Origin of the sequence: Pantoea sp. BL1 (assembly GCF_000963985.1) — a bacterium.
In the GTDB taxonomy this organism is placed as follows: domain Bacteria; phylum Pseudomonadota; class Gammaproteobacteria; order Enterobacterales; family Enterobacteriaceae; genus Pantoea; species Pantoea rwandensis_B.
On the sequence record NZ_JZRH01000021.1, the window covers coordinates 1 to 57,142 of the forward strand.

Genomic DNA, 57,142 nt, shown 5'->3' on the forward strand with positions numbered 1-57,142 from the left:
AAGTCCCTCCCTTCGCACCACGTTGTCTTATTTTCCTGGCAGTACATTCCCAACGTTGAATTAAACGAAAAAATCACGCGCTAAGCGTGTTTTGTCGTTTCTGCCGTTCGTAAACGGCATCAGATAATGTGGAAGTTCACCGTGACGGCCGCAGCGCCCCCGGCCAATGCCAGGCAAGAAGGCAGCAGCAGATAGTGACGCAGACGATGATGGAACAGCATCACTACCGTCAGCAACAGTGCCACAATCATCACCACGCGCCACTGGCTGAAACTCGGCTCCCACAGCGCGAAAATCGGTAAAGCAGCACAGGGCAACAAGACTCCCCAACCGCTGTCCAGCCGCTTACCCATCATCCAGCTCACGCCCCATAAGCCGCAGGCAGCCATCATCGCCATGATCATCGCGCAACCCTCAAATGATAAATATTCGTATTATCATATGCCAATATTTCTCATCTTGCAGCGAATTTTTTATCGCGGGATGCGTTGGATGACAGATTTACTGGAAAATGCTAAATTGCCGCCGATAACTATTTCGATAACACGTCAATAACGTGCTCACTATCCGATTTGCGGGAGTATTTCCCACGGGTAGCGCTTTGATATTTCAGGGCTGTGAAGAGTAATAATAATGAAATTACAATCTTATGATGAGTTGAAACACAGCAAATATCGGCTTTCGCTGATGCTCTTTTTGTTTTTAAATGTCGCCGTTTCGCTTTTTTGCCTGATGCCTTTTTTAGGCACAGACAGCCCGGTAAGCTCGCTGCCAGTAGGCATTGTCGCGGCTTTCAGCCTGACGTTACTGACCGTTTGCCTGATGATGCCGAAACGGAAATTACCGCTATTAAATCCTGTTGCCATGATATTAGGTGCGCTCTGGGCATGGCACATTAACCACAGATACCATCAGGTTTTTTATTTTGATGGCAGCTTTTTAATAATCAGCTTGTTAAGCGTATTTTTTATCAGTGCCATTGCGCTCAGTGATTATTTGATCGCATTTTGTTTACACATTACGCCCCCCGTATTAACCGTATTGTTATTAGATGATGGCCAGCATTTAATGATGATCATTTTTACGATTACGCTGCCGTTGATTGGTTTCTCGCTGCATCATTTAATGCGCCGCCGTTTTGATACTTTTACCCGACGACTGGTTAGCCAGCTGTATGAGGAAAAAGAGAGTTTTAGCGATTTGAGTATGCTGGATCCGCTCACCGGTTTGTATAACCGCCGCGGCCTGAAAAATCGCCTTGACGCCATTCTGGAAAACCACGCGGGCAGCCATTACGTACTGCTGCTGGATATTGACCACTTCAAAGCCTACAACGACAACTACGGTCATGCGATGGGCGATCAGGCGCTGGCGCGGGTGTCGGTTGCCATTCGCGATGCCGTGCGTTCACGCGATGTCGTCACGCGTTATGGCGGTGAGGAGTTTCTGGTGCTGATGACCAACGTTAACGCATCGATTGCGATGAAGCTGGCCGAGCGCATTCGTCAGTACGTAGTGGACCTCGAAATCCCGCATCGCTTTAATGAAAAGGTCTCCACCCACGTCACCATCAGTGCCGGAATCGCACCTATTTTTGGCGATGAGTTTGACCAGGCGGTGGCAAATGCTGACCGCGCGTTATACGTCGCGAAAAATCAGGGGCGTAACACCATACTCGCCTGGGAAGATTTGCCGAAGCTGACGCAAGTCACTAATGACCTGATTTAACCGGTAGATGAGCGAAGCCATTCATCACAAAGCGGCATCGCCTGCTGATAAGTGGCTCCGTCCCTTTTCTTCGCTTGATGACATCTTGTTCGCATTGACAGTAACGATTATCATTTGTCTCACGATTCCCGTTATCACTCAGGACCGGCATGACCATTCTCACGCGTCAGGATCATCGCTTTAGCGACCATCCTCTGATCTTTATGCAGAGCGACCGCAGCTTAGCGAGCGCACTGGAAGATCTGATGCGTGATCAACGCAGCTACATGCTGGATAACGTCAAACTCGGCCAGGCCGCTCCCGCAGGGACGTTGACGCTGGCCGAGTGGTCCACACCGCTTCACTATCGCCGCCTGACACAACGCTATAGCGATTATCTCTATCGCAATCACCCTGATGTGCAACATGAAGCCAAACCGCTGCAGTCACTTTGGGCACAATGGTATTTTGGCTTACTGTTGGCCCCGCTGATGCTGATGTTGCTGCAGGAGCCGCGGGCATTGAAGTGCGCCCCCCATCTGATTCATGTGGAATTTCATGAAAACGGCCATCCCTGTGCTTTCTGGATAGATGTGCAGGAAGATGAAGAGGCGCGTTACCTGAGTGCCCAGCAGCGCATTGACCGCCTGATTCAGCAATGCCTGATCCCGGCTGTCAACGGCATGACGCAGCACGGTGATATCAACGCCAAACTCATCTGGAACAACATGGGTTATTCGTTTTACTGGTTCCTCGGTGAACTGAAAGGCCAGTTATCCGCGCCCGTCATCACTCAGCTGGAACAGGCATTGTTCTTCACCCAGACGCTGCTGGATGGCAGCGACAATCCGCTTTATCGCACCATGATCCCGCGTCATGGCGAGATGGAACGTCGCAGTTGCTGCCAGCGCTATCGCATTCCGGACGTGGAACGCTGTGGTAACTGCACGTTAAAAGTGGTTTAACCTGCGCGCATTCTGTTACAGATTCTCTTTTTATCCCGTTTACACTTTTCCCTCCTTGTGGCAGCTTTTAGGCTCTGTTTTTACCGGAGAAAAAAATGAGCCTGGAGTCGGTACGGCACTTCTTTGCCGAACATGCACCGGATATCGACATCATCGAGATGCCGGAGAGCACCGCCACGGTAGAACTGGCCGCACGCGTCCATGGCGTGATGCCGGGGCAAATCGCCAAAACCCTGTCGTTAAAAGTGAAAGATGCCGTTGTACTGATTGTGACGCGCGGTGATGCCCGTCTCGACAACCGCAAGCTGAAAGCCGCACTCGGCGCTAAGGCACGCATGTTGAGTGTGGATGAGGTGGTGAACTGGACCGGGCATCCGGTGGGTGGCGTCTGCCCTTTTGGCCTGGAAAATCCCCTGACCGTTTACTGTGATGTGACCCTGCGCGGTTTTGATGAAGTGCTGCCCGCAGCAGGTTCGATTCACAGTGCTGTGCGTATTTCGCCGCAGCGCATGGCTGAACTGACTGCGGCGAAATGGATCGACGTCTGCGAGGCGCTTTAACGCTGTTCGCGCGCGACCGCACCGGATATTTCAATACCCCGCGTCTCTCGTCCAAAGGCGACAAACACGCAAATCAGCACCGCTACCGTACCGGCAACGATCGCCATTCCCAGGCCGTAGTTGCCGCCGTGGGCCTCGGCAATGCGAGACTGCAAGGTCGCATTGACCGAGGCAATCAGATTACCCAACTGATAAACGAAGCCCGGCAGCACCGCACGCGCATTTGCGGGCACCAGCTCGGTGAGATAGGTCGGCACCACGCCCCACGCGCCCTGCACCATAAACTGCATCAGGAACGCGCCAATCCCAATCATCCATGATCCGCTGGAGAACGCCCACAGCGGCAACACCGGCAGCGCAAGGAAGGAAGCAAGGATAATCGCTTTCTTACGGCCAATGCGTTCTGACAGCGCACCAAAGGTAATCCCACCCAGCATCGCCGCAATGTTATAGCTGATGGCGATGATGCTCACCGTGTGCGGATCAAACTGATGCTGCACTTTCAGGAAGGTAGGATAGAGATCCTGGGTGCCATGACTGAAGAAATTAAAGCACGCCATCAGTAGCACCATATAAATGCAGATTTTCCAGTGCTGACGAATAATCGGCAGCAGCGCCGTGCTCTCTTTACGTTCGCGTGCGGCCAGCCAGACCGGGGATTCCGGCACTTTAAAATAGATAAACGGCAGCAACAGAATCGGCAATGCGCCAATCAGGAACATGCCGCGCCAGCCTACCGACTCGAAAAACAGTCCAAAAATGATCGATGCCAGCAGGTAGCCACAAGGGTAGCCCGCCTGGAAGATGCCGGACATCAGCCCACGCGAGCGATCCGGAATGGTTTCCATTGCCAGTGACGATGCCACGCCCCAGATGCCGCCCATCGCCACGCCGTAAATCACGCGGAAGGCGAGGAAGGCGGTGAAGTTCGGTGACCATGCAGAGAGCAGCTCAAACAGCGAGAACATCACGATATTGAGCATCAGAATCGGGCGGCGGCCATACTTCTCAGCCAGACGGCCAAAAATCAGCGCGCCAATCGGTCGAACCGCCAGCGTGAGCATAATGGCAACAGAAACATCGGAGACGCTGGTGTTGAAATACTGGGCAAGATCGCTGAGTACAAACACCAGGATAAAGAAGTCGAACGCATCCAGCGTCCAGCTGGCGAAACTGGCAAAAGCCACGTTTCGCTGGGTCGCAGTCCAGTTGAACATAGGGTTATCCTGTCTGATTAGCTTCCGGTTCATTGACCAGAATTTATTGGAACGTTATCCAGCGAATGATTTCGCTGGTTATTATTGTGTTAACTATTTGTATATAGCATGTCAGAAAGGAGGGCTGCGGCGGGGAATTGTCAGGGAGTGATTCGCGGTGTAAGGAAGCATGTCATCGAGTGAAACATTGCACCGCCGTACAGCAGTGCAATCTGAAAGGGCAAATTCCTGGCGGTATGGCAGGAAGACCGGTGCGACTCAGTGTGCCGCACGCATTTATGGGCAATCAGCGCTGCAGTTGATTAAACGCCTTCTCAATCATCTCCAGCAGCAACGGATTGTTGACGTTCTGCATCACATGCACCAATGCCCCGGTCTGCTCCGGCACGCCAATGTCCAGGCGCAGTGGCGATCGATACCGCCAGCTCTTGCCGCGCGTTGCGCCGGCGCGTAACTCAATATCGACAAAGTAATCCACCCCATCCGCCACGCGCTGATTCAATAGCCAGGCAATCACCAGCGCATCGTGGATCCAGCAGCCTGGCAGATGGCGGGTGCGAATCGAGTAATCAATCCACGGGCGCAACGTTTCACGGACAAATTGCGGCAACGGATGGTCGTTGGTCGTCAGACGATTAAGATCCTGATGGGTCATCAATGTTTGTGTCGTGGCGTCCATCGGCACCAGCGTGATGGCTGCGCCGCTGTGCAGCACCTGATGCGCCGCTTCGGGATCCAGACCAAAGTTGGTGTCTTTGATGTAATCATCTAAAGCGAACACACCGCCCATAATCACAATTTCTGCCACGGATTCAGCCATCTGTGGATAGCGCTGCAGCGCCTGCGCCACGTTGGTCAGAGGACCGATCGCCACCAGAGTAAATTCGCCGGGATTATCGCAAATCAGCTGGCCCATCACGCCTGCGGCATCATTGCCATCTGCCGCGAGCAACTGCGGCTTACACACGCCCCGCCATAGTTCAGCGAGGTTCGCGTCCTTGACGCCATCAAGGCGTGCGCGCCAGGGGGCGGGGTCTTCGCGGAGTGCCTGCAAAGCGCCCTGCACCACGGGAACATTGAGTCCTAATCGTTGGAGTAAGTCTTTGGCAACCTGCGCCCCTAACGCACTCGGCGTGTTGCCAGTGACGGTGGTGATCAGTTCAACCGACAGCGAAGGTGATGCCAACGCCAGTGCCAGCGCAAGGCCGTCATCGGTATTCGCCCCTGCAATTCCATTTCCCGGATCACAATCAATAATCAGTCTTTTCATGATGTTATAGGTTTATTTTTGTTGAGTAAGCAGGCAGCCGCAGGACTCACCGATTTCAAGATAGTGAGGGAACTCTGCCAGTTGGGCTTCGCCATCCCCATTTTTCAGCATGGCGATAGCGCTGCGTGCCATTTCCCGCAGCGGTTGACGTACGGTTGTCAATGTCGGGACATGGAACGCGGATTGATCGGTGCCGTTAAAGCACACCAGGGCGACATCCTGCGGCACGCGCAAACCGTGTTCAGAGAGCGCGCGGATACAACCAATCGCCTGGCCCTCATTGCTGGTAAACAGCGCACGCGGCACTTGTCCGCGGGCAATCATACGTTTTGTGGCGTCATAACCGCCTTGTCGCGAGTAGCTGGCAGGGAAAATCAGGGTTTCATCGACCTGCAGGCCTTTCTCTGCCATGGCATCGCGCCAGCCCTGAATACGATCCTGGGCATTCAGCATCTCCAGCGGACCGCTGATCATGCCAACCTGTTGATAACCGTGGCTGAGCAGATGTTCAGTCACCTGACGCGAGGCCTCGCGCTCATTCACCCGCAACATGCTCACGCCGGGACGGGGGTCAACACGATCCAGCATCACCAGCGGTGTACCACTGGCCTGAATCACATCTATGTATGGGTGGCGGTCGACACTGGTATAAAACAGGCCATCCACCTGACGATTCAGCAAGCCCTGAATCAGTTCCAACTCACGCTTGCGATCATCTCCGGCATCCCCCAGCAGCATCACGTGGCCGTGATCCAGTGATTCCTGCAGCAGCATATGCGCCATGGAGGCCACGAAGGGGTTACTGATGTTCGGCACCACCAGGCCAAAGGTTTTGGTGCTGCCGGAGGCCAATGCACGCGCCACTGCATTCGGTCGATAACCCGTCTGTTTAATCGCTTCCAGCACGCGCAACCGCGTGGCTTCCGCCACCGGGCGCGGTCCATTGTTAATCACGTAGCTCACGACCGCCACTGAGGTGCCGGCGGCTTTCGCCACATCGCTACGTGTTACATTTCCGCCTGGGGATTTCGCCAATGCTCTTGCCTCTGCATGAATGCTATTGGCCGGCATAACCGGCCAATGGCACTGTTTCACTTACAGCGTGTTGCGCGTCAGATCGCATCTTCCGGTAGATTCAGATCGCGCCCACGCGTTTCTGGTGCCACAAACGTGGTCAGAAAACCGATGGTCGCCATTGCCGAGAAGTACACGGCAATCGCCCACCAGTGTCCGGTGAACGATAACAGCGCCGCAGCCACCAAAGGTGCTGTCCCTCCAGAAAGGATAGAGCCCAGTTCTTTCGCCACCGCCATCTTGGTGTAACGGTGTTTGACACCAAACATTTCCACACCCCACGCGGCCTGCACCCCAAAAATACCGAGCGAGGCCAGCGCCATGCCGACAATCATCACCGGAATCACAATCGCCGGGTCACGACTGTCCATCAGGCTGAATGCCGGCCAGGCATAAATCATCAGCAGCAGACAGAAACCACGATAGGTGATACGGCGGCCAAAGCGGTCAGACATCCAACCGGCAAACGGAATGATCAGGAAACCCAGCAGCGAGGCAATAAACACCGCCGTCGTTGGCACCGACTTATCGAGCATCAGCACTTTCGCGACATAACCGACGATAAAGCCCTGCGCCAGATAGGAAGGACCGTTTTCGCCGATACGTAAGCCGACCATCGTCCAGAACGCACGGCTGCGCTGCCAGAAACTGCGGGTATCAACCTCGGCGGCGGCATGCTGCAATGTGGCGCTACGCTCTGCCTGCAGTTGCGCCTGCTGGCGTTCAAACACCGGGGTTTCACGCAGATGACGACGCAGCCATAACGCGACCACGGCAATCAGCACGCTACTGAGGAACGGAATACGCCATCCCCAATCCAGCAAGGTTTGTTTATCCATCTGAATCACGGCAAGCCACACCAGCGAGGCGATCAGCGTGCCACTATTCGAGCCGAGGGCGATCACGGAAGAGACCAGACCGCGACGCGCAACCGGGGCATACTCGCCCAGCATCACGGTGCCACCAGACAGTTCTGCACCGGCGCCCAACCCTTGGGTAAAGCGCAACAGCACCAGACAAGCGGGTGCCCAGACGCCGATCGTGGCGTAAGAAGGGATGAGACCTATCAAGGTTGTCGATGCGCCCATCAGGATGATGGTAGCGATCATCACGGTTTTGCGGCCTTTCCGGTCACCGATCCAGCCAAACAGCAGCGCACCAATTGGGCGTGCAATAAACCCGACGGACCAGGTGGCAAAACTGGAGAGCAGCGCCATAGTGGGTGTGGCATTGGGGAAAAACACATCGCCAAAGATGATGCCTGCCGCCAGGCCATAGAGCGCGAAATCCGCATACTCCATTGCCGTGCCGAGCCAGCAAGAGAAGGTGGCGCGCCAGAAATCTTTGCGGCCAGAAGAGGTTTCCAGCCGCATGTCAGCAGCTGAAGAGGTGCTCAGTGAAGTTTGTTGCGAAACGGACTGATGTACCGTCATGACCTTTTCCCTGAAATAGGTGAAAACAGCAAACGCCCTTCCGTGGGACGGTTCCCTTGCAACAAGCGGAACTCCCCGGTGACGACGTTCAGTAGGCAAACCTGGATGAAAGTCAAAGAACTCCCTGGTGTTGGAATTCACTCATTCGCCTGTTCTCGTCGATGTTTTTTTCATCGATCGCATTAGTAAGGCAAATGTAACCACGTCATCTCAAGGCCAACTTTGTCTCTGGCACCGTGAGTTATCACTGTGGACACAGTCTATCTACGCGCGTAGATAAATCAAGTGATAAAAGTGAAAATAATTAATTTATCTTCACTATAGCTCGGGGTTAGAAAGCAAAAATGGCGTTAATTCATAACATTACAGCTTATTCAAACCAACAGCAGCGCATTAACCTCAATGTAATTAACGAGCGTTGCTTATCATTAGCTGAGTTGTGGCTGATCCTTCATCGCGCTTTTTTTCGCACAAATCAGTTAAGCTTTGATGACAATTGCGAATTAATCTTAAAACCCTTTCGCCAGTGCGGTTCAGCTACCACCTGCATTAAACTGGGTAAAAATCACACAGGGCGCCTATGACCATCATCCTCATGCGACACGGTAAACCTGACCATCCGGTCAGCGGGCGCTTTACTGCGCGAGCGCTAGCCGACTGGTGTGAGGGCTATGACCAGGCCGATATTTGCGACTCACCGCCGCCGCGCAGTATGGCCATCGCGCGAATGGCCCGCGTGATCGCCTCCAGCCCGCTACCCCGCGCGCGTTCCTCGCTCACGCGTCTTGGCCTGCAACCTCATGAGGTGGATGAGGTCTTCAGTGAAGTGGCCATGCCGCTGCTGCCGTTCGAACGCCTGCACCTGCCGCTGACCGTTTGGCTCGCGCTTTTGCGCCTGTTATGGTTATGCGGTTACGCCGGGCATGTGGAATCGTTGACCCATGCCCGAGCACGGGCGTGTCAGGCGGCAGATAAGTTGGTCACGCTATCAAAACAGGGAACGGTGTTGCTGGTGGGGCACGGCATCATGAACAAAATGATCGCCCGGGAATTGCGTAAACGCGGCTGGCAGGCGGAAAAACATGCCAGCAGCCGCCACTGGAGCAGCGCGATTTACCATCGCCCGTTTATTTAACCCTGATACGCCCAATCAAACATTGCGAGCAAGTGCCTGACGATCGCTGCCACAAGGAGATACCCCGCCGTCAGTTCAACTGGAAGTAACTCAGCACCTCACAGCCTTTTCCGGCGTTCGGGGTCGCTATCACTTTCATTTGCAGCAAATCAATCACGCTCAATGATCCATCGCCTTCATTGGCAATCAGCAGCGTTCGATTATCCGCACTGAAACAGCCATCCATCGGTTTGTTGCCGACCGGAACATCTCCCAGCGGATTGAGTAAATCATCAAACAGTGTGATGAGCGGCTCCTGATCGCCAATCGCCACCAAACGCTCACCGTTGGCGCTAAAGCGCACGACCTGGCAGGGCTGTTGATGGGCCGTGAGTTTAATGCGCTGGCGAATACGATGGCTTTGGCGATCGACCACATACAGTAACGGTGCGTCGGCCGCGCTAGCGACCAGATAAGGATGCTTCGGCGAGGCCGCGATACCGGAGATCGGCCCCGGCAGCAGAATATTGTCAATGATGTGCCCTTCTGCCTCGCACAGATCCACCACCGTGATGCTGGCGTCTTCTTCGTTCTCTGTGAACAATTTACGCCCGCTGGGTGAAAGCGTCAGACGATGCGCATTGTGCGATGGCAGCTTAATGATTTTCTCCACCCTATCGGTAACGGGATCGATGACTGCCACAGCCGCACTGTTTTCACAGCAGAGGTAGACTTTGCCATCGCGGCCCAATTGGCCACTGTGGGGCGACTGCAACGGAGATAAATCGATAAAACCGCTGATCTGGCGTTTGCGTAGATCGATCACCGCCACTTTGTGACCAGGATGGGGATTGTCGCCATGAATGCCGTCACCATAGATCGACACATAGGCTTTCTCTTGCTCAGGTAACATCAGTAACTCATGCGGACGCGGCGGAAACGCATTCAGCTCCTGTTGCACGGCAAAGGTATCGGGATCGAGAAACAGCACCCGATTCCCCTGCTTATCGACCGCCAGTAATCCACGGTTGTGTGGCTGCATAGTGCCTCCTTTGTGTTAACCACCTCGTCTAAGCGTAGTTAACCTGCATCAGGAAGGGGCAAATCCCTGCCAGGCCAGCGAAAAATGTAGCCGCTTTAAACCATTTGAGTGCGGGGATTTTTTATCTAAGCCGCAGCCAGCGCCAAGGCCAAGTTATTTTATTAGGAATAGTCCTAATGATGATTAATTGTAAAATAAGTTGGCCATTCAATTATTTCCGGGAAATTTTACGCTTAACGGATCCTTCATTTTCCGGTTTATCTGAAAGCAAAAAAAAGTAATAGCCTCTAAGACCAGAATGCTTTATTAAGCTGATGTGAGTACTTTTTACACACAGCCGTGAGGAAACATAAGAGCGCATAAGCTGCCAGCATCAGGGAATCCTTGCCACCATAATCACAATAATCAGGTGCACCATGAATAAAAAACGTCTCCAGCCAGCGCTCGCGCTCTGGCAGAACTGGAAAAGAATCGCTTTTACCAGCCAGACATTACTGCAGAAAAAACAGCATACTGCGCTCTGCGCGCCGGAGTACGATCCTAGCGAAGAGGACAATATCGTGTTGTTTTCTGGCGAAAAGTCGCTGCCAGAAATACCGAAAAAAGTGTGGATGTATTGGGATAATGAATATTTACCGAAATCTATGATGTTAAATATTCAAAAGTTGCGCAAAGATAATCCTGATCACGATATTTATTTGCTCAATCGATTAACGGTAAAAGAAGTTTTACCTGATTTTATTTTCACCTCAACATTATTAAGCGAACAGCAAAAAAGCGAAGTCATTCGTCTGGAACTGCTGTTGCGCTACGGCGGTATTGCCATTGATTGCAGCACGCTGTTATTTGAAGATCTCTCATGGGTGCATCGTGCCCATCAAGAGCGCTGCATGGATGTGATTGGTTATTATCGCGAAAATTCCACCGTCAATTATCTGGCGCCAGTGATTGAAAACTGGTTCCTGGCGGCGGCACCGAATAACCCATTTATTCGTGAATGGCAGAAGCAGTACGCGCCCATCAAACATCTGGGTGAGCAGAATTATTTCAACGAGCTCAACAAGCGCGATGACTATGCACTCCTGACCCAGAAAATTGACCAACCGCAGCAGCAGTTGGGTTCACTGGCACAACAGGCGGCGATGCGGGAATATCGTCGGGTGAATCTCTATCTGCGTAAGTGTGAAGCCAACGCTTACTATTATCAGCGTTTGAGCGGCTGGAAAAGCGAGGCGTTTGCACATGCTATCCTGTTCAACCAGCGTCCTATGACGCCACCACCGGTGATTAAACTCAGCGGTAACGAACAGATGCACCTCGACTTCAACCTGCGTTTAGGCAATTACAACCGCAGCAGCCTGCTGGGTGAGATGATGCAGCCGCATGCGGCGATGGCGTTGGCTTCACCCATCAACAAAGCGCGCGCGTAGCCAGTGGATAAAGGTGGTCACCGCCCGTGGCACTTGTGCTGCATACGGGCGCACCACCCACAGCCGATCGGCAAAAGCATCCACGGTTTGCCACTGCGGCAGAACCTGTTGCAACGTGCCTGCTGCCAGCGCCGCCGCGGCGCTGAAATCGGGCAGCATGGCAATGCCCAATCCTTGCAGCGCGGCATCGCGGATTGATTCGCTGTTATTGGTAGCAAAATTACCCTGAATTTTTACCTGCACGGATTCACTGCCGCCACTCACCGGGCGGAAACGCCATTGTGGCGATTCCAGACCACGCGGATAGTAGAGGCAGTTATGTTGCTGCAACGATTCTGGCACCTGAGGCACACCGTTTTGCGCCAGATAAGCCGGCGAGGCCACTAACAGCGCGCGCGTCTCACACAGCGGCAACGCCACATGGGTTTCGGGCAATGTCTGGCTATGGCGGATGGCGAGATCAAATCCTTCACTGCCTAACGACACTAAGCGATCGGTAACATCCAACTGCAGCCGCACCTGCGGATACTCTCGCAAAAAATCACCGATAATTGGCACCAGCTGCTGACGTGCAAACGCCACCGGCGCGCTGACACGCACCAGGCCGCGGACTGGCCCGGCCTCATCGCGCACGCTGAAAAAGCTTTGGGCGATGCGCGCGAAAGGATCGCGCAACTCATCCACCAGCTTCTCGCCCGCCGAGGTCAGACGCACGCTGCGCGTGGTGCGCTGCACCAGTGACACCCCCGCCATCTCTTCGAGCTCTTTAATCTTTTGGCTCATGGCCGCTTTGCTGACATCTAATCGTTCAGCTGCACGAGTAAAACTGCCCAGTTCAGCCAGCACCGTTAGCCAGTGCAAATGCACCCAGAGTGCATCAGTTTTGATTTCTTTCATATGGATTGTTCAAAATAATAAATAATCATTTCAACCAGCGCGCTTTTTCTTTCCTGCAGCAAGCGGCAGCATAAAGCCACATCCTACTCTTATCTTGTGAGCAAAAACGAGGGTTTATTTATGCCGTTACTGACTTTTGATGTGATTCAGGGCCGTTCTGAATCAGAAATTCGCACCTTGCTGGACGCCGCGCACCGCGCGGTATTAACCGCGTTCAAAGTACCCGCGCGGGATCGCTATCAGATTGTTCATGAGAATAAACGCTATCAAATGGTGTTTCAGGATACCGGGCTGGGTTTCGAGCGGACCGATAACCTGGTGATGGTGCGCGTGTACACCAGCCCAAGAAGTGAAGAACAGAAAACGCTATTCATGGCAGAGTTAGCGCGCGAGTTGCAGGAAAATTGTGGCGTGCAGGGCAACGATCTGATGATCAGTTTTATCACTAACAGCAAAGGCGACTGGAGCTTTGCCGACGGCGAAGCGCAGTATCTGACTGGCAAGCTCTGATCCCTCCTCGCCCCTCGCTGGCAGCGGCGCGTGCGTTGCTGCCAGGTCAAACCATAGTCAATCTAAACCTGCCTTAAACGGATCGGAACCCGCCGCACAATTCTGTGTGGTTATGTTGCAGCACTGTGACAGCCCATATAAATTGACGCATAACCCCCAAAGAGGGCCGAGGGCGCAGGGATGGCGTCACTATTTTATGTGAGGATCAAACCTTGTCCGAGTTGGTTTCGGTTGTACTCTTTTTAGCGGCAATCGCCGTTTACTCCTGTAAAGCCGGGCGAAATAAATTCTGGTTTATCCTGATCTTAGTGCTGCTCACGCTGTTTATCGTGCTCAATGCCACGCTGTTCGCCAGCAACTATTTTACCGGCGATGGCATCACCGATGCGGTGCTGTATACCCTGACCAACAGCCTGACAGGTGCCGGCGTCAGTAAATATGTGGTGCCCGCTATTGGATTAATCATTGGCCTGTTTTTGCTGTTTTGCCTGCTTTCCTGGCTGCTACGCCGCCGTAAGCGGCCGCATCATTTAGGCTGGAGTTTACTGGCTATCGCCTGCGCTGCAGGTTCGGTGCAAACCACACCTGCTTTTCGCCAGGTGAAGGATCTTATTGCCTCACATTCACGTCTGGCCGACTCTGATTTCGATAACTATTATAAGACGCCCAATAAAACCATTCCCGATCCCAAACTCAACCTGGTGTACATCTACGGTGAGAGCCTTGAACGCACCTATTTTGATCAAGATGCTTTCCCCGGACTCGCGCCAGAACTGAGTCGCGAAAAAGACCAGAGCATCGATTTCAGTGAAACCGAGCAGTTACCCGGCACCGATTACACCATTGCTGGCATGGTCGCTTCTCAATGCGGTATCCCACTGTTTGCCCCTTTTGATGGCAACGCTTCGGCCTCGCTTTCCAGCTTTTACCCGCAGAATATTTGCCTCGGCGATATCCTGAAGAATTCCGGTTATGAAAACTGGTTTATCCAGGGCGCAGACTTACGTTTTGCTGGCAAGGATACCTTCCTGCTGTCACACGGCTTTTCGCCCGCACATATGTACGGCTCGCAAGAGCTCATCAGCCGCGTCGCCGATCCCAGTTACCGCAACAACTGGGGTTTTTACGATGATACGGTGATGGATGAAGTGTTTGAGAAATACGAAGCGCTTTCACGTCAGCAAAAACGTTTTGCCTTGTTCACCCTGACGGTGGACACCCATCACCCTGACGGATTTATCTCGCGCAGCTGTCAGCGCAAAAGCTACAGCTACGATGGCAAACCGAACCAATCCTTCAGTGCGGTGGCCTGCTCACAAGAGCATGTCGCGCGTTTGATTGCGCGCATCAAAGCGTCGCCCTGGTTTAAAAACACCATCATCGTCGTCAGTTCGGATCATCTGGCCATGAATAACACCGCGCATCAGTACCTGATTAAGCAGCCGCGCCGCGATCTGTTTATGGTGATTCGTGGTGACCAGCCACAAGCAGAAGTGCTGGATGGCAAACGCAGTACCCTGGATAACGGTGCGACGGTGCTGGATATTCTGGGTGGTGATAAGGCGATTGGACTCGGCCGCAGCGGCCTCTCTTCGACGTCTTTATCGGCGCAGTTTGAAGACATGGCGCAAAAAGTGACCGCATGGAAAGCCGATATCATCCAGCTGTGGAATTTCCCCAGCAAGCTCGATGCGTTTACTGTCGACCAGCAAAAAAATACCTTCAGCTTCTCCGGCTCTACCTTTAAATTGCCTATTCTATTTCGCATTGGGCAAGATCGCGTCGAGCCACTGCCAGAAGGCGAATATTCGGCACCGCTGCGCTACCAGCTCGCAGACTTTACCGCCGCGGATAAATTTGTCTGGGTCGATCGCTGCTTCAAGATGGGCCGTTTATGGCAGCCCGATTTGGCACTCTCTAGCGACCTCTGTGTCGCCATGGGCCAGATGGGTGCAAAACCGACGGTAACGCGCATCGATAAACCGCAGTGGAAGGGCAAAGCGCAATTCCCGAAAGCCGAAGTGAGTGCCGCGACTTATCAACTCAACGAGCAGCAGATTCGCGTGAAAGATAATGCGATTCGCTATAACGCCGACAGCTTCCTGCTGACTGTGCCAGGCGCACCCGACAGCGTGAAGCGTTTCACTGGAATATCTCGCCCCGAAAGCTGGGGACGTTGGTCAAATGCGAATCTGGCACCTGAAGTGAACATCGAATATGTCGAACCTTTACCGCCTCGCTTTGATGTGCAGATCACCGCGCGCGCTTTTGGACCCAATGCGCATCGACTGATTCCAGTCCGCGTCGGTGATGAAGAACAGATGCTGAACCTGGGCGATGATTTCTCGACCACCACACTGCACTTCAGCAACCCCAACGGCAGTCACAACCTGATTATTGCGCCACCTGAGCCGCAACTCTCGAACGTCGGCAATATTACCGGGCAGGATCCGCGCAAATTGGGCATTGGTATGGTGGAGATAAAAATTATTCCACATCCGTAAAATCAAGCCATTCCCCCACCCATAGAGGCCTGCCAACGCGCAGGCCTTTTTTATTAGTTGTTTTCGTTACTTATTGTAAGCATTGATTTTTTTCGAGATGCCGCGCAAAATCCATTTCATTACATTGTGTAACTATCACCTGCTGGATAGGCTTTCATTTTCACGGAAGGACACCAGAGGAATGAAAGGATGATACTGACCATGATTAACACGCATAAAGCCTATAAAGCGTTACAGGATGCAGGCGTCGCCGATAGACAGGCTGAGGTAATGGTGGAGATTTTTGCTGAAATGCAGCAGGAAAATGCCTTAACCAAATTAGACTTGTCACAGGCGACAGAAAGCCTGATCCGGGCGCAAAGCGCGACAAATAACCGACTCGATGCTCTCGAAGGTCGCTTAGACCAATTTCAAAACGAGGTTAAATTACAATTTTACGGCGTGAATCAGCGTTTTGAAGTGCTCGAAAAAAGTATCGATGGGCGGTTTGATGAAGTTGATAAAAAGTTTGCGAAGATCGATGAGAAATTCGAGAAGATTGATGAGAAATTCGAGAAGATTGATGAGAAATTCGCAAAAATCGATGAGAAATTTGAAAAAATCGACGAACGGTTCAATCAGCAAGACATTAAAATCAACGCGTTAGACCAACGGATGCAGATTGGTTTTACCGAGTTAAAACAAGACAACATCTGGATCAGACGCGTTCTGCTCACTATCGCCACCGCATTGATTGCCATGACGACAAAATATCTCTTAAATAGCTGAGCCAGGCGGGCAGCCCGGCCCTTCACAGCCTTAACGCAGCGCTTCCAGTTTCATGCGCTGCGTCCCTTCTGCATTGAAATTCTCCGCTGCCAGCCAGCGTTCGAATGCCTGCTTAAGCGGCGGCCATTCGCCATCAATAATCGAGAACCAGCAGGTATCACGACTGCGCCCTTTATAAACAATCGCCTGGCGAAATAGGCCTTCAAACTGGAATCCCAGCCGCAATGCCGCTTTGCGTGAAGGTAGATTACAGCTGTCGCATTTCCATTCGTATCGACGATAGCCCAACTGTTCAATGGCATAACGCATCAGCAGATAGTGCGCTTCTGTTGCCATAGAGGTTTGCTTGAGCAGCGGTGAAAACGCCACATGCCCCACTTCCACCACGCCGTGCGCGGTGTCGATGCGCATCAATGCCAATGTGCCCACCGCACGCTGACTGCGCAGGTCAATCACCGCAAAATGCATCGGATCCTTGCCCTGCTCAATCTTGCGCGCATAAGCCAGATACTCCGCCTCACTGGTAAAGGGCTCAGCAAACATATAAGTCCAGTCACCGCCATCAATGGCCAGCGCATAGGCGGCGTAGAGATCGCGACCGTGGCGTTCCGCACTTAAAGGTTCCAAACGGCAGTACTGGCCGTTGAAAGTCTCATAAGAGGGCCAGTTGCGCGGTTGCCAATCTGGCAATGGTGCACCGACTGGTTGTCCGTAGGCATTGGTGTGTTGCGTCATGGTTCAGTTCCTTTGTCAGTGAAAGCGTAATGAGCAGCGTGCCACTTTTCCGGCGCATTAAAAAGCACCCGAGAGGATGAATCTGAAGGAGGAGGGATTTGCAGGAAGCGTGGCAGCCTGACGGCCGCCACACAAAGGGAGAGATTAACCCTTGAAGAAGATGTCGCCAGATTTACCCATCACAATCTTGCCGCTGTCGTCGGTGATCAGGATGTAGTTGGCATTGATATAAGCCCAGTGTGTACCAGGCTGCGGTGCTGGCAGGTGGCGTGGCTGCCACTCCACAATGGTGTACTGCTTTTTACGATACTCATCGGGTACTACATCACCGACTTTGTATTCTTTGTAGTCGATAATGATGGTATTCAGATCGTAATTATTTTGCCCGGCAGGGGCATCTTGCATCCCGTTCTGCGATGGGCGAATCGGTGCCACATCGCCGCTGGATTCCGCTGGTTCGTTGCTGGCCGGGGCATCCACTGCCGGAGCCTGAGTTTGTGCGCCGGGTGCGGTCTGCTGCACCTGAGGTGGCGGTGGTACGTTATCCGTTTGCTCGCCTTCAGCCAGTGCGGCTGGAGTCAGGCTCAAAGCGCCCAGAAAAATTCCTGCAGAAAGAAGGGTGACGTGTGTCCTGCGCATTGGTGATTTCCACTCTGGTTAATTATTAACTGTCCAATTTACTGACAAGTGCAGCACGCAGAAGGTTCCCCCGGCGCGCTTTGCGCGTCAAATTACGCTGCACAGCATACCTCAGCAAAAGCGACTTTTGGCGCAGTAAAATTGCAAGCAACCATGTTCGTTACTCTGCCTGGTTCTTCTGCGCCAGATCCATCAACAGAGCAATGCCCAGATAGTTGCTCCAGTTAAAGGCATTTTGCAGCACCACAATCGCATTGCCATTTTGTTTATCAAAACCGATAAAGCTGGAGTAGCCGCCAATATAGCCCACCTGATAGGTGATTTTCTGCTGACCATAGGTGTCCGTGACCCAGGCAATATTTTGAGACTGGTTGCCATGCTGTTCATAGCCTTGATTAACCTGAGCAAAAGCGGCATTGATGGGGGCGCTGGCGTCATTGTGTAAATGCGCATCCAGATAGCGGATTAAATCACGTGCGTTGCTATACAAACTGGCGGCGGCCACCATGTTATTGCTGAATGCCCAATCCGGCGTCAACTCACCACGCGGAATCAGCTTTGGCTGATCGCCCGCATGGCCCAGCGCACGCATCGGATAGCCACGCAGGCTTTGCGGTTTAAAGCTGCTGCTGGTCATGCCCAGGGGCTGGAACAGATTGCGTTGCGCCAGGCTTTCGATGCCCTGATGCAGACGATGCTTCAGAATATAGCCGAGCAGCGCATATCCCAGATTGGAATACTGCGCCACGGGTTTTGCTGGTGCGTCAAAATCAGCCAGATAGCTCAGCACGGCATCGCTATCGAGATTGCCGTAAAAATTCTCACCGCTGCGCAGATACGCCATAAATTTCATAAACATCGGCAAATCCATATCCTGACGCGGCAAACCAGAGGTGTGCGTGACCAGTTGCAGCAGCGTGATGCGTTTTGCATCTTCACTGAGCGGCACTTCCGGCGGCAGCAACGTAGCAAGCGTATCGTTCCAGCGCAGCTCGCCGCGATCCACCAGCTCAATGATCACCTCCGCCGTTATGCCTTTGCTGAGCGATCCAAGCGCAAACAACGTATCGGGTGTGATCGGATAACGGTGTACCGCATCAGTCACGCCAAAACTATAAAACTGCGCAGGCTGACGCTGATGGATAATCGCAATGCTGATGCCCGACACCTGCTTTTGCTGCATGTAATGCCGCACGATGTCATCGACGTTCTCATTGAAGGTCGCATGGGAGAGATAGACTTTATCGCCGACTGGCGCAGAGGTTTGTGACAGCGTGCCACAGGCGCTCAGCAATAGACTGCAGCACAACAGCAGCAAAAGCGGAATGATGCGCCGCATCATTCAGGAATCCTGGTAAAAGTCTTCATAACAATTGATTTGTATAATATTTTTTATTTTTAGCAAAACGTGCGATGGGTGTTTGTGGCGAAATATAACACAGATGGGGGTAATCGCCACCTGCCAGAAACAGGTGGCGGCTGGGAATTATTGATTCACCGGAATCACCGATCCTTGATAGTGCTGGTTGATAAATTCGGCAGTTTGCTTTGACTCCAGATCTTTGGCTAATTCAAGAATCCGCGGGTCATGTGCCAGTTTGGGCGTGGTCACCAATACATTGGCATACGGATTATTTTTCGCTTGTTCCAGGGCTAGTGCATCTTTCGATGGCACTAGCCCTGCCTGCAACGCGTAGTTACCGTTGATGATTGCCAGCTGTGCATCATCCAGTGCACGCGGCAGTTGTGGCGCTTCGATTTCAATGATTTTCAGATGGTGTGGGTTGTCACTGATATCCGCTGTCGTGACCAGCGAATGGGATTGACCGCCCTTGAGTTTGATCAAACCGCTGTCCTGCAACAGATACAGCGCACGGCTTAGATTAGTGACATTATTGGGTACCGCGACCTGCGCGCCATCAGTCAGATCTTTCAGGGATTTCACTTTATGCGAGTAAATGCCTAACGGCTCAATATGCACCGTCGCCACCACGGAAAATTTCTCCCCCAGGGCTTTTTCCTGATCGCGCAAATAAGGCACATGCTGGAAATAATTCGCATCAACATCGCCGCGCGCTAACAGTTCATTGGCGTTGAGATTGCCGTTGAGCTCAATCACTTTCAGATCGAGCTTTTTATCGGTTTGTTTGATGTGGTTGAGGATTTCACTGTGTGGCACCGGATCGGCCGCCACACGCAAAGCCGCTGCCGAAGCAGAGGTGCTGAACATCGAGAACAGTGCCAGCGTGGCTATCACCTTTTTAGTCATATGTTTTCCTTACTTTTATGATGTTTGAACCGTGTTCTGGGCGTCGGTGTAGTAGCGCGCTGCCACGTCGCGATGCGATCGCAAACGCCCTTTGAGATAGTTCCAGCCCACTTCACGCAGCAGCGGATTATTGGGATCGCTGGTCGGCCCACGCGCTTCAGCCGCGAGCGGCGCGGGTAATTGATAAATCGGTACTTCGGCATCCAACTGCGCCCCCAGGAAAAAGGCGATGGAAACACGCTCCTTGTGTGCAGGTGGTGACAGCACGCGGTGTATCGTTGCGCGCAGATAGCCATTGGTCGCAATCTCTAGCAGTTCACCGATGTTCACCACAAATGCACCCGGTTTTGGCAACGCATCCACCCAGTTTTCTGGCGTCACTTCCACCTGTAATCCGGGCTGTTCATCCTGCAGCAGAAATGTCAGGAAGCCAGAATCTTTATGCGCACCTACGCCCTGTTGGCTGGCATTGCTCGCCTGCCCGGGGTAGCGAATCAGCTTCACATGTTCATTGGGATGCGAACCGTACAGCGCATCAAACGCATCCGGTGGCAGCGACAGCGATTTGGCGAACGCGCGCAACAGGCGCAGTGCGACATCCGTCATTGCCTGCTGCCAGGCGTGGATCACCGGCCTTAGCTGCGGCAGCGCCTCTGGCCATAGATTTGGTCCCTGCAGACGCTTCCAGGCGGGATCGCCGTCTTGCAACGTTAATGCCACGCGTTCCGCGCCAATATCGAACTGCTCACGCTGATCGCGCTGTTCACGGGTGTATTCCACACCAGCCCGGTTGTAGCCGCGGAAATGTGGCGAGTGGATCATTGAGACGCGTTGCTTCTCCTCATCCGGCAGGGCAAAAAATGCCTGAGTGATGCTTTGCACGTTCTGCAGCAGCTGTGGATTGATGCCATGATTGATCAGGTAGAAAAAACCGACATCACGCGCCGTGGTGCGCAGTTCAGCGAGATAAGGCGACTGTTCAGCATCCGGGAGTTCCAGCAGCGCCAAATCCAGCACCGGCAATGTTTCCGCCATAAAATTTGCTCCTTAACGCAGTAAAATTCTGCGTTTACGCTGCCATTGGCGTCCCATTCCAGCCAATACTGTTGCGCAATATGTTATGGCGAATGATTTTTAGGAAAGCTTCAGCAATCGATATGCAAAAAGCGGTAAATCCGTGCCGCTTCCCGCTATAATCGCGCCGTCAAAACTTTGCCTACCCGCACCACACAGGAGATGCCGTATGAACCAAGGCCCGTTAACCGAGAAAGAACTGAACTGGCTGGAAGATATGCTGGAGAAATACGGCAATGAACAGTCGGTGGTGGATACCTCCGAGCTGGATGGCATGCTGACGGCTCTGCTCTCCGGCCCGAACGATATCGAACCGAGCGAGTGGCTGGTGGCGATGTGGGGTGACAAGAAACACATTCCAAAATGGTCCAACGAGCGTGAAATGGATCGTTTTATGGCGCTGATTTTCCAGCACTTCAACGACATTGCCGAACGTCTGGCGGAGTTCCCGGATCAGTTTGATCCGCTGTTTGGCATGCAGGAAATGGAAGGTCAGGAGTTCACCGTAGTGGAAGACTGGTGTTATGGCTATCTGCGCGGCGTGGCGTTAGATCAAGACTGGGATCAGCTGCCAGAGAGCCTGCAACCGGCGATGGAAGCCATTAAGCTGCACGGTAGCGAAGCGCAGTTGGCAACGCGCGAAGCGTTCTCGCCAGAGGAGTTTGAAGCCAGCATTGACGCCATTCGCCCAGCGGCGCTGGAACTGCATGAATACTGGCAGGAACAGCGCATGGCGCAGCCGGATCCAGAACCTCAGCTGCCACACTTCGCGGGCGAGAAAACCGGCCGTAACGATCCCTGCCCGTGTGGTAGCGGTAAGAAGTACAAGCAGTGTTGCGGTAAATAACGCCACATCACCGTAAGAGGGCGTCAGATCGCGCCCTCTCCTCAATCTGCTTTCAATGCTGCAATTTCACTGAACCCAACTCACGTCGTATACAGCCCTCAGGCTGTCTCGTGCGGGCTTTTCGCAACATCTCCCAACATATTAAGAGGCAGGCTTCACCTCAGTGACCAGGGTCGGCAATTGCCATGCACCGCCAGCGCGAATCGCACGGCACATGCCGGTGGTGGCATCACTACTCTGGACGAAATCTTTGCCATCCCATACCCAGGCCGCTGTGCTCCAGCAGTCGCCAATACCGCGTCCTTTCTGTGCCTCAGAAATCACACCCTGGCTGTAATCGGAACCGGAATCGGTGATCAGCTGCGGTTTACCCTGTAATGCACGATCCATCAGCCAGTAGCCATAGCCTTCGTTATAGGCGCCGCGCCAGCATAGCGCGGCAATCAGCACATGCGCGTCATCCACTGGCGTTAATGTGAGTGGCTCAGCGCCTTCTTCGGGTTGATCATCCGTAGGGTCCAGATTATCGCAGCTGTCGTCATCGGTCAGTGAAGCAATCAGCTTCGGCTTGAGCAACGTCAGCTCATCCGCACTCAACGGACGCGGCGCGGCTTTTTCGACGTTGACCTGCTGGATCACCGGCATCGCCACTGCTGCGGGAACACTGTTTTCAGGCTTATTGCCTTTGCGCACCAGTGCGCCTGGCGTACTCAGACGGCCCTGCGCATCGTCCATCTTCAGCAGCGTGGCAAAGGCACCATTACTGGAAAGTTCGAACGGCTCCTCGCCCCCGCGAAACTCCACTTTGCCACTGCCTTTGATCGCATTAATCAGCGCCAGCGTTTGAGCGTCGGTTAGCGTCCACTCATCGTTCTCCGCTTTGGTGACCTCGCCCTGGGCGTGATCATCAATCCACAGCGCCAGTGCATCCACTTGCTTAGAGTCATCATCGCCAGTATCAGCCAGCACCACACGGCCGTGGGTCGGTGCATTGGGCCCGCCCTCACGCGTAAGCAGTACTGAGCCCCCTGCGCCCTCTTCAGCGCTGTAGCCTGCAGCCCGGCAGGTCAACGTATTGTCACAGGCGAGTTCCCAGTCTTTATGGCTAAAGGAGACGCCGTCTTCATCTGCCAGCAATGGTGCGCTCAAACTGGTGAGCAGTGCGAACGCCAGCAGCAATCGGGTTTTCATGCCATCACTCCATAACGGTAAAGGTGGCTAGTGTGATGATTTTTAGGGCGCGGGAGAAGTGAATTTTTTGCGCTGATAGCCAGTCTACAGTGACGCTACAATCTGCTGGCGTAACCACTGTTGGGCAGGATCGCGGTGGAGCCGTTGATGCCACAGCATTAAAATATCAAAGCCGGGAATCTCCAGTGGTGGAGTGAAGACGTGAAGATGTGCGGCACTGCGCACCAGCCGCTCGGGTAGCACAGCGACCAAATCACTGTTCGCCAGCGCTTCCAGCATAAACAGGAAATGCGGAACCGACAGCACGACACGACGCGAGCGTCCCAATTTTGCCAGCGCGTTATCAGTTGCGGCACTGAACCCGCCACCATCAGGCGAGATCAGCACAAATTCCAGCTGACAGAACTGATCCAGCGTCGGTGCCTGCTGTAACTGTGGATGGTCTCGCCGACCCGCCAGCACGTAGCGCTCACTGAACAACTTGCGCTGATGCAGGTTCGCTGGCGCGTTGTCACCGGTATGGAACACCACATCCAGCGCTCCTTTCTCCAGTTGTAGAGCAATCTGCGGCGGGTTAAGCGCGAAGACCGCCATCCGACTTTGTGGCGCGGCCTCGCGAATGTTGTTGAGCGCGGGCAGCACCAGGGCTGTGGACATGTAATCGGTGGCGGCTATACGCCAGGTGTCTTCAGCATGGGTCGGATTAAAGGCCTCCGGCGGAGCAACGGCACGCGTTAATCCCTCCAATGCCTTTCTTAGCGGTTCACGCAGACCTTCAGCGCGCGCAGTGGGCAACATACCGCGCGGCCCCGGCAACAGCAGAGGATCATCGAATACCGTGCGCAACCGGGCCAGCTGCGCACTCACCGAGGGTTGCGATAAATTCAGCCGCTGCGCCGCGCGCGTTACGTTCAACTCCTGCAGCAGAACATCCAGTGTCTGCAGCAGATTCAAATCCAGCGCATTGATATTCACTGTGACAATACCTGCGATATGAGCAATTGATTTCTACTATATCCAGCGGCGTCATAACCTGCAGCTGTTTTCAACTCACAGGACTCAGCCATGAATGTACTGATTGTGTATGCCCATCCAGAACCGCGTTCACTGAGCGGTTCGTTGAAAGATTTCGCCGTCAATCACCTCCAGCAAGCAGGCCATCAGGTGCAAGTATCTGACCTCTATACCATGCAGTGGAAAGCTCAGCTTGATGCTGCAGATACACTGGCGCCACTGGTGGGCGCACACTATGACGCCACACTGGATTCCCGTTGCGCTTTTGACCAACAGCTACAGGCTGCCGATATTGCCGTAGAGCAGGAAAAACTGCGCTGGGCCGATACGGTGATTTTCCAGTTTCCGCTGTGGTGGTTCAGCATGCCCGCCATCATGAAAGGCTGGTTTGACCGGGTTTATGCTAATGGATTTGCTTACGGTGTCGGCGAACACAATGAACAGCACTGGGGGGATCGTTACGGCGAAGGCAATATGACAGGCAAACGCGCGATGCTGGTGGTGACCACCGGTGGCTGGGAATCACATTATAGCCCGCGCGGTATCAATGGGCCGATTGATCAACTGTTGTTCCCGATTCAGCACGGCATGCTGTTCTATCCCGGCTTCAGCGTGTTGCCGCCGCTGGTGTTTTATCGTGTACAGAAATCCGCGCAGGAACGCTTTGCTGGCTGGTGCGATACTCTGGCCACGCGGCTGGATACGCTGGCGGACACGGCACCGATTGCCTTTCGTCAGCAGAATAGTGGCGACTATACAATCCCCGCGTTAACGCTGAAAGATACGTTAGCAGAAGGAAAAAGTGGTTTTGCTGTGCATGTGAAATGATTAAACGGCGTTGGCGCTACTCATACAGCCAACGCCCTGCCTTGGCAGATTCAATCAGCATGCTCAGGGTAAAATCAGGCACCACAGGGACTTCACGCTTGTTGAAGGGATTCAGTATCTGCGCCAGTGACGGTTCGTCCGGATAGTAGGTATCAATCAAAAAACCGCCGCGATCTACCGCGAATTCGCTGAAGAACTCGTCCATCAACGCCTGCGCTTCTTCACGCTCGAAGTTCAGATCGGTATCGATATCAATCTGCGGCGTGAGTGTTTTTTGTTTAAACAGATAGACACCGTCGTAGCGGCGCACTAATTCGTAGATACGCTGGTCGATTTCGTCGGTCATCACCTACCCTCCTGTTAAACCAGCGGCTATTCTGCCATGCAATCTCATCTGCCAGGTAGCGCAAATGATAGCACTGTGCCGCTCTGCTTCATGCGCTGCCAATAAACAGTCGTTCCATGGCTTGAAACCGCGCAGCCAATTGGCTTCCGCCAGAAAAAACATTAAATTACATAAAGATAAACAATAAAATTCATTCAATGACTCCTTCAATGTTGATAGCCTGCACCTGAGCGCGGTGCGGGCTAATAACTTTCTGGTCATCATGGATGATTTACCAGCCTCACACGGTCACCGGAAGAAAGGTGGCGGCTGCCAGGACGTGTTGTTTATTCACGTGATCGACAGGAGATTTTTTACAGGCGCGGGAGGGGGGACTGCACAAACTGCAGGTAAAGGGTTTTTTGATGTTCTCGGTGATCACCACATATCCTCCCTGGCAGATTCTGCACGTTGTGCGGGAAATAATACCGCAATCAATAAAGCGTAATAAGGTCCAGGCGCGTGTTAGCCCTAATATTGGCTTTTCATGGCTTTGAGCAGCACACTGTTCCAGATAGAGTCGGTAAGATTTCATCAATACGTTAATTGGCGGCCCTTTTTCCGTCAATTTTAAATACAGATAGATGTTATAAAACATCGATGCGTGAATATTTTGTTCCCATGACATAAACCAATCTTCTGAGAAAGGCAGCATACCTTTTGGCGGAGGTGCTCCTCTTAACGCTTTATATAAGCGTAATAATCTTCGGCGGCTTAGAGATGTCTCAGATTCTAGAACCTGCATACGTGCGCCGAGCGAAATCAACTCCATAGCGATATGATCATCAAGCACTTCCTGCAACAAATTCTTCTTACTCATTCTGATCACCTCAATCTGTTGTTACGAGATCTTTATTGAGCGAATTCAGTAAATCCGTCGACAAGATAATGCCCGTGTGAATGTTCTGCAGTGCCTCAATTCGTGATTCTTTCGTGAGATTCTCAATCAAGAATTCATCATCAATGCGTAAGCGGCAAATGAATTGATTGGTCGAGGCCAACTTCATCAATTGGGGTAACGTCAGAACTTTAAGATTATCGATGGTCGCTTCCGATAACCCAAGACGGAAGCCTGCTGCAAACTTATCCTGTCTAATTAATTGTTGCGCCAGTAAAAGGTAAGATAAATTCAAATCGTGGATATGCGGAAGATACTCATCAAAGTCAGACATTGATAACACCTTGTGTTTATCGTGCGGAGCACGGGTTCAATAAGAGAGGAATATCTATTCCCATGTGATGCTAATCATCGTGTGATCGTGAGTTAAACGTTTTTGCCAGCGACGCGAAAACCACTGACCAACGATTGAGTCGCACCCAGCAATGAAAAAATGATATCCATCAGAAATTCCCGTAACAATACCGCAGAAAAGACTGACTGAGGAAATCTCTTTAAGATCATGATTAATAAAGATAATAAGATTATTAATTCTTATTAATTATCAAGTTCATCCGTTAGTGGATCCTGAGTTGCTTCAAACCTTTAGATCGCTTCATCATAATCCAGACGACTGCGCAAACGTTTTAATGCCAGACTGTGAAGCTGGCTCACCCGTGTTTCTGAAATATTGAGAAACAGAGCGATTTCGCGCATATTGAGATCATGATGATAATAAAACTGTAAGATGATTCTTTCCCGCTTCGGCATAAAACGTAAGTATTGCGTAATAAGCTGAATCAAATCTTGCTGGATTGAATGATGCAAAGGGTTTAACAAAGCATGTTCATCGTTGGCCTGTTCCCATAAATCGGCATAATGCTCTCGCAGTTCATCAATCGAGTGAAGCTGGCTATTATATTTATCTTCCAGCATCTGATGGAAACCCCGCAGTGGCACCCCCATTCGCTCGGCAATATCCCGTTCACTCGCGCTCGAGCCTTTCTCCTGTTCAACAATCTTGATAATTGCAGAAATTTGACGCGAATGCGTTCTGACACGACGCGGTACCCAATCACGCCCGCGCAGTTCATCAATTAACGCCCAACGCACACATTGTGTCACCCAGGCGCTGAGGGCAACGCCTTTCTTCTCGTCAAAGCTGTCAACGGCGGCAATAAATCCCATTGCACCTGCTTGAATGAGATCATCGAATTCTACGCTATTTGGTAGCCTTTTTTTCAGGCGCAACACTTCCTCTCTCACCAGAAAATGATATGTCGACCACAACTCACTTTTATCATCAATTCCGGATGTTGTGTATAACACATCCATATTAACCACCCTGTAACAGTCTTTAAACTGATTATCGGGCGAGTGCTATTGTTTAAATAGTGCGATAAGATTTCATTACCAATGCTATTTAATCTCTTTCATTCGTCAATGAATAGCACGTTAAAATATCTCTCTGAACTGAGTCTTTTGTACCGATATTAGATAAAGCCAACCCCCTTCGTTGTCACCAGCAAAATCCCGTTGATGCCAATGCTCTGCTCGTCTGATGCCGAGATAATTTTCCCATTAGCTCTCTCACTTGCACGACCGCACTCACGATTTCCTGCTTCACCACCCTGTCCTGATTCACCTAACACGATCCGGCACCGAAATGCAGATCCTCAAAGACACAAGGGCGATAGCTTCCTGTCAGCATCAGCGAAGCATGTTCACGTATTCAGGATGCTGATTTCCCGAGAAAAAAAACCGCCATGAACCGCGATAACACCCTGCAGTAGCGAGCATTTCCGTGCTGTCTCAAGTCAATCAGGTGTAGCAGAGTGGGCTGAGCCTGCGGCATCAATCAGTACCTCACCTTGCTTACATTTAGCGTGCCATTTTCGACCTCCCGCTGTGGGGCTACCTGGCTGGTTCGCCTTTTTTCTGATGAAAAATACTAATCATTATTACGCTAACAACTTACGAGTAGCGGTTATTAGCATTGTTAATTATCGATAAAAAATAACCACATAATTTTAGCGGTTTACCTATCATTAAAAACCTTAATGATTAAGGGGCCTTTCAACATTTTTCAGGAAAATAATCGCAGGAAAGTGCTGAAAATCTGGCACTCTTTAGCTGAAAAATGGGAACGGTGACCGCAAAAATAACATTAACAACCGACCCGCTCTTTACCCTAATTGATAGACAACTTCTTTATGCCCAACACAATCCTACTTGGACAGGCAGCCAGATTAGACAGACGTACTCGTATACTAAGCCGGACGCTGGATAATATGTCCGTGACGTTGCCCGCCAGCGCCACGCGCTGCCTGTATGCACTCGCGGAGGCGCAAGGCGAAGTGCTGACGCATGAACAGTTAATGGAGATTGGCTGGCGCCGTGACGGTTATGCCGCAACCGATAACAGCGTACGCGTGATGATTAACAAGTTACGCCGTGCATTCATGTCGCTGGAGCTTGAGCAGCAGATTAACCTGCTGGCCGTCACGCGCAGTGGTTACCGCTTAATCATTAATGTCCCACCAGCCGTCGATCACTCCGTGCCAGTGGCGATGCCCCTGGCGCCGCCTGCTCGTGGCACGCTGACCTGGCGACGCGTAACAGGCATCACCGCCGCCGGTATCACCGCCGGGTATCTGGTGGCATTGTTGGTACAACATTTCTTTCTGCTCACACCAAAACCGATCGATTTTGTCAGCTGGCATGGCCCGGCGATTCCGGATGGCAGCAGCGTCTGGGTGCCGAAAGGACATCATACGCAACACGCATTGATTGAAACCACACTGCGCACCTATCGCCGTTATGTGCTGGATGCGAACCCGGACAAACCCGCGGCAAGAGTGCTGTACGTCACGCTCAGCTCCGCCAACAATCCGCAACATCAGGGCGTGATTGCCTGCCAACAACCCTTTGAGGAGGCGAAAAATGCATGCGAGTCCTTCTATTTTCGCCTCAATTAAATCCCCGTGGCTCTGGCTGTTTGTCGGCGGCTTTGTGCTGGCGTTTAGCGGCGTGATCGGGCGCTGGCTGGCCACCAGCGCGCAGCAGTCCCAGTGCCGGTTTCCACTGGCGTTTTATGACATCAAAAGTGAGCGTGAATGGGTGCTGACGCAGGGGATTTACCGCAGCTATCACGATGGCTTCAGTGAGGGGCATTTAACCTATCTCGGCACGCTTTCTCGTTTTATGGATGGGCAACTTATCGCACCTGCCACCCCGATTCATCGTGCGGTGTGGTTTAACGGCGAGTTCAACCACAACCTGCTGAAAATCACCGTCACGCAACACAGCCGTGGCCTGGGTGACAAAAGCCGCGACGAGGACGTGCAAAAGTATGTCTTCCCGCATTGGCAAGCAGGCGATGTCAGCGTGATTGCGCTTTATCTCTTTAATGGCCGCGTGCTGGCCTCCGGCACAGAGAGCGTGGCGCGTAATGTCTGCATCAGGTAGCCAGAAATTTAGCGCAGCGCTTCTGACAACGGCGCAAGATGCTCAAACAAGTGTGTGATGCAAGGGGTAAGCCTGGTATCGCCCATCAGGAACTTCATACCTATCCCCTAACGTCAGAGAGAAAGCAGGTGCCGGCATTCTGCGGCCAGATTCTCAGTAGTTAGCGCAACGTGCGTATGGCCTGGCTGATTAGATGAAAATCGGCGCGCCGTGCGATCGGTGGCGGTGTTGAGTCATCAGGCAGAAATTGGGTATTGAGTGCGGCAAAGATTATGCTTTCGAAATGAATATTACTGTTGATTAGGAAGGCGTTGCTGCTGAATTTCAGGCACAAAAAAAGCCGCTCGTAAGCGACTTAATTTTGCATCAATCGATGGTGCCGAAGGTCGGACTCGAACCGACATGTATCTCTACGGTTGATTTTGAATCAACTGCGTCTACCGATTTCGCCACTTCGGCACTGAAGAGGATGCGGAAAACGTTGGCGATTATACCGTTACGCGCAGAGTGCGCAACACTAATCGACAGCGCTGTGCGCTAAGCGTTGAAAAAACCAGCACTTCGCCATTTATGTGGCGCAAACGCGGCAGCTCGGGCGCCCTTTCGGCGCTTTCCTGTACAAATTCCAGAACATTCCCAAACTCCCTCTACTTCGGAACTTTCCGTGCTTACGCCTCTCTTAACCAAAACTGACAACGTCAGATGTATAAAACAAAGAGGTTGAGATGAACAAAGCAGCACAACGCATCATTTTGGGATTGGGTATTGCGGCGGCAATGGCGACAGGCAGTGCGTCGGCAGCGAGTTGGCAGGATCAGCTGAGCAGCGCGGCATCGCAGCTTTCTCAGCAAAACAGCGGTTCTACCACCACCACCACCAGCAGCACGCAGAACGGCGGTCTGTCGCTCTCTTCGCTGAGCGGTTTACTGAATGGCGGTGACAAAGCGGTCAGCTCCAACAGCATGACCAACGCCGCAGGCGTTATGTCCTACTGCGTGCAGCACAACGTGGTGGATAACAATGTGGCATCGGTGAAAGATCAGGTACTGAGCAAGCTTGGTTTGAGTAGCCCTGCCGCACAAGAGCAGAAAACCGATTATCAACAGGGTCTGCAAGGCTTGCTGAACACCGGCAACGGTCAGCAGCTGAATCTGCAGAGTCTGAGCAACTCGCCGATGGGTGAGAAACTGAAGACCAAGGCCTGTGACGTGGTGCTTAAACAAGGCAAGAAATATATCGGCATGTAATTCACGCCCTACTTCGGGTTGCAGGTGCGTTGGCGGCTTTCGTTCCCCCGCATCGCTTACTGAGTAAGTGCATCGGGCGTCTCTCGATAGCCGCCGTACTGCATCCGGAATGATAGTGGGTGAAGTGACCATGAATAAGACGCGAGCTGTCCCTCGCGTCTTATTTAGTATTGATGGGGGGCGCAATAAATTGCGCCGCCATGGGCCATTAATCCATCAGCTCATCAACCCGTTAGTTTCTTCTACCACCCTGCCCAGCACATCCACTGCCTGTTCAAACGATCGAATATTGGTGTAGCCGATCACCAGTCCGTAGCGTTTCTGGGTTTGCGTATACCAGCCTGAAAGCGGCAACACGCGCAGCTGATGACGCTGCCAAATCTCCGCCAGCGCCACATCCTGAATGCCTCGCCGCAGGAAGGCCACGATATGCATGCCGCCATCAGTGAGTTCAAAGTCAAACAGCTGCGGGAAACAGTGCTGTAGCGCATCCAGCATCATGCGGCGGCGCTGCTGGTAGAGAACCCGCATCTTCTTGATATGACGATAGAAGTGCCCTTCACTGAGGAACTGTGCGAGGATTTTCTGCGGTAACAACGGCATACCGGTTTCGAGGATTTCACCCAGCTCGCGGAAGCGTTCAATGGTCTGTTGCGGCATCACCAGATAACCCACGCGCATCGCGGGCATCATGGTTTTGCTGAAAGTGCCGGTATAGATCACCCGATCGTGCACATCAAGGCTTTTTAGCGCCGGGATCACTTTGCGCGTGTAGTGAAACTCGCCGTCGTAATCATCCTCAATGATCCAGCTGCTGTTCTGCTGCGCCCACTCCAGCAATTGATGCTTACGGGGTAGTGATAACGTCACCGCAAGCGGGCTCTGATGGGTTGGCGTGACCACCGCAAAGCGTGCGTCTGAGTGATAACGCTGGAGGAAATCCACGTCGAGGCCTTCCCGATCCACCGGCACATAGTGCAGATTCGGTGCGATGCGCTTTAACAGTTTCTGCCCAAAGAAATAGCCCGGGTCTTCAAACAGGACTTTGTCGTGAGGATGAGCCAGCACGGCCAGGATGAGGCGCAGGTTGGCACGATAACCGGTGGTGATAAAAATCTGCTCCGGCTGGCAGTTAAGCCCGCGCGAAATATTGAGATAGCTGGCAATCGCCTCACGCAATGGCTGGTAGCCCATAATGGCGGGCATGATCATTTCATCGGGCCGCAACGTTCGCGCCGCCTTTCCGGAGATCAGCAGCCACTTCTTGTGCGGGAACTCATCCAGTGCCGGAATACCCAGCCGCAGCTCACCTTTGCTTTCAATCACCGGATGTTCGAGCGGTGTGGAAGGTGGCGCCGTGGTGACCATGGTGGCTTCACCGAGATTCAGTGCGGGGTTCACGCGCGTGCCCTTCGCGCCCTGGCTGACAAAGTACCCCTCTCCAATGAGGATTTCGTAGGCGGCCTCCACGGTTTTGCGCGCGACTTGCAGCTCACTGGCTAACACGCGGATCGCCGGCACCCGGTCGCCCGGCTTTAAGCGCCCTTCCAGGATCTGCTGCCGATAGCGAGCGTAGATTTCTTTGTAACCCATCTGTCTTCCTTCATCACGATGCGGAGCACATAAATGCGCTCTGGAGAGTGAGCGCAGGATTCAGCAGCATAACCATGTCCTACCTGTTTTCCCCTATATTGACCCTTTTCCCTTCGACATAGAAGTTTAAGATGTCCCCATCAACCCGACAACCGCTTGCAGGCTGCTATGAAGATTGTTCATTACCAAACGCCCACGGAGCTGGCCTGCTGCTATGCATTGATGCGCGAACTGCGTTTCAAACTGAAGGATGAAGCGGCGTTTGTGGCACAGGCACAGCGTCAGCAATTACAGGGCTACCAACTGGCGGGTATCGAACAGGATGGTCAACCGGTGGCGCTGGCGGGCTATCGCCTGCTGGAAAACTTTATTCATGGCCGTTTTTGCTACATCGATGATTTGGTGACCTGCACCAACACGCGCAGCCAGGGTTTGGGTGCCGCACTGCTGCACGGTCTGGCGCAGCATGCACGGGAACAAGGCTGTGGCCGCATCGTGCTCGACACCGCGCTGAGCAATCAACGGGCACAACAATTTTATCAACGCGTCGGTTACCACGCGTTGGGACTGCATTTTTATCGCGATCTCGCTGAGGGAGAAAATTCATGAAACTGCTGCATATTCAGGTCAGTCCGGATCTGGCCGGATCGGCCTCACGTAACGCCTCGGCGCGTTTGGTGGAGAAGCTTCGCGCCCAGCATAGCGATCTCGAAGAGACGGTACTGGATCTGGCGCAACATCCGTTGCCGCACCTGGATGCCTTTACCATTGGCGCGTTCTTTACCCGCCCGGAGGATCGTAACGATGCACAGCGTACCGCCATTCAGACTTCCGAAAAAATGGTGGATCAGCTGTTCGCCTGCGACATCCTGGTCATCTCGTCGCCGATGTGGAACCTCGGTTTGCCGTCGGTACTGAAAGCCTGGTTCGATCATATCACTCGCGCCGGACGCACCTTCGCGTTTACACCGGAAGGGGCCAAAGTCGGTCTGGTGAACGGCAAAAAGGTGTACAGCGTGGTCGCCAGCGGCAGTGTGTTTGCCCACGGCCCGTTTGTGCAGGATGACCAGTTCACCCCTTACATCCGCGTGGCACTGGAATACATCGGCATCACCGATGTGGAATTTATCCGCGTGGACGGTACGCACGATCCCGTTAGCCGCGACACCGCATTACCCCTGGCTCTGCAAGCTATTGACCGCTTATTTTGAATGAGGAAAACATCATGACTTCACGCGTTAATCATTTTAAAACCGCGCCAGCACTGGCCAAATCCATGTCTGATTTCTCTAACACCGTGGCGAATACCGCGCTGGAGAAGTCACTGAAACACTTGATCGATATCCGTGCTTCGCAGTTGAATCACTGTGCCTTCTGCCTCGACATGCATGTGAAGCAGGCGAAAATCGACGGCGAGCGCGAACTGCGTCTGCATCACGTTTCTATCTGGCGTGAATCTCCACTGTTCAGCGCTCGCGAGAAAGTGGCTTTTGCCCTGACCGAAGCCCTGACCCGCATTGGTGAACACGGCGTGGATGAAGCGCTGTACGGTGAAGTGCGTGAACATTTCTCTGAAAGCGAAATCAGTGAGCTGACCTTTAAGATCGCTGCCATCAACACCTGGAACCGCCTGATGATTTTGTCACAGATGGCACCGGGTGCACTCGACAGCGCTTACGGGCTGGATCGTGCTGATTTGCGTTAATTTTTACCGCCAGTAGCTTGTGCTGCTGGCGTTGTCATGTTCATCTGCGCTGCCTGAGGCTATAGTGAGATTTTGCACCACACAGGACAGCGCGCATGAAAGGCATCAATATTGCGATTTACTTCGATCCCGACCTGATTCACATCAACGTTCACCAGCAGGATGACAGCTATCTCAGCCAAAACTTCAGCTACGATGACAGTGTGATTGAAGAGATCTACCAGTGGCTGGAGCAGTTCACGCCTAATCGCACCCACATTTGCCTGATTGAGCACGATACTGCCGACATCCTCGCCGATGAGCTGGTGGATAACGGTTATCACGTCCATCAGGTGACGCAGCACGATCTCCTGAACTGGTTTGCCAGCGAGCCTCCCGCAGAACCCGATGGTTCGCCAGTGCGCGCCCTGCTGCGCTATCTGGAAAACGAAAACCCGTCTGAATACCAGTCTCGCACTCCGCAGATCGAAGCCTTAATGGATATGCTGGATGAGCTGGACGATCTGGAAGGCGTGGACGAAGTCGAGGATGAGGACAACCTGCCGGATGACGTACTGCGCTTAATGAAGCAGAAGAAAATCACCGCCAACCAAGCCGCTGAGCGTTTACTGCCCGACGTCAATGAACGTATTCGCGAGCACCTGATAAGCTATCCTGAGCTGATGACGCCCGAGCTGCTGGAAGATTTCTTCCCGGAGTTGCTGGAAGCGTTAGAAACGCCAAAACATTGATGCATTTTGCACACGCGCGCTAAATCGTGCCGCGACGCACCTTGACGGTGTGTCGCGCTGCCATTGGAACTCGGGGAAAATCATGCTGGAACTGTTTAAAGCCATCGGGCTGGGATTGGTGGTGCTGTTGCCGCTGGCCAATCCGCTGACCACGGTGGCGCTGTTTCTCGGACTGGCGGGAGACATGAATTTCCAGGAACGCAACCGTCAGGCGATGCAGGCCTCGATCTACGTGTTCCTGATTATGATGGTGGCGTGGTACGCCGGGAATGCGGTGTTGCACACCTTTGGCATCTCGATTCCTGGACTGCGTATGGCAGGTGGATTGATCGTCGCCTTTATCGGTTTTCGCATGTTGTTTCCGGCGAAACCCGTTGGTCACTCCGTCGAAGCCCGGCATAAGCAGGATGAAATCGACGCCACGGATGCAAATCGTGAATCGGTGAATATTGCGTTTGTGCCGCTGGCGATGCCCAGCACGGCGGGTCCGGGCACCATCGCGATGATCATCAGCTCGGCCTCCACGGTGAAATCGGGCGTCGATTTTCCCGACTGGGTGGTGAACGTCGCGCCGGTGCTGACGTTCTTATCGGTCGCCGTGATTTTGTGGATTTCGCTGCGCAGTTCGGGTGCCATCATGAAGCTGGTGGGTAAAGGCGGAATTGAAGCCATTTCGCGATTGATGGGCTTTTTGCTGGTGTGTATGGGCGTACAGTTTGTGATTAATGGGGTGTTAGAAGTGGTGCGGACTTTTCATTGAAGAGAGTGCGGCCCGAAGGCCGCACCCGATTTACTCTGCTTTCAACGTCTTGCGCACATCCGCGACCTGATCTTTGGTCACGGCTGGGGCATTGTTACTCCAGCCCTGACGGATAAAGGTCGCCAGTTGCGCCACTTCATCATCCGTCAAACGCTTGCCAAAGCCCGGCATCGCGAGGGTTGACGGCGCCTTCTCGGTCGATGGCTGCTGCGCACCGGCGAGAATGGTGTGGATCAAGCCGGTAGGATCGTTGGCATTCACAATAGTGGCCTGATCCAGCTCCGGGAAGATACCTGGCGCGCCTTTACCGGTCACGAAGTGACAGGCACCGCAGTTATCGATGTACAGACGCTCACCTTCCGTCAGGTTTTTTGCTGCGGTCAGTTTGGCTTCCGTGGCCTGCTGCTTCTGCACGTTGTACGCCTGCAGCGGTGGGTTGCCACCGATGAACTTCAGATAAGACGCAATGGCTTTCAGATCGGCATCCGTCATGTGCGAGCTGGAGTGCTCAATCACTGACTTCATCTCTCCGCCCACTGCGGCTTTGTCGTTACGACCGGTTTGCAGGTAATCGACAATCTCCTGCTCACTCCAGCGCGGTAAGCCACGCAGCGACGGCACATCCCAGTTGTTCAGGCTACCACCAGCGAGGAATTTGTCGTCACCGCTGTCCAGCGCCTTCTCGTTCATACCTAAGCCGCGCGGCGTATGGCAACTGCCGCAGTGACCAAGACTTTCCACGATATAAGCACCGCGATTCACTTCTTCCGACGCGCCGCCAATCGGCTGGAACGGCTTATCAGAGGTGAACGCCCAGTTCCAGAAGCGCATACCCCAGCGCTGGCTGAACGGGAAGCTCAGTTTGGTCTCTTCCGGCTGCTCGCTGCTCGGCTTCACGCCCTTCATGAAGTAAACATACAGCGCGTGCATGTCTTCATCGCTGATTTTGGCGTAATCCGGGTACGGCATTGCCGGATACAGACGTGAACCGTCCGGCAGCACACCTTTACGCACGGCATCAGAGAACTGCTGCTCGCTATAGTTGCCGATGCCGTGTTCTTTATCCGGCGTAATGTTGGTGGAGTAGATGGTGCCGAGATTCGACTCAATCGCCAGACCACCAGCGTAATCGGCCTTGCCCGCGACGGTATGGCACGCCATACAGTCGCCGAGACGTGACAGATATTCACCCTGCTTGATCAGCGCGGCTTCATCTTCCGCGTGAGCCTGGACCGCAAAGCTTCCCAGCAGTACGGCGTTAGCGATTAACAATGATTTTAATTTCATGTGCTTATGCCTGTACCAATGGACCTGGGTTTTTCAGATAGTGTTCTTTGATCGCCTGCGCAGCCATCAGGGTAATCGCGCCGATGGTATCGGTCGGGTTCGCCTGGAAGTTTTGCGGGAAGGCGTTACCGCCCGGTACAAACACGTTATGCACATCCCAGCTCTGCAGATACTTGTTCAGCGCCGAGGTTTTCGGGTTATCGCCCATCACCGCACCACCCACGTTATGGGTAGAAACGTATTTGGTCAGGTCAAAGTCCGCGCCCATTGGCAGGAAGCTCATGCTCATGCTGTCTGGGTTCAGCTCTTTGGCGATATCGCCGACGATACCTTTCAGATGCTGTTGCAGCTTGAGTTCGTTCTCTTTCCAGTTAAAGGTCATGCGCAGCAGCGGCTGGCCACGATGGTCGGTGTAATGCGGATCCAGATCCAGATAGATATCGCGATACGACTGACAAGTGGTAGTGATGCTGATCTTCATGGAATGGTTGTACCACTCTTCCAGACCTTCTTTGTAACCCATACCCCAGGCTGGCGTGCCCTTTGGCAACGCTGCCGCCATAGGCGTACCGGTGGCTTGCGAGCTGTGGATCTTCGCGCCGCCGAGGAAGCCGAGGCCTGGACCGTCGAAGTTGCCTGGCGAGATGTCGTTGAACATCTGACCAGTGGCGCCTGCGGTCGCGTAGGAGTTGAAGTTCTTGTCTTTAAAGAACAGGGTTGCGCCGCCGTTCGACAGGAACGCGTAGTTACGGCCCACCACACCTTCTTCGGTGATTGGGTTGTACGGCTTGCCGATACCTGACAGCAACATCAGACGCACGTTGTACAGCTGGAAGCTGGAGAGCACCACGATTTTAGCGGGCTGGAACACTTCGTTGCCGTCTGCATCGAAGTAGAGAACACCCTTCGCCGTTTTACCATCGTCGTGCAGCACCACTTTGTACACTTCCGCATGCACTTCGTAAGAGAAGTTAGGCATACGCTTCAGCGCATCCATCACAGCGGTTTGCGGTGAGGCTTTGGAGTAGTTCAGGCACGGGTATTTCGAGCAGTAACCGCAATAGTTACACGGCGCGATCTGGTTGCCGTACGGGTTTTTCCACGCGCGAGACACGCAAGCAGACGGGTTCGGGAACGGGTGGTAACCCAGCTTGGTCGCCGCTTCTTTAAACATCACGTTGTTCAGCGTGTCTTCCAGCGCAGGCAGCGGATACGGTTCAGAGCGCGGGCCTTCGAACGGGTCACCGCCTTCCAGAATCTGACCACGCAGGTTGCCGGTGTTGCCCGACTGACCGCAGATCAGCTCAAACTTATAGTAATACGGCTCGATCTCTTCCCAGGTGAACGGGAAATCCATCACGCGCATATCGTCCTGCAATACGCCGGGTTTGTAAGCCTGATCGACGTAGGTCTTCAGTTTGATATCGGTTGGGGTTGGACGAATCAGTACCGCCGTCCAGTGCATACCTGCGCCGCCCACACCGGTACCCGGAGCGAATGCGCCCCATTTACGCGTCGGGAGTGCCGTCTGGCTCATGTTGTAACGCACGGTGACCGCCACTTCTTTTGGGGTGGCGAACACTTTGTTACGCACGTTATAGGCGTATTCATCAGCGGGTTTCGGGTAAGCGAAATCCGGGTAATCACGCTCGCCGCCGCGCTCTAACGCGCGAACTTCCAGCCCGGCCATCGCCAGTTCGATACTCATCAACGAGCCGGCCCAGCCGAGGCCGCAAACGACGACGTCGACTTCTTTCTTTGTAATCTGTGCCATGTTAATCCTGTCTCACATACCAAATACGGGGGGGAGGCTTACGCGCGCTCACCCAAGAGGCTGACCGGTCCCAGCGGGTACGGCACGTTGTGCTGCTTCACCCACTCGGTGAAGCTGGCGCGTGCGCCTGGGAAACCAATCGCAATCCAGGCTTTCATGCCCTTATTGCCGCCGTACATGGGATCGGCGAGGTAACCGTGTTTGGTATCAGCCAGAAGCTGGCCAAAGAACTGCGAGGCTTTCAGGTTCGGTTCACCCATTGCCGGGAAATCGATACCGTCATTTTTATTGACCTTGGTCAGCACCGCGTCTTTCTCTTCCAGCGTCAGTTCATGGAAGGATTTTTTGTAGGTGCTCTGCGTCCACTGTTCCACCAGCTTGATGCCTGTGCGATACAGTTCCTGCGGGGTGTAAGGGATCTGATAACCCATGGTGGCTGGCGCGTGCACGTCGAACGGACCCTGCATGTAAATTTCGCCGCCGAACTCAGGGCTATGGAGTTGCTGATCGATAAAGATCGGCACGTTAGTTTCCAGTGCACCTGGCGCCTTGCCCTTACCACCGGCCGGAATCAGACGATCGGTCGCGGCCAGAATAAACTGCCACTCCTGAGCGCTGAAAAAGATCGGTTTGTAATCGGCGAGTTCCGGTGCTGCCATTTCCGCAGCTTGCGCCGCAGTTAATCCCTTAAATACCAGGTCGCTTAATGGCAAAGCCAATAACGACCCAAGCAAAAACTTACGTCTGGTGGTCGGTTTATTTAGAAGCATGGCGCGACGACTCTCACTTGCTAAGAAAGATAATTATTTTTGTTAATGGCTTTATAAATCGGTAAATAACCTGGCAATCTTAGGGATATAAATATTTCTGAATGTAAGAATCAATGTTCGGATGTGTTTTGATGAGAAACCATCATGATGTTGAATTTAGGTTAAGGGCAGGTAAAGGGCTTTCGGAGGGTGAATTGGACTTTTAACCGTACAATTGCTGTGTTTTTAGCAAGTCTGGATGGGCAAATGACCAAAATTGATCGCGTAAAGAAATAATCGCTCAATTCAATCGATAAAAATAAATCATACTTCCATACAAGAGAATTATTCTCATTAATAACATCTTATTTACTTAATTGACCAGTACATGAACGATCTATTTCCTGAAAATGACAGACGGCGCACAATTTAAGTGAAATAATCGCAGAATGTTATCATTTGTTAATTTCCGGGACAGCTCAGAACAAACCGGCATTTTGCCTGAGCGGCGGCAGCGATAGAGTCGATTAATCTATCACTCAGGAAAACAATAAATGCGTGCATTGATTTTGTTGGTCACTTTATGGAGTAGTGCATTTGCCTTACAGGCTGCCACACCAAAAGACACGCTGGTGGTCGCCGTACCGCTGGATGGCATTATCAGCTTCGACCCTGCAGAAAGCTTTGAAACCGTCAGCAACAGCGTACAGCGCAACATCTACCAGACGCTGGTACAAGCCGACCGCGATACGCCACAGAAACTGGCACCGCTGCTGGCCACATCCTGGCAAAGTGGCAGTTCGCCACACAGCCTGGTGTTTAACCTCAAACCGGGTACTCGCTTCTCCAGCGGTAATGCGGTGACACCGCAGGATGTGATTTTCTCACTGACGCGTGCCGTGCAGTTAAACAAGGCACCCTCTTTCATTCTCGCCGAATTTGGCTGGACCCGCGAAAACATCGCCAGCCAGTTTAAGGTGCTGAGTGACCATCAGCTGGAGATACAGTGGCCTGCACAGATCGGTCAGGACTTGGCGCTGCGCCTGCTGACTGCGCCGGTCGCCTCGGTGGTGGACAGTAAAACCGTGCAGCAGCATGCGGTAAATAACGATTTGGGTAATGGCTGGCTGCACACCCACACCGCTGGCAGCGGCGCGTTCACGATTCAACAGTATGTGCCGCAGCAGGCGCTGGTGCTAAGCGCCAATCCGCAAGCTAACCCGCAGCCACATCTGAAGCGTATTTTGCTAAAAGGCGTGGCCGATGCCGGTGCGCGTCGCCTGTTGATCCAGCAAGGCGATGTGGATGTCGCTTATCAGCTCGGCCCGGATCAAATCGATGCGCTAAAGAGCGATAAAAACCTGCGCATCGAGGCGTTCCCTTCGAGCCTGGTGTATTACCTGGGCTTCAATACCCAAAACAAAGCGCAACCTGCACTGGGCAACCCGGCCCTGTGGGAAGCGGCGCGTTGGTTGGTGGATTACCAGTCCATCTCAAAAGATTTGCTGAAAGGTCAGTACCGCATTCATCAGAGTTTCCTGCCACAGGGCTTTGATGGCGCGCTAGAGGAACAACCTTTCCATTACGATGTGGCGAAAGCCAAAGCGATATTGGCCAAAGGGGGCATTAAACCCGGCAGCAAGTTTGCGCTGACGGTGATCAACCAGCCGCCGTACATTGATGTTGCCCAGGCGCTACAGGCCAGCTTTGCCAAAGCGGATGTGCAGATTGAGCTGCAGCCGGTGGCAGAATCCGAGTTGTGGAGCAAAATGCGCGGCCGCGATTTCCAGTCGATCTTTATCTACTGGGGCGCGGATTACGTTGACCCCAATACCAATGCTAGCGCTTTTGCTTACAACGTGCCGGGCGGCTCAAAAACGCTGGCGTGGCGAGTCGGCTGGGAGATTCCTGCACTCAGCGCGAAGACACGTGCCGCTGCGGGTGAAAGTGACGCCACCCAACGCCGTGCGCTTTACACCGATCTGCAAAATACCGTGCAGCAGAACTCACCGTTTGTGGTGATGCTACAAGGTGCGCAGCAGGTCGCGGTGCGTAACAACGTCAATCATGTGCAGCAAGGGATTGGGGTGAGCTTGCTGTTCTTTGATGTGGTACAAAAGCAGTAAATTCTGTTGATGGGGGAATGACTTCCCCCCTCAACACTTTCAGTACAATCTTCATCCTTCTCCTCGCATCGCTTGCTATTCTTTCTGGCATAACCTGTTGCCTGCGAGTGAAAAAATATGACCACCCCGTTGCTGATTGCTCAAACGCCCGACATCCAGTTATCCCTGCTTTCCAATATGGCGAACCGCCACGGCTTAATCACTGGCGCCACCGGCACCGGTAAAACCGTGACGCTGCAAAAAATCGCCGAGTCCTTCTCCAATATCGGCGTGCCGGTGTTTATGGCCGATGTGAAAGGCGATCTGACTGGCGTAGCCACCGCCGGTGAAGGCTCGGAAAAGTTGCTGGCACGGCTGGAAAAGATTGGCGTGACCGACTGGCAGGCACAGAAAAATCCGGTGATGGTGTGGGACATTTTTGCCGAGAAAGGCCATCCAGTGCGCGCCACCGTGTCCGACCTTGGACCGCTATTGCTGGCGCGCTTGCTCAACCTCAATGATGTGCAATCGGGCGTGCTGCAAATCATCTTCCGCATCGCCGACGATCAGGGCCTGTTGCTGCTGGATTTCAAAGATCTGCGCGCCATGACGCAATACATCGGCGATAACGCAAAATCCTTCCAGACGCAGTACGGCAACATCAACAGCGCCTCTGTGGGGGCGATTCAACGTGGCTTACTGGCGCTGGAACAGCAAGGCGCTGAACACTTCTTCGGCGAGCCGATGCTGGATATCCGTGACTGGATGCGTTGTGACAACGAAGGCAAAGGTTTCATCAATATCCTTTCCGCCGAGAAGCTGTATCAAATGCCGAAACTCTATGCCACCAGCCTGCTGTGGCTGCTGGCGGAACTCTACGAGCAGTTGCCCGAAGCGGGCGATCTCGATAAACCGAAAATGGTGTTCTTCTTTGATGAGGCACATCTGTTGTTTACCGATGCGCCGCCGGTGCTGCTGGAGAAAGTGGAGCAAGTGATCCGTCTGATTCGATCCAAAGGCATCGGCGTCTATTTCGTCACGCAGAATCCGGCGGATATCCCTGATAACGTGCTCGGCCAGCTGGGCAACCGCGTGCAACACGCCCTGCGCGCCTTCACACCAAAAGATCAAAAAGCGGTGAAAAGCGCCGCCGAAACCATGCGCGCCAATCCGGCATTCAATACCGTGGAAGCCATTCAGGCGCTGGGCACTGGCGAGGCACTGATTTCGTTCCTCGATGAAAAAGGCAGTCCATCGATGGTGCAGCGCGCCATGGTGATTGCGCCTGGCTCGCGCATGGGGCCGATAACGCAGGATGAGCGCAACGGCCTGATCAATAACTCACCGTTGTACGGCAAATACGATACCGAAGTGGATCGCGAATCCGCGTTTGAGATGCTGCAAAAAGGGGTGCAAGCCGCGCCACAGCAGGCCGATGCGCCGGAAGCCAAAGGCAATAATGTCGAAGTTGATGATGGCATTCTCGGCGGGTTGAAAGACATTCTGTTTGGCACCACCGGACCGCGCGGCGGCAAGCGCGATGGCGTGGTGCAGAGCGTGGCAAAAAGCGCGGCGCGCCAGGTAACCAACCAGATCATTCGTGGCGTACTGGGGAGTTTGATGGGCGGCCGTCGTCGATAACACACTGAAAATATTTATCTTCCTCCGCAGCGCTATGTATGGCGCGGGTATCAGCGACGCTGCAGTGACACCTGCGCGCCGCGACATCAATGACGCTGATTGAATAGGTACAATGATTCGCACCGCCACCATAAGGTGTGGTCTGCTAAGATCGTTATATGGATAAATATCAACAACTCAAACGGAGCAAGCGTCTGGCGCTCGCATTGCTGCTGGTTGCCGCAGTGACTTTTGTCGTGACGCTGTTTCTGCCACCCAATTTTTGGGTGCTTGGTCTCAAGGCCATTGCTGAAGCGGCGATGGTCGGTGCGCTGGCAGACTGGTTTGCGGTGGTCGCGCTGTTTCGCCGCGTGCCGGTGCCCTTCATCTCGCGTCATACGGCGATCATTCCGCGCAACAAGGATCGCATCGGGGAGAATCTTGGCCGCTTTGTGCAGGAGAAATTTCTTGATACCGATTCGTTGCTGGCGCTGATACGCCGCCACGATCCCTCGCAGATGCTGGCGCACTGGCTCAACACACCGGGCAACGCCGATCGCATTGGCCGCCATCTGCTGCAGGTGATGCGCGGCTTCCTTGATCTCACGGATGATGAACGCATCCAGCGCTTCCTGCGGCGTGCCATGCATCGCGCACTGGATAAGGTCGATCTGACGCAATCCAGCGCACTGCTGCTCGACAGCCTGACCAAAAACAATCGTCATCAGGAACTGCTCGATGCCGCAGTACAACAGCTGCTGCGTCTGCTGCATAAGCCTGGCACGCGTGAATTTATCGCGGCTCAGATTGTGCGCTGGCTGAAGCGTGAACATCCGATCAAAGCCAAAATGCTCCCCACCGAATGGCTGGGCGAGCACAGTGCTGACCTGGTGGCCAATGCAGTGGACTCGATTCTTGATGAAGTGGCACTGGATCAGGGCCATGAATTCCGCCTCGGTTTTAATCGCGCCGTGCAGCGACTGATTGAGAAGCTAAAAACTGATCCCGAAATGGCTGAACGTGCTGAGGTGATCAAAAGCTGGCTGAAAGAGGATGAGTCGCTGAATCGCTACATCGGCGAACTATGGCAGGACTTGCGTAGCTGGCTGAAGGCCGATCTTAACAGTGAAGATTCTCGCGTGCAGGAGCGCGTGCGTCTTGCCGCGCTATGGTTCGGCGAAACGCTGGCAGCAGATGAAGCGCTGCGTACCTCGATGAATCAACACCTGGAAGATGCCGCCCGCAGCATCGCTCCAGAGTTCGCCGAATTCCTGACCCGCCACATCAGCGATACCGTAAAGAGCTGGGATGCGCGAGAGATGTCGCAACAGATTGAGTTGAACATTGGCCGCGATCTGCAGTTTATTCGGATTAACGGGACGTTGGTGGGAGGCACGATCGGGTTGGTGTTGTACTTGTTGTCGCAGCTACCGAGCTGGATTCATATATTGAAGTGACAAAAAAGCCGCCATGACATTGGCGGCTTTTTGGATTTTCGTAATAGCGACAGGCTATAGCTGAGCTATCAACTGCGCTTCATCAACAGATACAAGCTGATGGCAAAGAACGCGGCGCTCGGCAATAGCGCCCCCAGAAGCGGCGGGATGCCATACACCAGACTCAGCGGTCCGAAGATCTGATCCAGCACGTAGAACAGGAAGCCGAAGCTGATACCCGTCACCACGCGCACGCCCATCGACACACTTCGCAGCGGACCAAAAATAAACGACAGCGCCATGAGCATCATCACCGCCACGGACAGCGGCTGGAAGATTTTACCCCACATGTTCAGCAGATAACGCCCTGATACCTGGCCACTCTGCTTAAGGTATTTGCTGTAGTTGTACAGACCGCTAATGGACAGTGCATCCGGATCCAACGCGACCACGCCGAGTTTGTCAGGCGTCAGGTTGGTTTTCCACTCCCCGCCCAGACTTTGCGAACCGGTAATCTGTTTCGCATCACTCAGGTTGGACTCATCCACCTGCGACAGCTGCCACAACTTCTTGTCTTTGTTCCAGGTCGCACTGGCGGCATAACGCACGCTGAGAAGGCGGCGCTGATCGGTGAAGGTGTAAATGCTGACGCCATCAATCTCGCTGTCGCCTTTAATGCGTTCGATGTAGATAAAGTCATGACCATCTTTCGCCCACAGCCCATTCTGCGTCGACATCAGCGAGCCGCCGTACAGCTGCTGCGCACGGTAGTTACGCGCCATCTGCTCGCCCTGCGGTGCCACAAATTCGCCAATAGCCATGGTCAACAGCACCAGCGGAATCGCGGTTTTCATCACCGCCAGCGCCACCTGCATACGGGTAAAGCCCGATGCCTGCATCACCACCAGCTCGCTGCGCTGCGCTAGCGTTCCCAAGCCCAACAGTGCACCCAATAGCGCGGCCATCGGGAAGAAGATTTCAATATCTTTCGGTACGCTGAGCAGCGTGTAGTAACCGGCGTCGAGCGCGGTGTAAGCGCCCTGCCCGGTTTTACGTAGCTGATCGACAAACTTGATGATGCCCGATAGCGACACCAGCATGAACAATGTCAGCATGATGGTGTTGAAAATGGTTTTACCGATATAGCGGTCAAGGACCTTAAACATCACTGCGATCCTCCACGACTAAAGCGACCACGAATGCGTCGCATCGGTACCGTATCCCACAGGTTCAACATCACGGCCAGCGCCAGATAAGCCAGGTTCACTACCCACATCCAAATCGCGGGATCGAACCTGCCTTTCGCTGCGTTAGAACGTAACGAACTCTGTAACAGGAAGAAGATCAGATACAGCAGCATCGCAGGCAGCATTGACAGCACACGCCCCTGACGAGGGTTGACCACGCTGAGCGGCACCACCATCAACGCCATCACCAGCACCGCAAACACCAGCGTTAAACGCCAGTGGAACTCGGCCTGGAACTGCGGCGTTTTGTTTTGGTACAGCGTGCTAATGCTCGCCTGATCGGCATCATTCGGATCGAGCGTGGCTTCTTTATAGCCCACCAGCGCCTGGTAGTTGGTGAAGTCGGTGATGCGGAAATCGCGCAGCATCGCCGTGCCCTCGAAGCGCGTGCCTTTATCCAGCGTCACCACTTGAGAACCGTCTTTACGTTGTTCCATATGACCGCTGTCAGCCAGCACCACCGATGGGCGTGCATTGCCTTTCGGACGCAGCTGGGCCAGAAACACGCTACCAAAGTGATTACCCTTCACATTTTCCACAAACAGCACAGTATTACCGTCGCTGGAGGTCTGGAACTGGCCCGCCGCCAGCGCCGCTGCGCCAGGGTTGGCTTTGGCATTTTGTGTGACTTCATCCTGGTAACGCGATGACCATGGTCCCAACCAAAGGACGTTGACCGCTGCGACCGCTGAAGTCAGCAGCATCAGGATCATCGCGGCCTTGACCAGCACGCTTTTCCCCAGGCCGCAGGCATGCATCACCGTGATCTCACTTTCGGTGTACAGCCGCCCAAGGGTCATTAAAATCGCCAGAAACAAGCTTAGGGGCAGGATAAGTTGTGCCATTTCAGGCACGCCAAGTCCTAACAATGTCAGAACCAGATTTGTTGGGATCTCGCCATCCACCGCTGCACCCAAAATCCTGACTAACTTCTGGCAAAAGAAGATCAGTAGCAGGATGAACAGGATAGCCAGCTGGCTTTTGAGCGTTTCCCGAACCAGATATCTAATGATGATCACGCTTAGTACGCCTGTGATAACTTGTCTTTTTGCAGGAAAATCGCTAGTTTCAACGCTTATCAGCCATTTTTCTTCATCAATGGCCGTCATCGTAGCTAAAATAGTATGACGAACGCGTTAGGGTGGTGAAAAAACAACACATTGCCACCACATCTCATTATGACCGTCGGCGTTAAATTGTCATGGCGCCGCTAAAAATAATGGGTTACGAACGCGCTACATTCTAACGACAGCTAAGGCCGTTGTCTTTAAGATTCAGGAGAGTGCATGGAGTTCAGTGTAAAAAGCGGTAGCCCGGAAAAACAGCGTAGCGCCTGCATTGTTGTAGGCGTTTTCGAACCGCGCCGTTTGTCACCCATTGCTGAACAGCTGGATAAAATCAGCGACGGCTACATCAGCGCCCTGCTGCGCCGCGGTGAACTGGAAGGCAAAGTCGGTCAGACCTTGCTGCTGCACCATGTGCCTAACATCCTGTCTGAACGTATCCTGTTGATCGGCTGCGGTAAAGAGCGCGAGCTGGATGAACGCCAGTACAAGCAGGTGATTCAGAAGACCATCAATACGCTGAACGACACGGGTTCGATGGAAGCGGTGTGCTTCCTGACCGAACTGCATGTTAAAGGGCGCAACACTTACTGGAAAGTCCGCCAGGCGGTTGAAACCTCAAAAGAAGCGCTCTACAACTTCGACCAGCTGAAAAGCAATAAAGTTGAACCGCGCCGCCCACTGCGCAAGCTGGTGTTCAACGTGCCAACCCGTCGTGAACTCACCAGCGGTGAACGTGCGATTCAGCATGGTTTAGCGGTGGCAGCGGGCGTCAGAGCCGCCAAAGACCTCAGCAATATGCCGCCAAATATTTGTAACGCCGCATATCTGGCGTCGCAGGCGCGTCAGTTGGCTGATGCGTACAGCAAAAATGTCACCACGCGTGTCATCGGCGAACAGCAGATGAAAGAGCTGGGCATGAACGCGTATCTGGCGGTCGGTGCTGGCTCACACAACGAATCATTAATGTCGGTGATTGAATACAAAGGCAGTACCGATCCGGAAGCGCGTCCGATTGTGCTGGTCGGTAAAGGCCTGACCTTCGATTCCGGTGGTATCTCGATCAAACCTGCCGATTCGATGGATGAGATGAAGTACGACATGTGCGGCGCGGCGTCCGTGTACGGCGTGATGCGCATGGTGGCGGAACTCAATCTGCCATTGAACGTCGTCGGCGTACTGGTGGGTTGTGAGAACATGCCGGATGGTCGTTCGATGCGTCCAGGCGATGTGCTGACCACCATGTCGGGCCAGACCGTTGAAGTGCTGAATACCGATGCGGAAGGCCGTCTGGTGTTGTGCGATGCGCTGACTTACGTGGAGCGCTTCGAGCCAGAAGTGGTGATTGACGTTGCGACCCTGACCGGTGCCTGCGTGATTGCGCTGGGCCATCACGTCAGCGGTTTGATGTCGAACCATAATCCACTGGCGCACGAGTTGATCAGCGCCTCAGAACAAGCAGGTGACCGCGCGTGGCGTCTGCCGATGGCGGATGAGTATCAGGAGCAGCTGGAATCCAATTTTGCCGATATGGCAAACATTGGCGGCCGTCCCGGCGGTGCCATCACGGCAGCCTGTTTCCTGGCGCGTTTTGCGCGTAAGTTTAACTGGGCGCACCTGGACATCGCGGGTACCGCATGGCGTTCTGGCAAGGCCAAAGGCGCCACCGGCCGCCCGGTTCCGCTGCTGTCGCAGTTCCTGTTGAACCGCGCGGGTCTGAACGGCGACGATTAAAGCCGCGAAAAAATATACACAAATAATTCGAGGTGCAGGAAGGCGGCAAATGAGCGACAAATCGACTTGTCGATTTGAACAGCGCTTACGCTGGCCCGCAGGGTGAACCTCCTTCGGGAGGTTCATAGTCCCGATGAGCTTACTCAAGTCAGTGATTCGGGTGGGCGAGAGCAGCCAACGCATCTGCACCTTGAAGTATGAAGTGTATAGACGTATGAACTCATGGGGCGCAAAATGCGCCCCACTGTCATTAATGGAAATAAGCTTGCCATGAAAAACGCCACTTTCTATGTGATGGAGTCGGAAAGCGCCAGTGACGGCCTGAGCGCCATCGAAGCACTGGTGTGCGATCTGGCCGAAACACGCTGGCGTGACGGCAAACGCATTCTGATTGCCTGCGAGAATGAAGAGCAGGCCAATCGTCTGGATGAAGCGCTCTGGCAGCGCCCCGCCAACGCCTTTGTGCCACACAATCTGGCGGGTGAAGGCCCACGCTACGGTGCCCCGGTTGAGCTGGCCTGGCCGCAACGACGCGGCAGTTCACCGCGTGACCTGCTGATCAGCCTGCTACCACAGTTCGCAGATTTTGCTACTGGTTTCCATGAAGTGATAGACTTTGTTCCTTACGAAGAATCCCTAAAACAACTGGCGCGCGATCGCTACAAAACGTATCGCAGCGTTGGTTTCCAATTGAATACGGCGACGCCACCTCCGCCGCAAACGACAGTGTAGAAATGGAAAAGACATATAACCCGCAAGATATCGAGCAGCCGCTCTACGAGCACTGGGAACAGCAGGGCTACTTCAAACCGAATGGCGACACCAGCCAGGAAAGCTTTTGCATCATGATCCCGCCGCCGAACGTCACCGGCAGCTTGCATATGGGTCACGCTTTCCAGCAGACCATCATGGATACCATGATTCGCTACCAGCGCATGCAGGGTAAAAACACCCTGTGGCAGGCAGGTACTGACCATGCCGGTATCGCGACGCAGATGGTGGTTGAGCGCAAGATCGCCGCTGAAGAGGGCAAAACTCGCCAGGATTACGGCCGTGATGCTTTCATCGATAAAATCTGGCAGTGGAAAGCAGAGTCCGGCGGCACCATCACCCGTCAGATGCGTCGCCTTGGCAACTCCGTGGATTGGGAGCGCGAGCGCTTCACCATGGATGAAGGCCTGTCCAATGCGGTGCGTGAAGTCTTCGTGCGCCTGTATAAAGAGAATCTGATTTACCGTGGCAAACGCCTGGTGAACTGGGATCCAAAACTGCGTACCGCTATCTCCGATCTGGAAGTGGAAAACCGTGAGAGCAAAGGCTGCATGTGGCATATCCGCTACCCGCTGGCCGATGGCGTGAAAACCGCAGAAGGCAAAGATTACCTGGTGGTCGCCACCACTCGTCCGGAAACCCTGCTGGGCGATACCGGCGTGGCGGTGAATCCGGAAGATCCACGTTACAAAGATCTGATCGGCAAAGAGCTGATCCTGCCGCTGGTGAACCGTCGTATTCCTATCGTGGGTGATGATCACGCCGATATGGAAAAAGGCACCGGCTGCGTGAAGATCACCCCAGCGCATGACTTCAACGACTACGAAGTGGGTCGTCGTCACAAGCTGCCAATGATCAACATCCTGACCTTTGATGGCGATATCCGCGAGCGTGCGGAAGTGTTCGACACCAACGGTGAAGTCAGTGACGAATGCGCCGATGAGATCCCAGCGCAGTTCCAGAAAATGGAGCGTTTCGCTGCGCGTAAAGCCATGGTGGCTGCGGTTGATGAACTCGGCCTGCTGGACGAAATCAAACCACACGATCTGACCGTGCCTTACGGCGACCGTGGCGGCGTAGTTATCGAGCCAATGCTGACCGACCAATGGTATGTGCGCACCGCCCCGCTGGCGAAAGTTGCGGTGGAAGCCGTCGAAAACGGTGACATCCAGTTCGTGCCTAAGCAGTACGAAAACATGTACTTCTCCTGGATGCGCGACATTCAGGATTGGTGCATCTCCCGTCAGCTGTGGTGGGGACATCGCATTCCGGCCTGGTACGACAACGACGGCAACGTCTATGTCGGTCGTACTGAAGCCGAAGTGCGTCAGGAAAATAACCTGGCTGACGTTGTGGTGCTGCGCCAGGACGACGACGTGCTGGATACCTGGTTCTCATCAGGTCTGTGGACCTTCTCGACCCTTGGCTGGCCAGAGAATACCGAAGCGCTGCGTACCTTCCACCCAACCAGCGTGTTGGTGAGCGGCTTCGACATCATCTTCTTCTGGATTGCGCGCATGATCATGCTGACCATGCACTTCATCAAAGATGAAAACGGCAAGCCACAGGTGCCGTTCAAAACCGTGTACATGACCGGTTTGATCCGTGATGAAGAAGGCCAGAAGATGTCCAAGTCGAAAGGCAACGTCATCGATCCACTGGATATGATCGACGGCATTTCGCTGGAAGATCTGCTGGAGAAACGCACCGGCAACATGATGCAGCCACAGTTGGCTGAGAAGATCCGCAAACGTACCGAGAAGCAGTTCCCGGACGGCATTGTGGCTTCCGGCACCGATGCCCTGCGCTTTACCCTGGCGGCACTGGCCTCAACCGGCCGTGACATCAACTGGGATATGAAGCGCCTTGAAGGCTATCGCAACTTCTGTAACAAGCTGTGGAACGCCAGCCGTTTCGTGCTGATGAACACCGAAGAGCATGATTGCGGCCAGAACGGCGGCGAACTGAAGCTGTCACTGGCGGATCGCTGGATTCTGACCGAATTTAACAGCACCGTGAAAGCCTATCGTGAAGCGCTGGACAGCTATCGCTTTGATATCGCTGCCAACATCCTGTACGACTTCACCTGGAACCAGTTCTGTGACTGGTATCTGGAACTGACCAAGCCGGTAATGAGCAACGGCAGCGAAGCGGAACTGCGCGGCACGCGTAATACGCTGGTCACCGTGCTGGAAGCAGTGCTGCGCCTGGCGCATCCGATCATTCCTTACATCACCGAAACCATTTGGCAGCGTGTGAAAGGTCTGAACAACATCGATCACGATACCATCATGCTGCAGCCGTTCCCGCAGTTTGACGCGGCGAAAGAAGATGCCGAAGCCAAAGCGGATATCGAGTGGATCAAACAGGCGATCGTGGCCGTGCGTAACATCCGTGCTGAGATGAACATCGCACCGGGTAAACCGCTGGATGTGCTGCTGCGTGACTGCTCGCCAACCGCGCAGCGTCGTGTTGATGAGAACCGTAGCTTCCTGTCGCGCCTGGCGCGTCTGGAAAGCCTGACCATCCTGCCTGCGGGCGAGAAAGGTCCGGTCTCAGTCACCAAGATCGTCGAAGGCGCTGAGTTACTGATCCCGATGGCGGATCTGGTCAACAAAGAAGCCGAGCTGGAGCGTCTGGCGAAAGAGCTCACCAAGCTGGATGTCGAGATTGAGAAAATCCAGGTCAAACTAGCGAACGAAGGCTTTGTGGCACGTGCACCGGAAGCGGTCGTGGCCAAAGAGCGCGAGCGCATTGTTGAGCTGGAACAATCAAAAGCAAAACTGATTGAACAGCAGGGCGTGATTGCGGCATTGTAAGCGCATCAGTCCAACTGCTTAATCCAGGCCGGGCACTGCCCGGCTTTTTTACACCGGAAGAAAATGATGACCACCGCTACGCCACTGAATTTACAGGTGCGCCCGATTGTTGCGGCCGATAATCCGCTGATTGCCCAGGTGATCCGTGATGTGTCCGCAGAGTTTGGCCTGACCGCAGATAAAGGCTACACCGTGTCCGATCCAAATCTGGATCGCTTGTTCGAGCTGTATAGTGAAGAGAACAGTGCGTATTGGATCGTCGAGCATGAAGGTGTTGTCGTGGGCGGCGGCGGCGTGGCACCTTTGGCGTGTAGCGCGCCGGACATCTGCGAATTGCAGAAGATGTACTTCCTGCCCCAAGTGCGCGGTTTAGGACTGGCACGCGGGCTCGCATTGCGGGCGATGGATTATGCGCGCCAGCAGGGCTTTCGTCGCTGCTACCTGGAAACCACCGGCACCCTCACCCGCGCGATTAAGCTGTATGAATCACTGGGATTTGAGCTGATTGATAGCGCGATGGGTTGTACCGGACACGGCGATTGTGAAGTGCGGATGCTGAAGGTGTTGTGATGAGTGCGCATGACTGCGCACTCGCATTAAAATGCGGGCACACCGCTATGAAAACGCAGTTCACCATCTGGCTCGCTGATTAAGCGCGCCTCGGCGGCACCAAAGGCCTGCACGCGCGGGGCAATATCCTTCGCTGAAATTTGTTCCGCCAGCTTCAGGTAGTCCTGATAGTGGCGCGCTTCAGAACGCAGCAGTGAGATATAGAACTTCTGCAGTTGATCATCCAGATACGGCGCCAGGCTGGCGAAACGTTCGCAGGATCGCGCTTCAATGTAGGCTCCGCAAATCAACTTATCTACCAGCGCATCCGGTTCAAAGGTGCTGATTTCACGTATCAATCCTTTGGCATAACGGCTGGCAGTGATTTTCCGGTATGGCAAACCCCGCGACTGCATAATTTCCCACACCTGATAGAAGTGATGCAGCTCTTCTTTGATCAGCAGAATCATCATCTCGACTAAATCATCCGCCCACGGCAATTCATTACGCACGATGATGCTCTTGGTCAGATTCTTGTGCGCATTGATAAAGTTGCTGTCCGGCTCATCGCGATAGATGAAATCTTCATAGGGTTTAAGCCACGCCAGAATGGCATCGCCACTCGGCTTATCGGCCACATAGCGACGAATGATAAACACCGCGGTTTGAGCCGCTTTCAGCTCGCACACCATGTGGTCGGTCAGCAACAGCGTCAGATTTTCTGGCTTGCGTGCCTCATCAATCCACGCTTGTGGCGTGCGGCAGTGCAGGAATTCATAGATGGGTTCTAACAGTGGAGCGTAATTCATCGGCGTTCTTTATTCTGGCGGGGAATGAGAGTTGGGCGACGAACGCCGCCCATCAAAACTTAGTGACGCACACCGTCGTCTTCTTCGTCGTCGATGAAGTCGCCATCGTCGTCTTCATCTTCCGCGTCCGGGTCTTCGAAATAAGTGCCCCATCCGTCGTAATCGACGTTGAATTTACCGGCCAGATTCACCAGTTGCTCAACCTGCGCATCAATCAGCTCTGGCTTTAATGCGCCTTCGCTCAGGATGTCCACGCACATTACGGTGCCGCCCTCTTCCAGCTCCAGCTCTTCCGGCTCGCTCACTTCAAAGCCCAGTTTGAAAGCCTCAACCGCCACTTTCTCCAGTGAGTCGAAGTTGTTGCAAGAGAGGTGATGCTCGATAGTGTAAAGCGCATCCGGATCGCTGCCGTCTTCCAGCAACTCTTCAATGATCAGGCGGGTTTCTTCGCGCTGTTCTTCCAGCAATGCTTCATATGCCATGTGCGTGTCCTCAAAATGTTCGACGTGAATGCAATTATTTTCCCACACTGCCTCGCGCGCCACTACACAAAACAGAAAGTTTCTTAACGCTGGGGTTGAAAATGCATATTCATACGGTTAGATTGAATTTTAATTCATTATTAGACCCCATCTGGAGCGCTGTATGAGTCAGCTGTATTCGAGACACTTCCTGAGATTGCTGGATTTTACCCCCGCTGAAATCGCCGACCTGCTAAGTCTGGCAGGTGAATTAAAACACGCTAAGAAAAATGCCCAGGAAACGCAGTACCTGAAAGGCAAGAATATCGCGCTCATCTTCGAAAAAGACTCGACCCGTACCCGATGCTCTTTCGAAGTTGCCGCATACGATCAGGGCGCTAACGTCACCTATCTCGGCCCAAGCGGCAGCCAAATCGGCCATAAAGAGTCGATGAAAGACACTGCGCGCGTCCTTGGCCGCATGTATGACGGCATTCAGTATCGTGGCTTCGGTCAGGAACTGGTGGAAACGCTGGCGGAATTTGCCGGTGTGCCGGTGTGGAACGGCCTGACGACCGAATTCCACCCGACGCAGTTGCTGGCAGATTTGCTCACCATGCAAGAACATCTGCCGGGTAAACCATTAAGCGACATGACGTTGGTGTATGTGGGTGACGCTCGTAACAACATGGGCAACAGCATGCTGGAAGCGGCGGCACTGGTGGGTCTGGACCTGCGCCTGGTGGCACCGAAGGGTTGCTGGCCGGAAGAGCAGTTGGTTGAACAGTGTCGCGTTGCCGCACAGAAAACCGGTGGCAAAATCACCCTGACCGAAGACATTGGCGAAGGCGTGCAAGGTGCGGATTTCATCTACACTGATGTGTGGGTGTCGATGGGTGAAGCGAAATCAGTATGGGAAGAGCGTATCGCCCTGCTGCGTCCGTATCAGGTCAACAGCGCCATGCTGGCACTGACCGGCAATCCACAGGTGAAATTCCTGCACTGCCTGCCCGCCTTCCATGATGATCAAACCACGCTGGGCCGTCAGATGGCTGAACAGTATGGTCTGAAAGACGGCATGGAAGTGAGTAATGAGGTGTTTGAATCGGCGCACAGCATCGTTTTCGATCAGGCCGAAAACCGTATGCATACCATCAAAGCGGTGATGGTCGCCACGCTGGGTAATAAGTAAAGCAAACGTTTACCTTGCGGCAATTTCTGCTTGATGCAAATCAGTGAATGCGTATAATGCGCCACAATTTGCCGGAGGAAACATGCAACAGCGCAGCGCACAATTTGCCGCTTTACCCCGCCTGACCACAGGCGATGCAGCTGTTTCTTTCCGTCAACCATTTATCGTAAAAAAAGCCCCTTAAGCAGGGGCTTTTTTTTGTCCGCAATCCGGCAGCGCAGAGGAGAACGCTATGGCCAACCCGCTATATCGCAAGCACATTATTTCCATTAACGATCTCAACCGCGAAGAGCTGGAGCTGGTGTTACACACCGCTGCCCAGCTCAAGGCTCATCCCCAGCCGGAACTGCTGAAGCATAACGTGATTGCCAGCTGCTTCTTTGAAGCCTCAACACGTACCCGTTTGTCGTTTGAAACCGCCATGCATCGCCTCGGCGCTTCGGTGGTGGGCTTCGCCGACGGCAGCAACACCTCGCTGGGTAAGAAAGGCGAAACGCTGGCCGACACCATTTCGGTGATCAGCACTTATGTCGATGCGATTGTGATGCGTCACCCACAGGAAGGCGCCGCGCGTCTGGCGACCGAATTCTCCAGCGGCATTCCGATTCTCAATGCCGGTGACGGTGCCAACCAGCACCCAACGCAAACCCTGCTCGATCTCTTCACCATCCGTGAAACCCAAAGCCGCCTGGATAATCTCAACGTGGCGATGGTCGGTGACCTGAAATATGGCCGCACCGTGCACTCGCTAACGCAGGCGCTGGCGAAATTCACCGGCAACCGTTTCTACTTTATCGCGCCGGATGCGCTGGCGATGCCGGCCTACATCACCGACATGCTGGATGAGCAGAACATTGTCTGGACGCGTCATGACACCATCGAAGAAGTGATGCCAGAACTCGACATCCTCTACATGACCCGTGTGCAGAAAGAGCGTCTCGATCCGTCTGAGTATGCCAACGTTAAAGCACAATTCATCCTGCGCGCGGCCGATTTAGCCGGTGCACGCGATAACATGAAAGTGCTGCATCCGCTGCCGCGTATTGATGAGATCACCACTGACGTCGATAGCACGCCGCACGCCTGGTATTTCCAGCAGGCGGGCAATGGCATCTTCGCCCGCCAGGCTCTGCTGGCACTGGTATTGAATAGCGAACTGGCACTGTAAGGAGAAACCGATGACTCACGATAATAAATTGCAGGTTGAAGCCATCAAGCGTGGCACGGTAATCGACCATATTCCTGCGCAGGTCGGTTTTAAATTACTGTCGCTGTTTCGCCTGACCGAGACCGACCAGCGCATCACCATCGGCCTGAATTTGCCTTCGGGTGAGATGGGCCGCAAGGATTTGATTAAGATCGAGAATACCTTCCTGACCGACGATCAGATCAATCAGCTGGCGGTGTATGCGCCTCACGCCACCGTTAACCGCATTGATGAATACGAAGTGGTGGCGAAAATCGCCCCAACCTTGCCGGATCGTGTCGAGCGTGTGCTTACCTGTCCGAACAGCAACTGCATTAGCCGCAGTGAGCCGGTATGCAGCAGCTTTGCGGTGAAACAGCGCGACGATGATGTGCACCTGAAGTGCAAATATTGCGAGAAAGAGTTCGCGCGCCACGTGGTGCTCGGTCACTGGTAATCGTGCCTATCGTCCCTATAATGGGGCG

General features: G+C 53.5%; 54 protein-coding genes and 1 tRNA gene. 28 read left to right on the forward strand and 27 right to left on the reverse strand.

What is annotated here, in order from left to right:
* Positions 1–119: 119 nt before the first annotated feature.
* A complete protein-coding gene (locus tag VH86_RS11650) occupies positions 120–404 on the reverse strand; it encodes a DUF1435 domain-containing protein (RefSeq protein WP_034826266.1) in 285 nt (94 codons plus the stop codon).
* Positions 405–633: 229 nt separating this feature from the next.
* On the opposite strand from VH86_RS11650, the gene VH86_RS11655 reads away from it, so the two are divergent.
* From VH86_RS11655 to VH86_RS11665, 3 genes are all read left to right on the forward strand, one after another.
* On the forward strand, positions 634–1,728 hold the full coding sequence (locus tag VH86_RS11655; RefSeq protein WP_045832965.1) for a diguanylate cyclase: 1,095 nt from the start codon (positions 634–636) through the stop codon (positions 1,726–1,728).
* Between the two features lie 149 nt (positions 1,729–1,877).
* On the forward strand, positions 1,878–2,672 hold the full coding sequence (gene fhuF, locus VH86_RS11660; protein WP_045832966.1) for a siderophore-iron reductase FhuF: 795 nt from the start codon (positions 1,878–1,880) through the stop codon (positions 2,670–2,672).
* A gap of 95 nt (positions 2,673–2,767) precedes the next feature.
* A complete protein-coding gene (locus VH86_RS11665) occupies positions 2,768–3,232 on the forward strand; it encodes a YbaK/EbsC family protein (protein ID WP_038649256.1) in 465 nt (154 codons plus the stop codon).
* Here the strand turns inward: VH86_RS11665 and VH86_RS11670 are convergent.
* From VH86_RS11670 to VH86_RS11685, 4 genes are all read right to left on the reverse strand, one after another.
* Positions 3,229–4,449 carry an MFS transporter gene (locus VH86_RS11670; RefSeq protein ID WP_034826271.1) on the reverse strand — a complete coding sequence of 407 codons (1,221 nt, stop codon included), beginning with the start codon at positions 4,447–4,449 and terminating at the stop codon, positions 3,229–3,231. The two genes, VH86_RS11665 and VH86_RS11670, sit on opposite strands and share 4 nt — an antisense overlap.
* A gap of 286 nt (positions 4,450–4,735) precedes the next feature.
* Positions 4,736–5,719, reverse strand: coding sequence for a nucleoside hydrolase (locus VH86_RS11675; RefSeq protein ID WP_045832967.1), 984 nt, complete (start codon positions 5,717–5,719; stop codon positions 4,736–4,738).
* A 12-nt stretch (positions 5,720–5,731) separates the two neighbouring features.
* Complete coding sequence (locus tag VH86_RS11680; RefSeq protein ID WP_045832968.1) at positions 5,732–6,754, reverse strand: LacI family DNA-binding transcriptional regulator; 1,023 nt, start codon at positions 6,752–6,754, stop codon at positions 5,732–5,734.
* A 77-nt stretch (positions 6,755–6,831) separates the two neighbouring features.
* Entirely contained in the window at positions 6,832–8,226 is a 1,395-nt protein-coding gene (locus VH86_RS11685) for an MFS transporter (RefSeq protein WP_045832969.1), read from the reverse strand.
* A 580-nt stretch (positions 8,227–8,806) separates the two neighbouring features.
* Between VH86_RS11685 and VH86_RS11695 the strand changes: the two genes are divergently transcribed.
* On the forward strand, positions 8,807–9,361 hold the full coding sequence (locus VH86_RS11695) for a histidine phosphatase family protein (protein WP_045832971.1): 555 nt from the start codon (positions 8,807–8,809) through the stop codon (positions 9,359–9,361).
* 70 nt (positions 9,362–9,431) lie between these two features.
* Here VH86_RS11695 and VH86_RS11700 read toward each other — a convergent pair whose 3' ends face one another.
* Positions 9,432–10,382 (reverse strand): YncE family protein, encoded by a 951-nt coding sequence (locus tag VH86_RS11700; protein ID WP_045832972.1) that lies wholly within the window; start codon positions 10,380–10,382, stop codon positions 9,432–9,434.
* 416 nt (positions 10,383–10,798) lie between these two features.
* Between VH86_RS11700 and VH86_RS11705 the strand changes: the two genes are divergently transcribed.
* Entirely contained in the window at positions 10,799–11,812 is a 1,014-nt protein-coding gene (locus tag VH86_RS11705) for a glycosyltransferase family 32 protein (protein WP_045832973.1), read from the forward strand.
* Here the strand turns inward: VH86_RS11705 and VH86_RS11710 are convergent.
* A complete protein-coding gene (locus tag VH86_RS11710) occupies positions 11,786–12,709 on the reverse strand; it encodes a LysR family transcriptional regulator (RefSeq protein WP_045832974.1) in 924 nt (307 codons plus the stop codon). The two genes, VH86_RS11705 and VH86_RS11710, sit on opposite strands and share 27 nt — an antisense overlap.
* A 120-nt stretch (positions 12,710–12,829) precedes the next feature.
* On the opposite strand from VH86_RS11710, the gene VH86_RS11715 reads away from it, so the two are divergent.
* From VH86_RS11715 to VH86_RS11725, 3 genes are all read left to right on the forward strand, one after another.
* The gene (locus VH86_RS11715; RefSeq protein ID WP_034826287.1) at positions 12,830–13,219 is read left to right on the forward strand and encodes a tautomerase family protein; all 390 of its coding nucleotides are present in this window, start codon (positions 12,830–12,832) and stop codon (positions 13,217–13,219) included.
* A 212-nt stretch (positions 13,220–13,431) separates the two neighbouring features.
* Positions 13,432–15,723, forward strand: coding sequence for a phosphatidylglycerol--membrane-oligosaccharide glycerophosphotransferase (opgB, locus tag VH86_RS11720; protein ID WP_045832975.1), 2,292 nt, complete (start codon positions 13,432–13,434; stop codon positions 15,721–15,723).
* 201 nt (positions 15,724–15,924) lie between these two features.
* Positions 15,925–16,491: a hypothetical protein gene (locus VH86_RS11725; protein WP_231647194.1), complete on the forward strand. Its 567-nt coding sequence runs from the start codon at positions 15,925–15,927 to the stop codon at positions 16,489–16,491.
* Positions 16,492–16,521: 30 nt separating this feature from the next.
* Here VH86_RS11725 and VH86_RS11730 read toward each other — a convergent pair whose 3' ends face one another.
* The 5 genes from VH86_RS11730 to VH86_RS11750 form a co-directional block, all read right to left on the reverse strand.
* Positions 16,522–17,226 (reverse strand): GNAT family N-acetyltransferase, encoded by a 705-nt coding sequence (locus VH86_RS11730; protein WP_045832977.1) that lies wholly within the window; start codon positions 17,224–17,226, stop codon positions 16,522–16,524.
* A gap of 144 nt (positions 17,227–17,370) precedes the next feature.
* Entirely contained in the window at positions 17,371–17,865 is a 495-nt protein-coding gene (locus tag VH86_RS11735; protein ID WP_045832978.1) for an RcnB family protein, read from the reverse strand.
* A 160-nt stretch (positions 17,866–18,025) separates the two neighbouring features.
* Positions 18,026–19,207, reverse strand: coding sequence for a serine hydrolase (locus VH86_RS11740; RefSeq protein WP_045815923.1), 1,182 nt, complete (start codon positions 19,205–19,207; stop codon positions 18,026–18,028).
* Between the two features lie 144 nt (positions 19,208–19,351).
* Positions 19,352–20,134: a MetQ/NlpA family ABC transporter substrate-binding protein gene (locus VH86_RS11745; protein ID WP_045832979.1), complete on the reverse strand. Its 783-nt coding sequence runs from the start codon at positions 20,132–20,134 to the stop codon at positions 19,352–19,354.
* A 15-nt stretch (positions 20,135–20,149) separates the two neighbouring features.
* Positions 20,150–21,169 (reverse strand): isopenicillin N synthase family oxygenase, encoded by a 1,020-nt coding sequence (locus tag VH86_RS11750; RefSeq protein WP_045832980.1) that lies wholly within the window; start codon positions 21,167–21,169, stop codon positions 20,150–20,152.
* A 208-nt stretch (positions 21,170–21,377) separates the two neighbouring features.
* Here VH86_RS11750 and VH86_RS11755 point away from each other — a divergent pair, with 208 nt between their 5' ends.
* Complete coding sequence (locus tag VH86_RS11755) at positions 21,378–22,055, forward strand: YecA family protein (protein WP_045815920.1); 678 nt, start codon at positions 21,378–21,380, stop codon at positions 22,053–22,055.
* A 141-nt stretch (positions 22,056–22,196) separates the two neighbouring features.
* Here VH86_RS11755 and VH86_RS11760 read toward each other — a convergent pair whose 3' ends face one another.
* Together VH86_RS11760 and VH86_RS11765 are read right to left on the reverse strand one after the other, a co-directional pair.
* Complete coding sequence (locus VH86_RS11760; protein WP_045832981.1) at positions 22,197–23,246, reverse strand: DUF1176 domain-containing protein; 1,050 nt, start codon at positions 23,244–23,246, stop codon at positions 22,197–22,199.
* An 84-nt stretch (positions 23,247–23,330) separates the two neighbouring features.
* Complete coding sequence (locus VH86_RS11765; protein ID WP_045832982.1) at positions 23,331–24,221, reverse strand: LysR family transcriptional regulator; 891 nt, start codon at positions 24,219–24,221, stop codon at positions 23,331–23,333.
* A 90-nt stretch (positions 24,222–24,311) separates the two neighbouring features.
* Between VH86_RS11765 and VH86_RS11770 the strand changes: the two genes are divergently transcribed.
* Positions 24,312–25,088 carry an NAD(P)H-dependent oxidoreductase gene (locus tag VH86_RS11770; RefSeq protein WP_045832983.1) on the forward strand — a complete coding sequence of 259 codons (777 nt, stop codon included), beginning with the start codon at positions 24,312–24,314 and terminating at the stop codon, positions 25,086–25,088.
* Positions 25,089–25,104: 16 nt separating this feature from the next.
* Here the strand turns inward: VH86_RS11770 and VH86_RS11775 are convergent, their stop codons facing one another.
* The 4 genes from VH86_RS11775 to fliA all read right to left on the reverse strand — a co-directional run bounded on the left by VH86_RS11775 (position 25,105) and on the right by fliA (position 27,685).
* Positions 25,105–25,434, reverse strand: a complete 330-nt coding sequence (locus VH86_RS11775; RefSeq protein WP_081946746.1) for a DUF1493 family protein — start codon at positions 25,432–25,434, stop codon at positions 25,105–25,107.
* Positions 25,435–25,714: 280 nt separating this feature from the next.
* The gene (gene flhC, locus VH86_RS11780) at positions 25,715–26,293 is read right to left on the reverse strand and encodes a flagellar transcriptional regulator FlhC (RefSeq protein WP_045832984.1); all 579 of its coding nucleotides are present in this window, start codon (positions 26,291–26,293) and stop codon (positions 25,715–25,717) included.
* 10 nt (positions 26,294–26,303) lie between these two features.
* On the reverse strand, positions 26,304–26,645 hold the full coding sequence (gene flhD / locus VH86_RS11785) for a flagellar transcriptional regulator FlhD (RefSeq protein WP_038649313.1): 342 nt from the start codon (positions 26,643–26,645) through the stop codon (positions 26,304–26,306).
* A gap of 311 nt (positions 26,646–26,956) precedes the next feature.
* Positions 26,957–27,685, reverse strand: a complete 729-nt coding sequence (gene fliA / locus VH86_RS11790; protein ID WP_045832985.1) for an RNA polymerase sigma factor FliA — start codon at positions 27,683–27,685, stop codon at positions 26,957–26,959.
* Positions 27,686–28,641: 956 nt separating this feature from the next.
* Between fliA and VH86_RS11795 the strand changes: the two genes are divergently transcribed.
* Entirely contained in the window at positions 28,642–29,328 is a 687-nt protein-coding gene (locus VH86_RS11795; protein ID WP_052696602.1) for a helix-turn-helix domain-containing protein, read from the forward strand.
* Positions 29,294–29,818, forward strand: coding sequence for a hypothetical protein (locus tag VH86_RS11800; RefSeq protein WP_045832986.1), 525 nt, complete (start codon positions 29,294–29,296; stop codon positions 29,816–29,818). The genes VH86_RS11795 and VH86_RS11800 overlap by 35 nt, the downstream gene beginning before the upstream one ends.
* Positions 29,819–30,192: 374 nt before the next feature.
* Here the strand turns inward: VH86_RS11800 and VH86_RS11805 are convergent.
* Positions 30,193–30,277, reverse strand: a tRNA-Leu gene (locus VH86_RS11805).
* A 266-nt stretch (positions 30,278–30,543) separates the two neighbouring features.
* Between VH86_RS11805 and VH86_RS11810 the strand changes: the two genes are divergently transcribed.
* Positions 30,544–31,065, forward strand: coding sequence for a DUF2501 domain-containing protein (locus VH86_RS11810; RefSeq protein WP_045832987.1), 522 nt, complete (start codon positions 30,544–30,546; stop codon positions 31,063–31,065).
* Positions 31,066–31,281: 216 nt separating this feature from the next.
* Here the strand turns inward: VH86_RS11810 and VH86_RS11815 are convergent, their stop codons facing one another.
* Positions 31,282–32,658, reverse strand: coding sequence for a PLP-dependent aminotransferase family protein (locus VH86_RS11815; RefSeq protein ID WP_045832988.1), 1,377 nt, complete (start codon positions 32,656–32,658; stop codon positions 31,282–31,284).
* A gap of 168 nt (positions 32,659–32,826) precedes the next feature.
* Between VH86_RS11815 and VH86_RS11820 the strand changes: the two genes are divergently transcribed.
* The 5 genes from VH86_RS11820 (at position 32,827) to VH86_RS11840 (ending at position 35,854) form a co-directional block, all read left to right on the forward strand.
* Positions 32,827–33,267, forward strand: a complete 441-nt coding sequence (locus VH86_RS11820) for a GNAT family N-acetyltransferase (RefSeq protein ID WP_045832989.1) — start codon at positions 32,827–32,829, stop codon at positions 33,265–33,267.
* Positions 33,264–33,869: an FMN-dependent NADH-azoreductase gene (locus tag VH86_RS11825; protein ID WP_045832990.1), complete on the forward strand. Its 606-nt coding sequence runs from the start codon at positions 33,264–33,266 to the stop codon at positions 33,867–33,869. Before VH86_RS11820 ends, VH86_RS11825 begins: the two co-directional genes overlap by 4 nt.
* 14 nt (positions 33,870–33,883) lie before the next feature.
* The gene (locus VH86_RS11830) at positions 33,884–34,363 is read left to right on the forward strand and encodes a carboxymuconolactone decarboxylase family protein (protein ID WP_038649331.1); all 480 of its coding nucleotides are present in this window, start codon (positions 33,884–33,886) and stop codon (positions 34,361–34,363) included.
* 95 nt (positions 34,364–34,458) lie between these two features.
* The gene (locus VH86_RS11835) at positions 34,459–35,094 is read left to right on the forward strand and encodes a hypothetical protein (RefSeq protein WP_045832991.1); all 636 of its coding nucleotides are present in this window, start codon (positions 34,459–34,461) and stop codon (positions 35,092–35,094) included.
* Between the two features lie 82 nt (positions 35,095–35,176).
* Positions 35,177–35,854 (forward strand): MarC family NAAT transporter, encoded by a 678-nt coding sequence (locus VH86_RS11840; RefSeq protein WP_045815910.1) that lies wholly within the window; start codon positions 35,177–35,179, stop codon positions 35,852–35,854.
* A gap of 30 nt (positions 35,855–35,884) precedes the next feature.
* Here the strand turns inward: VH86_RS11840 and VH86_RS11845 are convergent, their stop codons facing one another.
* From VH86_RS11845 to VH86_RS11855, 3 genes are read right to left on the reverse strand one after another with little or no spacing between them, the layout of a single operon-like run.
* Positions 35,885–37,141: a cytochrome c gene (locus VH86_RS11845; RefSeq protein WP_038649336.1), complete on the reverse strand. Its 1,257-nt coding sequence runs from the start codon at positions 37,139–37,141 to the stop codon at positions 35,885–35,887.
* A 4-nt stretch (positions 37,142–37,145) separates the two neighbouring features.
* Positions 37,146–38,915 carry a GMC family oxidoreductase gene (locus VH86_RS11850; RefSeq protein ID WP_045815909.1) on the reverse strand — a complete coding sequence of 590 codons (1,770 nt, stop codon included), beginning with the start codon at positions 38,913–38,915 and terminating at the stop codon, positions 37,146–37,148.
* Positions 38,916–38,953: 38 nt separating this feature from the next.
* Positions 38,954–39,685, reverse strand: a complete 732-nt coding sequence (locus VH86_RS11855) for a gluconate 2-dehydrogenase subunit 3 family protein (RefSeq protein WP_038649342.1) — start codon at positions 39,683–39,685, stop codon at positions 38,954–38,956.
* A 533-nt stretch (positions 39,686–40,218) separates the two neighbouring features.
* Here VH86_RS11855 and VH86_RS11860 point away from each other — a divergent pair.
* The 3 genes from VH86_RS11860 (at position 40,219) to VH86_RS11870 (ending at position 44,846) form a co-directional block, all read left to right on the forward strand.
* On the forward strand, positions 40,219–41,790 hold the full coding sequence (locus tag VH86_RS11860; protein ID WP_045832992.1) for an ABC transporter substrate-binding protein: 1,572 nt from the start codon (positions 40,219–40,221) through the stop codon (positions 41,788–41,790).
* A 117-nt stretch (positions 41,791–41,907) separates the two neighbouring features.
* Positions 41,908–43,410 carry a helicase HerA-like C-terminal domain-containing protein gene (locus VH86_RS11865; RefSeq protein ID WP_045832993.1) on the forward strand — a complete coding sequence of 501 codons (1,503 nt, stop codon included), beginning with the start codon at positions 41,908–41,910 and terminating at the stop codon, positions 43,408–43,410.
* 158 nt (positions 43,411–43,568) lie between these two features.
* Entirely contained in the window at positions 43,569–44,846 is a 1,278-nt protein-coding gene (locus VH86_RS11870) for a DUF445 domain-containing protein (RefSeq protein ID WP_045832994.1), read from the forward strand.
* A gap of 68 nt (positions 44,847–44,914) precedes the next feature.
* Here the strand turns inward: VH86_RS11870 and lptG are convergent, their stop codons facing one another.
* Together lptG and lptF are read right to left on the reverse strand one after the other, a co-directional pair.
* The gene (gene lptG, locus VH86_RS11875; RefSeq protein ID WP_045815905.1) at positions 44,915–45,991 is read right to left on the reverse strand and encodes an LPS export ABC transporter permease LptG; all 1,077 of its coding nucleotides are present in this window, start codon (positions 45,989–45,991) and stop codon (positions 44,915–44,917) included.
* The gene (lptF, locus tag VH86_RS11880; protein ID WP_045815904.1) at positions 45,991–47,091 is read right to left on the reverse strand and encodes an LPS export ABC transporter permease LptF; all 1,101 of its coding nucleotides are present in this window, start codon (positions 47,089–47,091) and stop codon (positions 45,991–45,993) included. The genes lptG and lptF overlap by 1 nt, the downstream gene beginning before the upstream one ends.
* Before the next feature lie 267 nt (positions 47,092–47,358).
* On the opposite strand from lptF, the gene pepA reads away from it, so the two are divergent.
* From pepA to VH86_RS11900, 4 genes are all read left to right on the forward strand, one after another.
* A complete protein-coding gene (pepA, locus tag VH86_RS11885; protein ID WP_034826455.1) occupies positions 47,359–48,870 on the forward strand; it encodes a leucyl aminopeptidase in 1,512 nt (503 codons plus the stop codon).
* Positions 48,871–49,140: 270 nt separating this feature from the next.
* Positions 49,141–49,602 carry a DNA polymerase III subunit chi gene (locus VH86_RS11890; RefSeq protein ID WP_034826457.1) on the forward strand — a complete coding sequence of 154 codons (462 nt, stop codon included), beginning with the start codon at positions 49,141–49,143 and terminating at the stop codon, positions 49,600–49,602.
* Positions 49,603–49,604: 2 nt separating this feature from the next.
* Positions 49,605–52,460 carry a valine--tRNA ligase gene (locus tag VH86_RS11895; protein ID WP_045832995.1) on the forward strand — a complete coding sequence of 952 codons (2,856 nt, stop codon included), beginning with the start codon at positions 49,605–49,607 and terminating at the stop codon, positions 52,458–52,460.
* 63 nt (positions 52,461–52,523) lie between these two features.
* Complete coding sequence (locus VH86_RS11900) at positions 52,524–53,030, forward strand: GNAT family N-acetyltransferase (protein WP_369800327.1); 507 nt, start codon at positions 52,524–52,526, stop codon at positions 53,028–53,030.
* A gap of 26 nt (positions 53,031–53,056) precedes the next feature.
* Here VH86_RS11900 and VH86_RS11905 read toward each other — a convergent pair whose 3' ends face one another.
* Positions 53,057–53,818: a tRNA-(ms[2]io[6]A)-hydroxylase gene (locus VH86_RS11905; protein WP_038649364.1), complete on the reverse strand. Its 762-nt coding sequence runs from the start codon at positions 53,816–53,818 to the stop codon at positions 53,057–53,059.
* A gap of 59 nt (positions 53,819–53,877) precedes the next feature.
* Positions 53,878–54,300 (reverse strand): ribonuclease E inhibitor RraB, encoded by a 423-nt coding sequence (rraB, locus tag VH86_RS11910; RefSeq protein ID WP_034826466.1) that lies wholly within the window; start codon positions 54,298–54,300, stop codon positions 53,878–53,880.
* A gap of 163 nt (positions 54,301–54,463) precedes the next feature.
* On the opposite strand from rraB, the gene argF reads away from it, so the two are divergent.
* The 3 genes from argF to pyrI all read left to right on the forward strand — a co-directional run bounded on the left by argF (position 54,464) and on the right by pyrI (position 57,114).
* Positions 54,464–55,471 carry an ornithine carbamoyltransferase gene (gene argF / locus VH86_RS11915; RefSeq protein WP_045815901.1) on the forward strand — a complete coding sequence of 336 codons (1,008 nt, stop codon included), beginning with the start codon at positions 54,464–54,466 and terminating at the stop codon, positions 55,469–55,471.
* Positions 55,472–55,703: 232 nt separating this feature from the next.
* Positions 55,704–56,639, forward strand: a complete 936-nt coding sequence (pyrB, locus tag VH86_RS11920; protein ID WP_034826472.1) for an aspartate carbamoyltransferase — start codon at positions 55,704–55,706, stop codon at positions 56,637–56,639.
* A 10-nt stretch (positions 56,640–56,649) separates the two neighbouring features.
* Positions 56,650–57,114 carry an aspartate carbamoyltransferase regulatory subunit gene (pyrI, locus tag VH86_RS11925; RefSeq protein WP_038649369.1) on the forward strand — a complete coding sequence of 155 codons (465 nt, stop codon included), beginning with the start codon at positions 56,650–56,652 and terminating at the stop codon, positions 57,112–57,114.
* Positions 57,115–57,142: the final 28 nt, after the last annotated feature.

What these genes read in the sequence shown, in the direction of transcription:
- VH86_RS11650 (WP_034826266.1), bottom strand. Translation starts at nt 404, where the DNA reads ATGATCATGGCGATGATGGCTGCCTGCGGCTTATGGGGCGTGAGCTGG.
- VH86_RS11655 (WP_045832965.1), top strand. Translation starts at nt 634, where the DNA reads ATGAAATTACAATCTTATGATGAGTTGAAACACAGCAAATATCGGCTT.
- fhuF (WP_045832966.1), top strand. Translation starts at nt 1,878, where the DNA reads ATGACCATTCTCACGCGTCAGGATCATCGCTTTAGCGACCATCCTCTG.
- VH86_RS11665 (WP_038649256.1), top strand. Translation starts at nt 2,768, where the DNA reads ATGAGCCTGGAGTCGGTACGGCACTTCTTTGCCGAACATGCACCGGAT.
- VH86_RS11670 (WP_034826271.1), bottom strand. Translation starts at nt 4,449, where the DNA reads ATGTTCAACTGGACTGCGACCCAGCGAAACGTGGCTTTTGCCAGTTTC.
- VH86_RS11675 (WP_045832967.1), bottom strand. Translation starts at nt 5,719, where the DNA reads ATGAAAAGACTGATTATTGATTGTGATCCGGGAAATGGAATTGCAGGG.
- VH86_RS11685 (WP_045832969.1), bottom strand. Translation starts at nt 8,226, where the DNA reads ATGACGGTACATCAGTCCGTTTCGCAACAAACTTCACTGAGCACCTCT.
- VH86_RS11695 (WP_045832971.1), top strand. Translation starts at nt 8,807, where the DNA reads ATGACCATCATCCTCATGCGACACGGTAAACCTGACCATCCGGTCAGC.
- VH86_RS11700 (WP_045832972.1), bottom strand. Translation starts at nt 10,382, where the DNA reads ATGCAGCCACACAACCGTGGATTACTGGCGGTCGATAAGCAGGGGAAT.
- VH86_RS11705 (WP_045832973.1), top strand. Translation starts at nt 10,799, where the DNA reads ATGAATAAAAAACGTCTCCAGCCAGCGCTCGCGCTCTGGCAGAACTGG.
- VH86_RS11710 (WP_045832974.1), bottom strand. Translation starts at nt 12,709, where the DNA reads ATGAAAGAAATCAAAACTGATGCACTCTGGGTGCATTTGCACTGGCTA.
- VH86_RS11715 (WP_034826287.1), top strand. Translation starts at nt 12,830, where the DNA reads ATGCCGTTACTGACTTTTGATGTGATTCAGGGCCGTTCTGAATCAGAA.
- VH86_RS11725 (WP_231647194.1), top strand. Translation starts at nt 15,925, where the DNA reads ATGATTAACACGCATAAAGCCTATAAAGCGTTACAGGATGCAGGCGTC.
- VH86_RS11730 (WP_045832977.1), bottom strand. Translation starts at nt 17,226, where the DNA reads ATGACGCAACACACCAATGCCTACGGACAACCAGTCGGTGCACCATTG.
- VH86_RS11735 (WP_045832978.1), bottom strand. Translation starts at nt 17,865, where the DNA reads ATGCGCAGGACACACGTCACCCTTCTTTCTGCAGGAATTTTTCTGGGC.
- VH86_RS11740 (WP_045815923.1), bottom strand. Translation starts at nt 19,207, where the DNA reads ATGATGCGGCGCATCATTCCGCTTTTGCTGCTGTTGTGCTGCAGTCTA.
- VH86_RS11745 (WP_045832979.1), bottom strand. Translation starts at nt 20,134, where the DNA reads ATGACTAAAAAGGTGATAGCCACGCTGGCACTGTTCTCGATGTTCAGC.
- VH86_RS11750 (WP_045832980.1), bottom strand. Translation starts at nt 21,169, where the DNA reads ATGGCGGAAACATTGCCGGTGCTGGATTTGGCGCTGCTGGAACTCCCG.
- VH86_RS11755 (WP_045815920.1), top strand. Translation starts at nt 21,378, where the DNA reads ATGAACCAAGGCCCGTTAACCGAGAAAGAACTGAACTGGCTGGAAGAT.
- VH86_RS11760 (WP_045832981.1), bottom strand. Translation starts at nt 23,246, where the DNA reads ATGAAAACCCGATTGCTGCTGGCGTTCGCACTGCTCACCAGTTTGAGC.
- VH86_RS11770 (WP_045832983.1), top strand. Translation starts at nt 24,312, where the DNA reads ATGAATGTACTGATTGTGTATGCCCATCCAGAACCGCGTTCACTGAGC.
- VH86_RS11775 (WP_081946746.1), bottom strand. Translation starts at nt 25,434, where the DNA reads ATGACCGACGAAATCGACCAGCGTATCTACGAATTAGTGCGCCGCTAC.
- flhC (WP_045832984.1), bottom strand. Translation starts at nt 26,293, where the DNA reads ATGAGTAAGAAGAATTTGTTGCAGGAAGTGCTTGATGATCATATCGCT.
- flhD (WP_038649313.1), bottom strand. Translation starts at nt 26,645, where the DNA reads ATGTCTGACTTTGATGAGTATCTTCCGCATATCCACGATTTGAATTTA.
- fliA (WP_045832985.1), bottom strand. Translation starts at nt 27,685, where the DNA reads ATGGATGTGTTATACACAACATCCGGAATTGATGATAAAAGTGAGTTG.
- VH86_RS11795 (WP_052696602.1), top strand. Translation starts at nt 28,642, where the DNA reads ATGTCCGTGACGTTGCCCGCCAGCGCCACGCGCTGCCTGTATGCACTC.
- VH86_RS11800 (WP_045832986.1), top strand. Translation starts at nt 29,294, where the DNA reads ATGCATGCGAGTCCTTCTATTTTCGCCTCAATTAAATCCCCGTGGCTC.
- VH86_RS11810 (WP_045832987.1), top strand. Translation starts at nt 30,544, where the DNA reads ATGAACAAAGCAGCACAACGCATCATTTTGGGATTGGGTATTGCGGCG.
- VH86_RS11815 (WP_045832988.1), bottom strand. Translation starts at nt 32,658, where the DNA reads ATGGGTTACAAAGAAATCTACGCTCGCTATCGGCAGCAGATCCTGGAA.
- VH86_RS11820 (WP_045832989.1), top strand. Translation starts at nt 32,827, where the DNA reads ATGAAGATTGTTCATTACCAAACGCCCACGGAGCTGGCCTGCTGCTAT.
- VH86_RS11825 (WP_045832990.1), top strand. Translation starts at nt 33,264, where the DNA reads ATGAAACTGCTGCATATTCAGGTCAGTCCGGATCTGGCCGGATCGGCC.
- VH86_RS11830 (WP_038649331.1), top strand. Translation starts at nt 33,884, where the DNA reads ATGACTTCACGCGTTAATCATTTTAAAACCGCGCCAGCACTGGCCAAA.
- VH86_RS11835 (WP_045832991.1), top strand. Translation starts at nt 34,459, where the DNA reads ATGAAAGGCATCAATATTGCGATTTACTTCGATCCCGACCTGATTCAC.
- VH86_RS11840 (WP_045815910.1), top strand. Translation starts at nt 35,177, where the DNA reads ATGCTGGAACTGTTTAAAGCCATCGGGCTGGGATTGGTGGTGCTGTTG.
- VH86_RS11845 (WP_038649336.1), bottom strand. Translation starts at nt 37,141, where the DNA reads ATGAAATTAAAATCATTGTTAATCGCTAACGCCGTACTGCTGGGAAGC.
- VH86_RS11850 (WP_045815909.1), bottom strand. Translation starts at nt 38,915, where the DNA reads ATGGCACAGATTACAAAGAAAGAAGTCGACGTCGTCGTTTGCGGCCTC.
- VH86_RS11855 (WP_038649342.1), bottom strand. Translation starts at nt 39,685, where the DNA reads ATGCTTCTAAATAAACCGACCACCAGACGTAAGTTTTTGCTTGGGTCG.
- VH86_RS11860 (WP_045832992.1), top strand. Translation starts at nt 40,219, where the DNA reads ATGCGTGCATTGATTTTGTTGGTCACTTTATGGAGTAGTGCATTTGCC.
- VH86_RS11865 (WP_045832993.1), top strand. Translation starts at nt 41,908, where the DNA reads ATGACCACCCCGTTGCTGATTGCTCAAACGCCCGACATCCAGTTATCC.
- VH86_RS11870 (WP_045832994.1), top strand. Translation starts at nt 43,569, where the DNA reads ATGGATAAATATCAACAACTCAAACGGAGCAAGCGTCTGGCGCTCGCA.
- lptG (WP_045815905.1), bottom strand. Translation starts at nt 45,991, where the DNA reads ATGTTTAAGGTCCTTGACCGCTATATCGGTAAAACCATTTTCAACACC.
- pepA (WP_034826455.1), top strand. Translation starts at nt 47,359, where the DNA reads ATGGAGTTCAGTGTAAAAAGCGGTAGCCCGGAAAAACAGCGTAGCGCC.
- VH86_RS11890 (WP_034826457.1), top strand. Translation starts at nt 49,141, where the DNA reads ATGAAAAACGCCACTTTCTATGTGATGGAGTCGGAAAGCGCCAGTGAC.
- VH86_RS11895 (WP_045832995.1), top strand. Translation starts at nt 49,605, where the DNA reads ATGGAAAAGACATATAACCCGCAAGATATCGAGCAGCCGCTCTACGAG.
- VH86_RS11900 (WP_369800327.1), top strand. Translation starts at nt 52,524, where the DNA reads ATGATGACCACCGCTACGCCACTGAATTTACAGGTGCGCCCGATTGTT.
- VH86_RS11905 (WP_038649364.1), bottom strand. Translation starts at nt 53,818, where the DNA reads ATGAATTACGCTCCACTGTTAGAACCCATCTATGAATTCCTGCACTGC.
- rraB (WP_034826466.1), bottom strand. Translation starts at nt 54,300, where the DNA reads ATGGCATATGAAGCATTGCTGGAAGAACAGCGCGAAGAAACCCGCCTG.
- argF (WP_045815901.1), top strand. Translation starts at nt 54,464, where the DNA reads ATGAGTCAGCTGTATTCGAGACACTTCCTGAGATTGCTGGATTTTACC.
- pyrB (WP_034826472.1), top strand. Translation starts at nt 55,704, where the DNA reads ATGGCCAACCCGCTATATCGCAAGCACATTATTTCCATTAACGATCTC.
- pyrI (WP_038649369.1), top strand. Translation starts at nt 56,650, where the DNA reads ATGACTCACGATAATAAATTGCAGGTTGAAGCCATCAAGCGTGGCACG.